At 60.8% G+C, this 56,401-nt stretch carries 54 protein-coding genes, 1 tRNA gene, 3 pseudogenes and 1 riboswitch (1 of these 59 cut by a window edge); of the genes and pseudogenes, 35 read left to right on the top strand and 23 right to left on the bottom strand.

The features are described from left to right. From EOC94_RS18005 to EOC94_RS17890, 23 genes and pseudogenes are all read left to right on the top strand, one after another. Positions 1-147: the 3' end of an NADH-quinone oxidoreductase subunit C gene (locus tag EOC94_RS18005; RefSeq protein WP_127292278.1), read on the top strand. The gene continues 456 nt to the left of window position 1, outside the view; only the last 147 of its 603 coding nucleotides appear in the window; its start codon lies beyond the left edge, outside the window; its stop codon occupies positions 145-147. 85 nt (positions 148-232) lie between these two features. Next, positions 233-558: pseudogene (locus tag EOC94_RS34340) on the top strand (four helix bundle protein). 66 nt (positions 559-624) lie between these two features. Beyond that, positions 625-1,815 carry an NADH-quinone oxidoreductase subunit D gene (locus EOC94_RS17990; protein WP_127292273.1) on the top strand — a complete coding sequence of 397 codons (1,191 nt, stop codon included), beginning with the start codon at positions 625-627 and terminating at the stop codon, positions 1,813-1,815. A 2-nt stretch (positions 1,816-1,817) separates the two neighbouring features. Next, entirely contained in the window at positions 1,818-2,189 is a 372-nt protein-coding gene (locus tag EOC94_RS17985) for a hypothetical protein (RefSeq protein WP_127292270.1), read from the top strand. A 21-nt stretch (positions 2,190-2,210) separates the two neighbouring features. Beyond that, the gene (locus tag EOC94_RS17980; RefSeq protein WP_127204821.1) at positions 2,211-3,509 is read left to right on the top strand and encodes an NADH-quinone oxidoreductase subunit E; all 1,299 of its coding nucleotides are present in this window, start codon (positions 2,211-2,213) and stop codon (positions 3,507-3,509) included. A gap of 10 nt (positions 3,510-3,519) precedes the next feature. Beyond that, positions 3,520-4,824 (top strand): NADH-quinone oxidoreductase subunit NuoF, encoded by a 1,305-nt coding sequence (gene nuoF, locus EOC94_RS17975; protein WP_127204822.1) that lies wholly within the window; start codon positions 3,520-3,522, stop codon positions 4,822-4,824. Between the two features lie 128 nt (positions 4,825-4,952). Continuing rightward, positions 4,953-5,657, top strand: a complete 705-nt coding sequence (locus EOC94_RS17970) for an NADH-ubiquinone dehydrogenase (protein ID WP_127292268.1) — start codon at positions 4,953-4,955, stop codon at positions 5,655-5,657. Between the two features lie 8 nt (positions 5,658-5,665). Then, complete coding sequence (locus tag EOC94_RS17965; protein ID WP_127292265.1) at positions 5,666-5,977, top strand: pentapeptide repeat-containing protein; 312 nt, start codon at positions 5,666-5,668, stop codon at positions 5,975-5,977. Continuing rightward, positions 5,977-8,058 carry an NADH-quinone oxidoreductase subunit NuoG gene (nuoG, locus tag EOC94_RS17960; RefSeq protein ID WP_127292262.1) on the top strand — a complete coding sequence of 694 codons (2,082 nt, stop codon included), beginning with the start codon at positions 5,977-5,979 and terminating at the stop codon, positions 8,056-8,058. The genes EOC94_RS17965 and nuoG overlap by 1 nt, the downstream gene beginning before the upstream one ends. A 2-nt stretch (positions 8,059-8,060) precedes the next feature. Beyond that, positions 8,061-9,104, top strand: a complete 1,044-nt coding sequence (gene nuoH, locus EOC94_RS17955) for an NADH-quinone oxidoreductase subunit NuoH (protein WP_095483491.1) — start codon at positions 8,061-8,063, stop codon at positions 9,102-9,104. Beyond that, on the top strand, positions 9,104-9,595 hold the full coding sequence (gene nuoI, locus EOC94_RS17950) for an NADH-quinone oxidoreductase subunit NuoI (protein ID WP_095483441.1): 492 nt from the start codon (positions 9,104-9,106) through the stop codon (positions 9,593-9,595). The genes nuoH and nuoI overlap by 1 nt, the downstream gene beginning before the upstream one ends. A gap of 232 nt (positions 9,596-9,827) precedes the next feature. Then, positions 9,828-10,448, top strand: coding sequence for an NADH-quinone oxidoreductase subunit J (locus EOC94_RS17945; RefSeq protein WP_095483442.1), 621 nt, complete (start codon positions 9,828-9,830; stop codon positions 10,446-10,448). Between the two features lies 1 nt (position 10,449). Further along, entirely contained in the window at positions 10,450-10,758 is a 309-nt protein-coding gene (nuoK, locus tag EOC94_RS17940; RefSeq protein ID WP_095483443.1) for an NADH-quinone oxidoreductase subunit NuoK, read from the top strand. An 11-nt stretch (positions 10,759-10,769) separates the two neighbouring features. Then, positions 10,770-12,743, top strand: coding sequence for an NADH-quinone oxidoreductase subunit L (nuoL, locus tag EOC94_RS17935; protein ID WP_095483444.1), 1,974 nt, complete (start codon positions 10,770-10,772; stop codon positions 12,741-12,743). Then, positions 12,743-14,248, top strand: a complete 1,506-nt coding sequence (locus EOC94_RS17930) for an NADH-quinone oxidoreductase subunit M (protein ID WP_127204824.1) — start codon at positions 12,743-12,745, stop codon at positions 14,246-14,248. Before nuoL ends, EOC94_RS17930 begins: the two co-directional genes overlap by 1 nt. Before the next feature lie 18 nt (positions 14,249-14,266). Continuing rightward, positions 14,267-15,703, top strand: coding sequence for an NADH-quinone oxidoreductase subunit NuoN (gene nuoN / locus EOC94_RS17925; RefSeq protein WP_095483446.1), 1,437 nt, complete (start codon positions 14,267-14,269; stop codon positions 15,701-15,703). Between the two features lie 4 nt (positions 15,704-15,707). Next, positions 15,708-16,529 carry a biotin--[acetyl-CoA-carboxylase] ligase gene (locus tag EOC94_RS17920; protein ID WP_127292259.1) on the top strand — a complete coding sequence of 274 codons (822 nt, stop codon included), beginning with the start codon at positions 15,708-15,710 and terminating at the stop codon, positions 16,527-16,529. Between the two features lie 50 nt (positions 16,530-16,579). After that, positions 16,580-18,250, top strand: coding sequence for a ribonuclease J (locus EOC94_RS17915; RefSeq protein ID WP_095483448.1), 1,671 nt, complete (start codon positions 16,580-16,582; stop codon positions 18,248-18,250). A gap of 138 nt (positions 18,251-18,388) precedes the next feature. After that, the gene (gene mce / locus EOC94_RS17910) at positions 18,389-18,793 is read left to right on the top strand and encodes a methylmalonyl-CoA epimerase (protein ID WP_095483449.1); all 405 of its coding nucleotides are present in this window, start codon (positions 18,389-18,391) and stop codon (positions 18,791-18,793) included. Further along, positions 18,790-19,074 (top strand): DUF1467 family protein, encoded by a 285-nt coding sequence (locus EOC94_RS17905; RefSeq protein ID WP_095483450.1) that lies wholly within the window; start codon positions 18,790-18,792, stop codon positions 19,072-19,074. Before mce ends, EOC94_RS17905 begins: the two co-directional genes overlap by 4 nt. Before the next feature lie 628 nt (positions 19,075-19,702). After that, a complete protein-coding gene (gene proS / locus EOC94_RS17900) occupies positions 19,703-21,031 on the top strand; it encodes a proline--tRNA ligase (RefSeq protein ID WP_127292256.1) in 1,329 nt (442 codons plus the stop codon). Then, complete coding sequence (locus tag EOC94_RS17895; RefSeq protein WP_127292254.1) at positions 21,028-22,314, top strand: lipoprotein-releasing ABC transporter permease subunit; 1,287 nt, start codon at positions 21,028-21,030, stop codon at positions 22,312-22,314. Before proS ends, EOC94_RS17895 begins: the two co-directional genes overlap by 4 nt. Further along, complete coding sequence (locus EOC94_RS17890) at positions 22,311-22,994, top strand: ABC transporter ATP-binding protein (RefSeq protein ID WP_185928275.1); 684 nt, start codon at positions 22,311-22,313, stop codon at positions 22,992-22,994. Before EOC94_RS17895 ends, EOC94_RS17890 begins: the two co-directional genes overlap by 4 nt. 399 nt (positions 22,995-23,393) lie before the next feature. Here the strand turns inward: EOC94_RS17890 and lipB are convergent, their stop codons facing one another. Beyond that, positions 23,394-24,137 carry a lipoyl(octanoyl) transferase LipB gene (gene lipB, locus EOC94_RS17885; protein ID WP_127292252.1) on the bottom strand — a complete coding sequence of 248 codons (744 nt, stop codon included), beginning with the start codon at positions 24,135-24,137 and terminating at the stop codon, positions 23,394-23,396. A 282-nt stretch (positions 24,138-24,419) separates the two neighbouring features. On the opposite strand from lipB, the gene EOC94_RS17880 reads away from it, so the two are divergent. Then, a tRNA-Leu gene (locus tag EOC94_RS17880) sits at positions 24,420-24,504 on the top strand. A 22-nt stretch (positions 24,505-24,526) separates the two neighbouring features. Here EOC94_RS17880 and EOC94_RS17875 read toward each other — a convergent pair. Both EOC94_RS17875 and EOC94_RS34130 read right to left on the bottom strand, forming a co-directional pair. After that, positions 24,527-24,841, bottom strand: a pseudogene (locus EOC94_RS17875) (tyrosine-type recombinase/integrase); the annotation flags it as partial. A 205-nt stretch (positions 24,842-25,046) separates the two neighbouring features. Beyond that, positions 25,047-26,126, bottom strand: coding sequence for a helix-turn-helix domain-containing protein (locus tag EOC94_RS34130; protein ID WP_185928274.1), 1,080 nt, complete (start codon positions 26,124-26,126; stop codon positions 25,047-25,049). Between the two features lie 289 nt (positions 26,127-26,415). Here EOC94_RS34130 and EOC94_RS17855 point away from each other — a divergent pair, with 289 nt between their 5' ends. Beyond that, complete coding sequence (locus EOC94_RS17855; RefSeq protein WP_127292242.1) at positions 26,416-28,176, top strand: hypothetical protein; 1,761 nt, start codon at positions 26,416-26,418, stop codon at positions 28,174-28,176. 6 nt (positions 28,177-28,182) lie between these two features. On the opposite strand, the gene EOC94_RS17850 is transcribed toward EOC94_RS17855, so the two are convergent. The 12 genes from EOC94_RS17850 to EOC94_RS17795 all read right to left on the bottom strand — a co-directional run bounded on the left by EOC94_RS17850 (position 28,183) and on the right by EOC94_RS17795 (position 39,339). Further along, positions 28,183-28,563 (bottom strand): DUF1622 domain-containing protein, encoded by a 381-nt coding sequence (locus tag EOC94_RS17850; RefSeq protein WP_127292239.1) that lies wholly within the window; start codon positions 28,561-28,563, stop codon positions 28,183-28,185. Beyond that, positions 28,560-29,480: a formylglycine-generating enzyme family protein gene (locus tag EOC94_RS17845; RefSeq protein ID WP_127292526.1), complete on the bottom strand. Its 921-nt coding sequence runs from the start codon at positions 29,478-29,480 to the stop codon at positions 28,560-28,562. The genes EOC94_RS17850 and EOC94_RS17845 overlap by 4 nt, the downstream gene beginning before the upstream one ends. A 111-nt stretch (positions 29,481-29,591) precedes the next feature. After that, the gene (locus tag EOC94_RS17840; RefSeq protein WP_127292236.1) at positions 29,592-30,515 is read right to left on the bottom strand and encodes an HAD family hydrolase; all 924 of its coding nucleotides are present in this window, start codon (positions 30,513-30,515) and stop codon (positions 29,592-29,594) included. After that, positions 30,515-31,384, bottom strand: a complete 870-nt coding sequence (locus EOC94_RS17835; RefSeq protein WP_127292232.1) for a Na+-dependent transporter — start codon at positions 31,382-31,384, stop codon at positions 30,515-30,517. The genes EOC94_RS17840 and EOC94_RS17835 overlap by 1 nt, the downstream gene beginning before the upstream one ends. A gap of 3 nt (positions 31,385-31,387) precedes the next feature. Beyond that, positions 31,388-31,741 (bottom strand): hypothetical protein, encoded by a 354-nt coding sequence (locus tag EOC94_RS17830; protein ID WP_127292229.1) that lies wholly within the window; start codon positions 31,739-31,741, stop codon positions 31,388-31,390. A 124-nt stretch (positions 31,742-31,865) separates the two neighbouring features. After that, entirely contained in the window at positions 31,866-33,113 is a 1,248-nt protein-coding gene (locus EOC94_RS17825; RefSeq protein ID WP_127292226.1) for a DUF1214 domain-containing protein, read from the bottom strand. Between the two features lie 55 nt (positions 33,114-33,168). Beyond that, on the bottom strand, positions 33,169-34,524 hold the full coding sequence (locus EOC94_RS17820; RefSeq protein ID WP_127292223.1) for a DUF1254 domain-containing protein: 1,356 nt from the start codon (positions 34,522-34,524) through the stop codon (positions 33,169-33,171). A gap of 391 nt (positions 34,525-34,915) precedes the next feature. Then, entirely contained in the window at positions 34,916-36,466 is a 1,551-nt protein-coding gene (locus EOC94_RS17815) for an arylsulfatase (RefSeq protein ID WP_127292220.1), read from the bottom strand. A 65-nt stretch (positions 36,467-36,531) separates the two neighbouring features. Further along, complete coding sequence (locus EOC94_RS17810) at positions 36,532-37,011, bottom strand: DUF202 domain-containing protein (RefSeq protein WP_245465597.1); 480 nt, start codon at positions 37,009-37,011, stop codon at positions 36,532-36,534. A gap of 205 nt (positions 37,012-37,216) precedes the next feature. Then, positions 37,217-38,176 (bottom strand): transporter, encoded by a 960-nt coding sequence (locus EOC94_RS17805; RefSeq protein WP_127292218.1) that lies wholly within the window; start codon positions 38,174-38,176, stop codon positions 37,217-37,219. A 35-nt stretch (positions 38,177-38,211) separates the two neighbouring features. Beyond that, a complete protein-coding gene (locus EOC94_RS17800; RefSeq protein WP_127292215.1) occupies positions 38,212-38,976 on the bottom strand; it encodes a hypothetical protein in 765 nt (254 codons plus the stop codon). Between the two features lie 153 nt (positions 38,977-39,129). Further along, entirely contained in the window at positions 39,130-39,339 is a 210-nt protein-coding gene (locus EOC94_RS17795) for a hypothetical protein (RefSeq protein ID WP_245465596.1), read from the bottom strand. Positions 39,340-39,861: 522 nt separating this feature from the next. Between EOC94_RS17795 and EOC94_RS17790 the strand changes: the two genes are divergently transcribed. From EOC94_RS17790 to EOC94_RS17765, 6 genes and pseudogenes are all read left to right on the top strand, one after another. Continuing rightward, positions 39,862-40,647 (top strand): DUF2092 domain-containing protein, encoded by a 786-nt coding sequence (locus EOC94_RS17790; RefSeq protein ID WP_127292209.1) that lies wholly within the window; start codon positions 39,862-39,864, stop codon positions 40,645-40,647. Beyond that, positions 40,644-40,976 carry a hypothetical protein gene (locus tag EOC94_RS17785; protein ID WP_127292206.1) on the top strand — a complete coding sequence of 111 codons (333 nt, stop codon included), beginning with the start codon at positions 40,644-40,646 and terminating at the stop codon, positions 40,974-40,976. Before EOC94_RS17790 ends, EOC94_RS17785 begins: the two co-directional genes overlap by 4 nt. Positions 40,977-40,997: 21 nt before the next feature. Next, on the top strand, positions 40,998-42,005 hold the full coding sequence (locus EOC94_RS17780) for an HAD family hydrolase (RefSeq protein ID WP_127292203.1): 1,008 nt from the start codon (positions 40,998-41,000) through the stop codon (positions 42,003-42,005). An 82-nt stretch (positions 42,006-42,087) separates the two neighbouring features. Further along, positions 42,088-42,504: a hypothetical protein gene (locus EOC94_RS17775; protein ID WP_127292200.1), complete on the top strand. Its 417-nt coding sequence runs from the start codon at positions 42,088-42,090 to the stop codon at positions 42,502-42,504. A 70-nt stretch (positions 42,505-42,574) separates the two neighbouring features. Further along, a pseudogene (locus EOC94_RS34595) lies at positions 42,575-42,706 on the top strand (glycosyltransferase family 4 protein); the annotation flags it as partial. A gap of 149 nt (positions 42,707-42,855) precedes the next feature. Further along, positions 42,856-44,574, top strand: coding sequence for a GH32 C-terminal domain-containing protein (locus EOC94_RS17765; protein ID WP_185928272.1), 1,719 nt, complete (start codon positions 42,856-42,858; stop codon positions 44,572-44,574). A 21-nt stretch (positions 44,575-44,595) separates the two neighbouring features. On the opposite strand, the gene EOC94_RS17760 is transcribed toward EOC94_RS17765, so the two are convergent. The 5 genes from EOC94_RS17760 to EOC94_RS17740 form a co-directional block, all read right to left on the bottom strand. After that, positions 44,596-45,369 carry an HAD-IIB family hydrolase gene (locus EOC94_RS17760; RefSeq protein WP_127292197.1) on the bottom strand — a complete coding sequence of 258 codons (774 nt, stop codon included), beginning with the start codon at positions 45,367-45,369 and terminating at the stop codon, positions 44,596-44,598. Beyond that, positions 45,366-46,703: a glycosyltransferase family 1 protein gene (locus EOC94_RS17755; protein ID WP_127292193.1), complete on the bottom strand. Its 1,338-nt coding sequence runs from the start codon at positions 46,701-46,703 to the stop codon at positions 45,366-45,368. The genes EOC94_RS17760 and EOC94_RS17755 overlap by 4 nt, the downstream gene beginning before the upstream one ends. A gap of 154 nt (positions 46,704-46,857) precedes the next feature. Beyond that, positions 46,858-48,183, bottom strand: a complete 1,326-nt coding sequence (locus EOC94_RS17750) for an ATP-binding protein (protein WP_126106076.1) — start codon at positions 48,181-48,183, stop codon at positions 46,858-46,860. Beyond that, on the bottom strand, positions 48,180-48,944 hold the full coding sequence (locus tag EOC94_RS17745; RefSeq protein WP_164547177.1) for a response regulator transcription factor: 765 nt from the start codon (positions 48,942-48,944) through the stop codon (positions 48,180-48,182). Before EOC94_RS17745 ends, EOC94_RS17750 begins: the two co-directional genes overlap by 4 nt. A gap of 28 nt (positions 48,945-48,972) precedes the next feature. After that, positions 48,973-49,830: a MipA/OmpV family protein gene (locus EOC94_RS17740; RefSeq protein ID WP_127292190.1), complete on the bottom strand. Its 858-nt coding sequence runs from the start codon at positions 49,828-49,830 to the stop codon at positions 48,973-48,975. Between the two features lie 422 nt (positions 49,831-50,252). Here EOC94_RS17740 and mgtE point away from each other — a divergent pair, with 422 nt between their 5' ends. Both mgtE and EOC94_RS17730 read left to right on the top strand, forming a co-directional pair. After that, on the top strand, positions 50,253-51,683 hold the full coding sequence (gene mgtE / locus EOC94_RS17735) for a magnesium transporter (protein ID WP_126106078.1): 1,431 nt from the start codon (positions 50,253-50,255) through the stop codon (positions 51,681-51,683). A 151-nt stretch (positions 51,684-51,834) separates the two neighbouring features. Beyond that, positions 51,835-52,221, top strand: a complete 387-nt coding sequence (locus tag EOC94_RS17730; RefSeq protein WP_023685221.1) for a MerR family DNA-binding transcriptional regulator — start codon at positions 51,835-51,837, stop codon at positions 52,219-52,221. Between the two features lie 19 nt (positions 52,222-52,240). On the opposite strand, the gene EOC94_RS17725 is transcribed toward EOC94_RS17730, so the two are convergent. From EOC94_RS17725 to EOC94_RS17715, 3 genes are all read right to left on the bottom strand, one after another. Then, on the bottom strand, positions 52,241-52,732 hold the full coding sequence (locus EOC94_RS17725; RefSeq protein ID WP_095483466.1) for an isoprenylcysteine carboxylmethyltransferase family protein: 492 nt from the start codon (positions 52,730-52,732) through the stop codon (positions 52,241-52,243). Further along, on the bottom strand, positions 52,729-53,733 hold the full coding sequence (locus EOC94_RS17720) for a DUF1624 domain-containing protein (protein WP_127204837.1): 1,005 nt from the start codon (positions 53,731-53,733) through the stop codon (positions 52,729-52,731). Before EOC94_RS17720 ends, EOC94_RS17725 begins: the two co-directional genes overlap by 4 nt. Positions 53,734-53,808: 75 nt before the next feature. Beyond that, positions 53,809-54,996, bottom strand: a complete 1,188-nt coding sequence (locus EOC94_RS17715; RefSeq protein ID WP_127204838.1) for an aromatic ring-hydroxylating dioxygenase subunit alpha — start codon at positions 54,994-54,996, stop codon at positions 53,809-53,811. Positions 54,997-55,136: 140 nt separating this feature from the next. Further along, positions 55,137-55,330: riboswitch (cobalamin riboswitch) on the top strand. A 36-nt stretch (positions 55,331-55,366) separates the two neighbouring features. Here EOC94_RS17715 and EOC94_RS17710 point away from each other — a divergent pair. Continuing rightward, positions 55,367-55,546, top strand: coding sequence for a CbtB domain-containing protein (locus tag EOC94_RS17710; RefSeq protein WP_095483469.1), 180 nt, complete (start codon positions 55,367-55,369; stop codon positions 55,544-55,546). 15 nt (positions 55,547-55,561) lie between these two features. Further along, positions 55,562-56,341 carry a CbtA family protein gene (locus EOC94_RS17705; RefSeq protein ID WP_095483470.1) on the top strand — a complete coding sequence of 260 codons (780 nt, stop codon included), beginning with the start codon at positions 55,562-55,564 and terminating at the stop codon, positions 56,339-56,341. The last annotated feature ends 60 nt before the right edge of the window (positions 56,342-56,401 follow it).

The following is a 56,401-nucleotide window of genomic DNA, read 5'->3' as shown; positions in this document are numbered from 1 at the left end:
TTCGTCGAGGTGCGTTATGACGACGAAGCCAAGCGGGTCATCTACGAGCCAGTCGAGCTCAAGCAGGAATTCCGTAATTTCGATTTTCTGTCTCCATGGGAAGGTACGGATTACGTGCTTCCGGGAGATGAGAAGGCGAAACAGTGAGTAGGGAAGTAGTGAGTAGTCAGTAGGGAACGAATTGGAAAAAAGGATCGAATCTTATCGCGACCTGAAGGTATGGCAGTCGGCAATGGTGCTCGCCGAAGATTGTTACCGCCTCACGAAAGGGTTTCCGAAAGAGGAGATCTACGGCATGACCTCGCAGGTGCGTCGATCGGCGGTTTCGATCGCGGCCAACATCGCCGAAGGATACGGCCGAGAAAACAGGGTTCGTTCGTTCAATTTCTGCGCATGGCGCAGGGCTCGTTGAAGGAACTGGAAACCCACATATTGCTGGCATGCCGTGTTGGCCTGCTGCAAAGGGACAATGAGATTGAACTGCTACTGCGATGCGAAGAGATTGGAAAAATGACGAGATCTCTTATCCGAACGGTGCAGGCCAAGCAGGCGGAATGAAGCAGGCGTTGAGATTGATGGTCACTACTCACTACTCACTACTGACTCTTCGCCAGGGGCGCCGGAATGGCTGAAACCTCCGTTCGCAACTTCAACATCAATTTCGGCCCGCAACATCCTGCGGCGCATGGCGTTTTGCGCCTCGTGCTGGAACTCGATGGCGAAGTCGTCGATCGCGTCGACCCGCATATCGGGCTGTTGCATCGCGGCACTGAAAAGCTGATCGAAGCCAAAACCTACCTGCAGGCCGTGCCTTATCTCGACCGGCTCGATTATTGCGCGCCGATGAACCAGGAGCATGCCTTCGCGCTTGCCGCCGAGCGTCTGCTTGGCATCGAGGTGCCGAAGCGCGGCCAGCTGATCCGCGTGCTCTATTGCGAGATCGGCCGCATCATGTCGCACATCCTCAATGTGACGACGCAGGCGATGGATGTCGGCGCGCTGACGCCGCCCCTGTGGGGCTTCGTCGAGCGCGAAAAGCTCATGGTGTTCTATGAGCGGGCCAGCGGCTCGCGCATGCATGCGGCCTATTTCCGGCCCGGCGGCGTCCACCAGGACCTGCCGCAGAAGCTGGTCGAGGATATCGGCATCTGGATCGACCCGTTCCTGAAATCGCTCGACGATCTCGACGCACTGCTGACCGGCAACCGCATCTTCAAGCAGCGCAATGTCGACATCGGCACCGTCTCGCTGGCCGACGCCTGGGCCTGGGGCTTTTCCGGCGTCATGGTGCGCGGATCCGGCGTCGCCTGGGATCTGCGCAAGTCGCAACCTTATGAATGCTATGCCGAGATGGATTTTGACATTCCGATCGGCAAGAACGGCGACTGCTACGATCGTTACCTCGTGCGCATGGAAGAGATGCGCCAGTCGGCGAAAATCATGCGCCAGTGCGTCGACTTGCTGCTCGGCAAGGAAGGCACAGGGCCGGTGTCGAACCTCGACGGCAAGGTGGTGCCGCCGAAGCGTGCGGCGATGAAGCGCTCGATGGAAGCGCTGATCCATCACTTCAAGCTCTACACCGAAGGCTATCGGGTGCCGGCGGGCGAGGGCTATGCGGCGGTCGAAGCGCCGAAGGGCGAGTTCGGCGTCTATCTCGTCTCGGACGGCACCAACAAGCCCTATCGCTGCAAGCTGCGCGCGCCAGGCTTCGCCCATCTCCAGGCCATGGATTTTCTGTGCCGCGGCCACATGCTGGCCGACGTCACCGCCGTGTTGGGTTCGCTCGATATCGTCTTCGGGGAGGTTGACCGCTAGCAATGAACGCGCTTGTCACCGCAGCGGTCCTGACAATGGCGGCCCAAGTTCCTGCTTGGGGCCCCGATGGTCGGCTGCTGTCACGAGACCTGCTCAAGATTGGGTTTGAGCTGATTGCGGAAGGTGACTTATTGATGGGGCGCACGTTCGAGAGACATGCACCGATGGATGAGGGGATTGTTCTTCATTCCTATCCGCAGTGCCAGTTGGATTCGTTCGTTGCCGAGGTGCCCAGCCGGGCACGGCCCTATTGTGTTTCCTGGGTTAGCGATCGTTATGACGAATACATCCGCCTGAAGCGCGGGAAAGAAGAGTTTGTGTGCGTGTTGGGGCAATCTGAGAACTGCTATCGCGTCTCTAGCTCTGTTCAGTAAGAAACAAACAAAGCGAAAATCATGTCAGTCCGCCGTCTCGCAGAAGCCAGCCTCCAGCCAGCCTCCTTTGCCTTCAACCGGGCGAATGCGGCAGCGGCGAAGCAATGGATCAAGAAGTATCCGAAGGGCCGCGAGCAGTCGGCGATCATCCCCTTGCTGATGCTGGCGCAGGAGCAGGAAGGCTGGGTGACCAAGGCGGCGATCGAGACGATCTCCGATATGCTCGATATGCCCTATATCCGTGGGCTCGAAGTCGCGACTTTCTATACGCAGTATCAGCTCAATCCGGTCGGCACCCGCGCGCATATCCAGGTCTGCGGCACCACGCCCTGCATGCTGCGCGGCTCGGAAGCGCTGATGGATGTGTGCCGCTCGAAGATCCATCACGACCAGTTCCACACCAACGACAAGGGCACGCTGTCGTGGGAAGAGGTCGAATGCCTCGGCGCCTGCGTCAACGCGCCGATGGTGATGATTTTCAAGGACACGTTCGAGGACCTGACGCCGGAGCGGCTTGCCGAGATCATCGATCTCTACGATGCCGGCAAGGGCGCCTCGGTGACGCCGGGGCCGCAGAACGGCCGCATCACCTCAGAGCCGATCAGCGGTCTGACGACGCTGAAGAATGAAAAGGCAATCCTGAAGACGACACGCGACAGGGAAGCCAAGGCGGCGGCTAAGGCCGCGCAAGGTGCAGCGTCGACTGCCGCCGCGGTGCCGGCTCCGGTCGCGCAGGCACTGGCTGCCCCCGTTGCGCCATCGAAAGCCAGCAAGCCGAAGACCGATGCGCCTGAAACCAGCCCGGCGCTGAGATCGCCTTCGCCGACAAAGGTCGCACCAGAGACGGAAAAGGCGGCGAGCGTCGCCGCACCGCGGCATTCGGCGGCCAACGCCAACAAGGCCGCGCCGGAGGTCGAAAAGGTTTCGAAACAGCGTAGCGGTCCCATAATCAAGGTTGAGCCAGCCGCCGCTTTCAAGGCGCCGGAAGCCAAGGGCGCACAGCTCGGCGCAGCCGCCAAGCTGACCAAGCCTTCGCTCGAGGACAAGAACCGGCCGGCCGGCATCGCAAAGCCGGCACTGGTCGACGATCTCAAGCTGATCTCAGGCGTCGGCCCGAAGATCGAAGGCATCCTGCATTCGCTTGGCATCTTCACTTATGCGCAAGTCGCATCCTGGAAGAAGGCTGAGCGCGAATGGGTCGACGGCTATCTCAGCTTCCACGGCCGCATTCAGCGCGAAAACTGGGTCAAGCAGGCCAAGGCGCTCGCCAAGGGCGGGGTCGCCGAATATATCCGCGTCTTCGGCAAGAAGCCGGTCTGAGGAACGAACAATGCTTCAGGACAGAGACCGCATCTTCAACAACATCTACGGCCGCTTCGACAAGTCGCTGGCCGGCGCAATGGCGCGCGGCGCCTGGGACAACACGCCAGGCATCATCGCCAAGGGGCGCGACTGGATCGTCAACGAGATGAAGGCATCAGGCTTGCGCGGTCGCGGCGGCGCCGGCTTCCCGACCGGGCTGAAATGGTCGTTCATGCCCAAGCAGAGCGATGGCCGGCCGAGCTATCTCGTCGTCAACGCCGACGAATCCGAGCCTGGCACCTGTAAGGACCGCGACATATTGCGCCATGACCCGCACACGCTGGTCGAGGGCTGCCTGATTGCCGGCTTCGCCATGGGCGCGATCGCCGCCTACATCTATGTGCGCGGCGAGTTCATCCGCGAGCGCGAGGCGCTGCAGCGCGCCATCGACGAGGCGTATGAGGCCAAGCTGATCGGCAAGAACAACACGTCCGGCTACGACTTCGACATCTACATGCACCATGGCGCCGGCGCCTATATCTGCGGCGAGGAAACGGCGCTGCTCGAAAGCCTCGAAGGCAAGAAGGGCCAGCCGCGGCTGAAGCCGCCATTCCCGGCCAATGTCGGCCTCTATGGCTGCCCGACGACGGTCAACAATGTCGAGTCCATCGCGGTGGCGCCGACCATCCTGCGCCGCGGTGCGGCCTGGTTCTCGTCCTTCGGGCGGCCCAACAATGTCGGCACAAAGCTGTTCTGCATCTCCGGCCACGTCAACAATCCGTGCACCGTCGAAGAGGCGATGTCGATCCCGTTCCGCGAGCTGATCGAGACGCATTGCGGCGGCATTCGCGGCGGCTGGGACAATCTGCTGGCGGTCATTCCGGGCGGCGCTTCGGTGCCGCTGGTGCCGGCGGAGCAGATCATCGACGCGCCGATGGATTTCGATGCGCTGCGCGACCTGAAATCGGGCCTTGGCACGGCGGCTGTCATCGTCATGGACAAATCGACCGATATCGTGAAGGCGATCGCGCGGCTTTCCTACTTCTACAAGCACGAGAGCTGCGGCCAGTGCACGCCGTGCCGCGAAGGCACCGGCTGGATGTGGCGGGTGATGGAGCGGCTGGTGCGCGGCGAGGCGCAGAAGCGTGAGATCGACATGCTGCTCGACGTGACTAAACAGGTCGAGGGCCACACGATCTGCGCGCTGGGCGATGCGGCGGCGTGGCCGATCCAGGGCCTGATGCGGCATTTCCGCGGCGAGGTGGAGCGGCGTATCGACGAGTTTTCGCGCAATGCGCACCGGGCAGAGCCGGTGATGGTGGCTGCGGAATAGAGAAGTTTGAAATACGGGCAAGTGCCCGATTTGAAATACGGGCAAGTGCCCGATTTGAAATACGGGCGAATGCCCGATTTGAGGAAACAGGCTCGGGGCAAACGGAAGAAACGACTAGGAGATCACCAATGTCGCTGCATTCGAGACCCGATCATTTGATGCCAGATTTGGACCCGTTCGAGAAGATGAACCAGGACCTGACCAGGATGATGCCGAAGGAGATGGCGAGCGCCGTCAATCTCCTGGCGCACCCTGTCGCGGGTGCGGCAGCGATGTCGGCGCTCGGCTTCGGCCTTGCCAATCATGCCTTTGGGGTGTGGATGGGCGCGCTCTCGGGTGCCGCCGAGGCCTCGCAGCGCCTCTTCCAACCGATCGTCGACGATTTCGAGGCCAGGGTCGAACGCTTTTCAGAGACAGGGACGAACTCCTCGACCAAGGCGCGCGCGGCGACGAAAACCTTGATCGCCGAGGCGCAGTCCTTCGCCAGGGACGTAACCGATATAGCGGCAACTGCCACAGGCGATGCGCCGAACGTGGCGGATGCGAGCACCGTTGCGGGTGCCGCGCCAACCGGGTTGATGCCGGAGGATTTCAAGCAGCCCAAGGCCATGGATCGTCCGGCAAATCCGGCCGATCTCAAAGCGATATCTGGCATCGGGCCGAAGCTGGAAAAGGTGCTGAACGGCTTGGGCATCTGGACATACGGCCAGATCGCGGCATGGACGCTGGAAGAGATCGCCTGGGTCGACGATTATCTGTCGTTCAACGGCCGCATCGATCGCGACGACTGGCTTGGCCAGGCGGCGGCGCTGGCCGCCAAGGCCAAGAGGTAGGCAACGAGATGGATATCCACGACAGGCGCGATGTTCTCGACGTGCGCAACGCCATCGTCAGCAATTCCAGCTTCGATGACGTGAACATGTCGAACACCCAGTTTCACGACGTGAACCTGTCGGCGGCCAGGATCCAGCGCACCAACCTGACCAACACCAAGGTGGAAGACGCCAATCTTTCGAACGCGTATTTCACCAACGTGAACATGAGCAACGTGAAGATAGAAAACGCGCAGGTCGCGGGCATGATGATCAACGGCATCAGCCTTGACGACCTGTTCCAGGCATATGAGACGGCGAAGACCGCCGGGGGCAATTGATGGCAAAGCTCAAGGTCGACGGGAAAGAGATTACTGTACCCGACCATTACACGCTGCTGCAGGCGGCCGAGGACGCTGGCGCCGAAGTGCCGCGCTTCTGCTTCCATGAGCGGCTGTCGATCGCCGGCAATTGCCGCATGTGCCTGATCGAGGTGAAGGGCGGGCCGCCCAAGCCACAGGCATCCTGTGCCATGGGCGTGCGCGACCTGCGCCCCGGCCCGAATGGCGAAACGCCGGAAATCTTCACCAACACGCCGATGGTCAAGAAGGCCAGGGAAGGCGTGATGGAATTCCTGCTGATCAACCATCCGCTCGATTGCCCGATCTGCGACCAGGGCGGCGAGTGCGACCTGCAGGACCAGGCGATGGCGTTCGGCGTCGATTCCTCGCGCTATCACGAGAACAAGCGGGCGGTCGAAGACAAGTATATCGGGCCGCTGGTCAAGACGATCATGAACCGCTGCATCCATTGCACGCGCTGCGTCCGCTTCACCACGGAGATAGCCGGCATTTCCGAGCTCGGCCTGATAGGCCGCGGCGAGGACGCCGAGATCACCACCTATCTCGAAAGCGCGATGACCTCGGAACTGCAGGGCAACGTCATCGACCTTTGCCCGGTCGGTGCGCTGACCTCCAAACCCTACGCCTTCCAGGCGCGGCCATGGGAGCTGACCAAGACCGAATCCATCGATGTGATGGATTCCGTCGGCTCGGCGATCCGCGTCGATTCCAGAGGCCGCGAGGTGATGCGCATCCTGCCGCGCACCAACGAGGCGGTGAACGAGGAGTGGATTTCCGACAAGACCCGTTTCATCTGGGACGGCTTGCGCACGCAGCGCCTCGACCGGCCATACGCACGCAAGGACGGCAAGCTGGCCCCGGCGAGCTGGGCCGAGGCTTTTTCCGCAATCAAGGAAGCGGTGTCGAACGCTGCACCCGACAAGATCGGCGCCATTGCTGGCGATCTCGCCGCCGTCGAGGAGATCTATGCGCTGAAGCTGCTGATGGCCTCGCTCGGCTCGAAGAACACCGACTGCCGCCAGGATGGCGCGGCGCTCGATCCGTCGCTCGGCCGGGCAAGCTATATCTTCAACCCGACCATCGAGGGCATCGAGCAGGCCGACGCGGTGCTGATCATCGGCGCCAATCCGCGCTTCGAGGCGTCCTTGCTCAACGCCCGCATCCGCAAGCGCTGGCGGGTTGGCAACCTACCGGTCGGCGTCATCGGCGATGTCGGCGACACGCGCTACGACTACGAGCAGCTCGGCGCCGGACCGGAATCGCTGAAGGATCTGGCCGACGGCAATGGCAAGTTCTTCCAGGTGCTGAAGAAAGCGACGCACCCGCTGATCATAGTCGGCCAAGGCGCGCTGGCGCGCTCGGATGGCGCGGCCGTGCTCGGCCAGGCGGCCAAGCTTGCCATCGCCGTCAATGCCTCGAGAGCCGACTGGAACGGCTTTGCGGTGCTGCACACTGCCGCGGGCCGGGTCGGCGGTCTCGATGTCGGCTTCGTGCCGGGCGAGGGCGGCAAGAACGTCGCCGGCATGCTGGGCGACACGGACGTGCTGTTCCTGCTCGGCGCCGACGAGATCGATATGGCCAAGACCGGCGGCGCCTTCGTCGTCTATATCGGCACGCATGGCGACCAGGGCGCGCACCGCGCCGACGTCATCCTGCCGGGCGCCGCCTATACCGAAAAGTCGGGCACCTACGTCAACACCGAGGGCCGCGTGCAGCAGACCAACCGTGCCGGCTTCGCGCCAGGCGATGCGCGCGAGGACTGGGCGATCCTGCGGGCGCTGTCGGATGTGCTGGGCAAGAAGCTGCCGTTCGATTCGCTGCCGCAGCTTCGCGCAAAACTCTATTCTGAATACCCGCATCTGGCCCGCATCGATCAAGTCGCGGCCGGCAACGCCGATGATATCGCCGGGGTGGCGAAGCTTGGCGGGCGGCTGAGCAAGGGTACCTTCACCTCGCCGGTCAAGGATTTCTACCTGACCAACCCGATCGCGCGGGCTTCCGCCGTGATGGCGGAATGCTCGGCGCTGGCGAAAAACGGCTTCAGGCAGGCGGCGGAATAAGCATGGACACCTTCTTCTCCTTTTACGTGCTGCCGGCGCTGATCATCCTGTTGAAGTCGGTCGTGCTGATCGTCGTGCTGTTGATCTTCGTCGCCTACATCCTGTACGCGGACCGCAAAATCTGGGCGGCGGTGCAGTTGCGCCGTGGCCCGAACGTCGTCGGCCCATGGGGCACGCTGCAGGCTTTCGCCGACCTTCTGAAGTTCGTGTTCAAGGAGCCGGTGATTCCGTCCGGCGCCAACAAGGGCGTTTTTCTCCTGGCGCCGCTGGTGTCGGCTGTGCTGGCGATCTCGGCCTGGGCGGTCATCCCGGTCAACGAGGGCTGGGCGATCGCCAACGTCAATGTCGGCATCCTCTATGTCTTCGCCATCTCCTCGCTCGAGGTCTATGGCGTGATCATGGGCGGCTGGGCGTCCAACTCGAAATATCCGTTCCTCGGCGCGCTGCGCTCGGCGGCACAGATGGTGTCCTACGAAGTCTCGATCGGCTTTGTCATCGTCACCGTGCTGCTTTGCGTCGGCTCGCTCAACCTGTCCGATATCGTGCTGTCGCAGCAGGATGGGCTGGGGACGCGGGTTGGCCTGCCCAACACCTTCCTTGACTGGCATTGGCTGTCGCTGTTCCCGATGTTCGTCATCTTCTTCATCTCGGCGCTGGCCGAGACGAACCGCCCGCCCTTCGACCTTGTGGAAGCCGAATCGGAACTCGTCGCCGGCCATATGGTCGAATATTCGTCGACGCCGTTCCTGCTGTTCTTCCTCGGCGAATATGTCGCCATCGTGCTGATGTGCGCGCTGGCCACCATCCTGTTCCTCGGCGGCTGGCTGCCGCCCTTCGACTTCGCTCCCTTCACCTGGGTGCCGGGTCTGATCTGGTTCGTGCTCAAGGTCTGCCTGGTGTTCTTCATGATCTCGATGGTCAAGGCCTTCGTGCCGCGCTACCGCTACGACCAGCTGATGCGGCTCGGCTGGAAGGTCTTCCTGCCGATCTCGCTGGCGATGGTGGTGATTGTCGCCGCGTTTCTCAAGATCACGGGGTTTGCGTGATGTCCGCTCTAGCCCAAGCCGCCAAGTCGCTGCTCCTGCAGGATTTCGTCAGCGCCTTCTTCCTGTCGATGCGCCAGTTCTTCGCGCCGAAGGAAACGATCAACTATCCGCACGAGAAGGGGCCGGTGAGCCCGCGCTTCCGCGGCGAGCATGCGCTGCGCCGCTATCCGAACGGCGAGGAACGCTGCATCGCTTGCAAATTGTGCGAGGCGATCTGCCCGGCGCAGGCCATCACTATCGAGGCCGGCCCGCGCCGCAATGACGGCACGCGCCGCACCGTGCGCTACGACATCGATATGGTGAAGTGCATCTATTGCGGCTTCTGCCAGGAGGCCTGCCCGGTCGACGCCATTGTCGAGGGGCCGAATTTCGAATTCGCGACCGAGACGCGCGAGGAACTTTATTACGACAAGGATAAGCTGCTGGCCAATGGCGACCGCTGGGAGCGCGAACTGGCGCGCAACCTCTCGCTGGATGCGCCGTACCGCTGACATTTGACGCATGGACGGGGCGAGCGGCCTCGTTCAGAGGATGATCCCGAAAAGTTGCAGACTTTTCGGACAAGATCCTCCTCCGGAATTGAAAGTGTCGCATGTTTTCTTTCGATCCGGGTCTTTCAACCCGATCGAAACATGCGATAGGAACACGAAACTTGCGACCGGAGGCGGTGGCAAACATCGAACAGGACGAGCGTCCTGTTTGGACAGAAACCCGGGGGAACCCATGCTGAACGGACTAGAGGCGGCCTTTTTCTACCTCTTCGCCTTTGTCGCGGTGGCGTCGGCGTTCATGGTCATTTCGGCGCGCAATCCCGTGCATTCGGTGCTGTTCCTGATCCTGACCTTCTTCAACGCCGCCGGCCTGTTCATGCTGACCGGCGCCGAGTTCCTGGCGATGATCCTGCTCGTCGTCTATGTCGGCGCGGTCATGGTGCTGTTCCTGTTCGTCGTCATGATGCTCGACGTCGATTTCGCCGAAATGAAGGAAGGCGCCCTGCAATACGCGCCGATCGGCGCGCTGGTCGGGCTGATCCTGGCGGCGGAGCTGATCGTCGTGCTCGGCGGCTATACGTTCGCGCCGCAGCTGGCCGCGACGGTCTCAAAGCCCATTCCGGACCTTGCCGCGCGCTCGAACACGGCAGCGCTCGGCGACATCCTCTATACCGACTACCTCTATTACTTCCAAATTGCGGGCCTCATACTGCTGGTCGCCATGATCGGCGCCATCGTGCTGACGCTGCGCCATAAACCGGGCGTCAAGCGGCAGTCGATCGCTGCCCAGGTCGGCCGCACGCCGGCGACTGGAATGGAAATCCGCAAGGTCAAGACGGGCGAAGGAATCTGAGATGACCGTCGGCATCGCACACTTTCTGACCGTATCGGCAATCCTGTTCACGCTCGGCGTGTTCGGCATTTTCCTCAACCGCAGGAACATCATCGTCATCCTGATGTCGATCGAGTTGATCCTGCTCGCGGTCAACATCAATTTCGTCGCCTTCTCGGCAGCGCTCGGCGATCTCGTCGGACAGGTATTCGCGTTGTTCGTGCTGACGGTCGCAGCGGCTGAAGCCGCGATCGGCCTCGCCATTCTCGTCGTCTTCTTCCGCAACCGCGGTTCGATCGCGGTCGAAGACGTGAACATGATGAAGGGTTGACGGAAACCACCATGTATCAGGCCATCGTCTTCCTTCCGCTGCTCGGCTTCCTGATCGTCGGCCTGTTCGGCACGTCGCTCGGCGCCAAGGCGTCCGAATACATCACCTCCGGCTTCCTGGTGATATCAGCCGTGCTGTCGTGGGTCGCCTTCTTCTCGGTCGGCTTCGGCGAGGGCGAGGTATTCACCGTGCCGGTGATGCGCTGGATCCAGTCGGGCGGGTTAGAGGCCGCATGGGCGCTCAGGATCGACACGCTGACGGTGGTGATGCTGGTCGTGGTCAACACGGTGTCGGCGCTGGTCCACATCTACTCGATCGGCTACATGCATCACGACCCGAACCGGCCGCGCTTCTTCGCCTATCTGTCGCTGTTCACCTTCGCCATGCTGATGCTGGTAACGGCCGACAACCTCGTGCAGATGTTCTTTGGCTGGGAAGGCGTCGGCCTCGCTTCCTACCTGCTGATCGGCTTCTGGTACAAGAAGCCGTCGGCCAATGCCGCCGCGATCAAGGCCTTCGTCGTCAATCGCATCGGCGATTTCGGCTTTGCGCTCGGCATCTTCGGCGTGTTCGTGCTGTTCGGCTCGGTCAATCTCGGCACCATCTTCGCCAATGCGGCGACGTTCATTCCGGCCGAAGGCGCCCCGCAAGGTGCTGCCGTGCTGACCTTCCTCGGCTATGCGCTCGACAAGCAGGCTGCGATGACCGTCGTCTGCCTGCTTTTGTTCATGGGTGCCATGGGCAAGTCGGCACAGGTGCCGTTGCACACCTGGCTGCCGGACGCCATGGAGGGCCCGACGCCGGTCTCGGCACTAATCCATGCCGCCACCATGGTGACGGCCGGCGTGTTCATGCTGGCGCGGCTGTCGCCGCTGTTCGAACTGTCGCATTCGGCGCTGATCGTGGTCACCTTCATCGGCGCCTTCACCGCCTTCTTCGCGGCGACCGTCGGCCTCGTCCAGAACGACATCAAGCGCGTCATCGCCTATTCGACCTGCTCACAACTCGGCTACATGTTCGTGGCGCTCGGCGTCGGCGCCTATGGCGCGGCGATCTTCCATCTGTTCACGCATGCCTTCTTCAAGGCGCTGCTGTTCCTCGGCTCGGGCTCGGTGATTCACGCCGTCTCCGACGAGCAGGACATGCGCAGGATGGGCGGGCTCAGGACGCTCATTCCGAAGACCTACTGGATGATGGTGATCGGCACGCTGGCGCTGACCGGCGTCGGCATTCCGGTGACGGTCATCGGCACCGCGGGGTTCTTCTCCAAGGACGCGATCATCGAAAGCGCCTTTGCCGCGCACAATCCGGTCGCCGGCCTTGCCTTCGTGCTGCTGGTCGTCGCCGCCTGCTTCACCAGCTTCTACTCCTGGCGGCTGATCTTCATGACTTTCCACGGCCAGCCGCGGGCGAGCCATGAGGTGATGCACCATGTCCATGAATCGCCGCCGGTCATGCTGGTGCCGCTGTTCATCCTGGCAGCGGGCGCGCTGTTCGCCGGCGTGATCTTCCATGGCGCCTTCATCGGCGAGGGCTATGCCGAGTTCTGGAAGGCGTCGCTGTTCACACTGCCGGAAAACCACATCCTGCACGACATCCATGAAGTGCCGTTGTGGGTGAAGCTGGCGCCGTTCATCGCCATGCTGATCGGCTTTGCGATTGCCTGGCAATTCTACATCCGCGCGCCGGAAATGCCGAAGAATTTGGCGGCGCAGCATCGCGGGCTCTACGCCTTCCTGCTCAACAAGTGGTATTTCGACGAACTTTTCGATCTCCTGTTCGTGCGGCCGGCAAAACGCCTCGGCCACTTCCTGTGGAAGACCGGTGACGGCACCGTAATCGACGGGCTGGGTCCGGACGGTATTTCGGCGCGCGTCGTCGACGTCACCAACCGGGTCGTCAAGCTGCAGACCGGCTACCTCTATCATTACGCCTTCGCCATGCTGATCGGCGTTGCCGCACTCGTCACCTGGATGATGCTCTGATGACCGCCTGGCCGATCCTGTCGCTGGTCACCTTCCTGCCGCTGGTTGGTGTGCTGCTCATCCTGTTCGTCCGCGACGACAGCGAGAATGCGCGCCGCAACATCCGCGCCATCGCGCTGTTGACGACCACGTTCACCTTCGTGATTTCGCTGTTCATCTGGACCGGCTTCGACAATTCGGAGCCTGGCTTCCAGTTTGTCGAGAAGTTTGCCTGGCTGGATTCCGGCATCTCGTACCATATGGGCGTCGACGGCATTTCCATGCTGTTCGTCATCCTGACCACCTTCCTGATGCCGCTCTGCATCCTGGCTTCGTGGGAATCGATCGAGAAGCGCGTCAAGGCCTACATGATAGCCTTCCTGTTGCTGGAGACGCTGATGATCGGCGTGTTCTGCGCGCTCGACATCGTTTTGTTCTACGTCTTCTTCGAAGCCGGCCTGATCCCGATGTTCATCATCATCGGCGTGTGGGGCGGCAAGCGGCGCGTCTATGCCTCGTTCAAATTCTTCCTCTACACGCTGGCCGGCTCGGTGCTGATGCTGCTCGCCATCATGGCGATGTTCTTCCAGTCCGGCACCACCGACATTCCGACGCTGCTGACGCACAACTTCCCGGCGACCATGCAGACATGGCTATGGCTTGCCTTCTTCGCATCCTTCGCCGTGAAGATGCCGATGTGGCCGGTGCACACCTGGTTGCCGGACGCCCATGTCGAGGCGCCGACGGCCGGTTCGGTGATCCTGGCCGCCATCCTGCTCAAGATGGGCGGATACGGCTTCCTGCGCTTCTCGCTGCCGATGTTTCCGATCGCCTCGGAGATGTTCGCGCCACTGGTCTTCGCGCTGTCCGTCGTCGCCATCATCTACACCTCGCTGGTGGCGCTGATGCAGGAGGACATGAAGAAGCTGATCGCCTATTCGTCGGTTGCCCATATGGGCTTCGTCACCATGGGCATCTTCGCGATGAACCAGGAAGGCGTCCAGGGGGCGATCTTCCAGATGCTGTCGCACGGCCTGGTCTCCGGCGCGCTGTTCCTCTGCGTCGGCGTCATCTACGACCGCATGCACACGCGCGACATCGACGCCTATGGCGGGCTGGTCAACAACATGCCGAAATACGCCACCGTGTTCATGATCTTCACTATGGCCAATGTCGGCCTGCCCGGCACCAGCGGCTTCGTTGGCGAGTTCCTGACCATGCTCGGCGTGTTCCGGGTCAACACCTGGGTGGCGTTCTTCGCCGCCACCGGCGTCGTCCTGTCGGCGGCCTATGCGCTCTGGCTCTATCGCCGGGTGATCTTCGGCGCGCTGACCAAGGACAGCTTGAAAAACCTGCTTGACCTGTCGGCGCGCGAGAAGGTGATCATCTATCCGCTGGTCGTGCTGGTCATCTTCTTCGGCGTCTACCCGGCGCCGGTCTTCGACGCGACGGCCGAATCGGTCAAGGCGCTCGTCACCAATGTCACCGCATCCATCAACACCGCGCAGACCGCGGCGGCGAACTGACTGAGAGGTTTGCGAACCATGACGCCGGACCTTCTCTCCAGCCTGTCGCTCTCGACACCAGAGCTGATCCTTGCCATCGGCGCCCTGGCGCTCCTGATGCTCGGCGCCTATTCGCGCGCCAACACCACCACAACGGTGAGCGGCCTTGCCGTCGCCGTCCTGGTGGTTGCCGGCGTCTGGACGATCTTTTCCACCGGGCAGGGCTACGCCTACGGCGAAGCCTTCGTCCAGGATCCCTTCGCCCGCTTCATGAAGGTGCTGGCGCTGATCGGGTCGGCGGTGACACTGGTCATGTCGATGCGCTTCGCCAAGGCGGAGCATTTCGACAAGTTCGAATATCCGGTGCTGATCCTGCTGTGCACGCTCGGCATGATGCTGATGATCTCGGCCAACGGCATGATCGGGCTTTATCTCGGCCTCGAATTGCAGTCGCTGGCGATCTACGTGCTGGCGGCGATCAACCGGGACAATCTGCGCTCGACCGAGGCGGGGTTGAAGTATTTCGTTCTCGGCGCGCTGTCGTCGGGCATGCTGCTTTACGGCATCAGCCTCGTCTATGGCTACACCGGCAACACCGGGTTCCAGGAAATCGCCACGGCGTTGGGCGGCGGCGAGCGGCAGCTTGGCCTCGTCTTCGGCCTGGTCTTCGTGCTGGCCGGCCTCGCCTTCAAGATATCGGCGGTGCCCTTCCACATGTGGACGCCCGACGTCTATGAAGGCGCGCCGACGCCGGTGACGGCCTTCCTCGCTGCCGCGCCGAAGATGGCGGCGATGGCGCTGATCGTGCGCGTCACCATGGGCGCGTTCAAGCCGATCGCCGCCGACTGGCAGCAGATCATCGTCTTCATCTCGATCGCCTCGATGGCGCTGGGCGCCTTCGCGGCCATCGGCCAGACCAACATCAAGCGGCTGATGGCCTATTCCTCCATCGGCCATATGGGCTACGCGCTGGTTGGCCTCGCCGCCAACAGCCAGGCCGGCGTGCGCGGCGTCGCCATCTATATGCTGATCTATCTGGTGATGACGCTCGGCACCTTCGCCTTCATCCTCGCCATGCGGCGCAAGGAAGGCAATGTCGAGCAGATCAGCGATCTCGCCGGCCTGTCGTCGACCAATCCGATCATGGCGACGATCCTCACCATCCTGATGTTCTCTCTGGCCGGCATCCCGCCGCTCGCCGGCTTCTGGGGGAAGTGGTACGTGTTCCTCGCCGCCATCAACGCCAACCTCTACGCACTGGCGATCATCGGCGTGCTAGCCTCGGTGGTGGGTGCCTATTATTATCTGCGCATCATCAAGATCATGTGGTTCGACGAACCGGTCGGCGGCTTTGTGCCGATGGCGACCGAGCTTCGCGTCGTGCTCGGCGTCTGCGGCGCCTTCGTGCTGTTCTACGTGCTGATCGGCGGGCCGATCGGCACCTATGCCGAAGCCGCCGCCAAGACATTTTTCTGACGCGATGGCATTTCGGCTGGCTCCAACAGCGGCCTCGGAAGGGTTCCGGCTCGAGGCACATGACACGGTCGGTTCCACCAATGCGCTGGCGCTGGATCATGCGCGGGCCGGGGACCCGGGAAAGCTCTGGGTCGTTTCAAAGAAACAGGAAAGCGGGCGTGGCCGGCGCGGCCGGGTCTGGGCGACGCCCGAGGGCAATCTAGCGGCGACGCTGCTGGTGGTCACCAATGCCGAGCTTCGCTTGGCCGCGACGCTCGGCTTCGTCGCCGGCCTGGCGCTGGCCGATGCGCTCGACGCCGTCATGCCGAAGGGCAAGATCGCAATCGGCCTCGACGGCGGCAGCGATGGGAAGAACCGTTTCGAACTCAAATGGCCGAACGATGTGCTCGCCTCCGGCGCCAAGCTTGCCGGCATCCTGCTGGAATCGGCGATACTCGAAGGCGATCGCTTCGCGGTGGCGGTGGGCATCGGTGTCAATGTTGTGGCTTATCCCAACGATTTGCCCTATCCCGCGACATCGCTTAGCGCGCTGGGTGCTGCTTGCGATGCCGAGACATTGTTTCTGGCGCTGTCGGATGCCTGGAGCGAGAATGCGCGGCTGTGGAACGAGGGGCGCGGGCTTTCCGCCGTCAGGCAGCGCTGGCTGGCGCGCGCGGCAGGGCTTGGCGGGCAGGTTGCTGTCAGAATTGACGGTAATGTGGTGCGCGGCACGTTCGAGACCATTGACGAGGACTGCCGTTTCGTGATCCGCGACGATGAGGGTTCGGTTCTGACGATCGCCGCCGGCGATGTGCATTTTGGCGCGGTCGCGTCGGCTCAGGTTTGACGGGCCTAGATTAGACGGGCCTGGTTTGACCGGCCAGGAAAGGAAAGATCATGGCGAAAGCTGAAAACGCCGAACTCGTCTTCGTGCCGCTCGGCGGCGTCGGCGAGATCGGCATGAACTTCGCCCTCTATGGCTACGGCCCGGCCAATGCGCGCGAATGGATTGTCGTCGATGTCGGCGTCACCTTTCCCGATGCCAGCCTGCCTGGCGTCGACCTGGTGCTGCCCGACACGCGCTTCATCGAGGAGAACATCGCCAATCTGCGCGGCATCGTCATCACGCACGCGCATGAGGACCATTACGGCGCGCTGCTCGACACATGGCCGAAGCTCAAGGCGCCGGTCTGGATGACGCCGTTCGGCGCCGGATTGCTGGAAGCCAAGCGGCAAGGCGAGCAGGGCGCACCGAAGATCCCGTTGACGATCTACCGGGCCGGCGAAAAATTCACCATCGGCCCGTTCGAGATCGAGGCGATTCCCGTCGCGCATTCTATTCCTGAACCGATGTCGCTGGCGATCACCTCGCCGGCCGGCACCGTCATCCACACCGGCGACTGGAAGATCGATCCGGCGCCGACGATCGGACCGATGACCGACGAGGCCCGCTTCCGCGCCTATGGCGACAAGGGCGTGCTGGCGCTGATCTGCGATTCCACCAATGCGCTGCGGGAAGGGGAGTCGCCATCGGAAGTGGCGGTAGGTGAGGGCCTCAGGGGTGTCATCCAGAGCGCCAAGGGCCGCGTCGCGGTCACCACTTTTTCCTCCAATGTCGGGCGCATCGTCTCCATTGCCAAGGCGGCTAGGGATGCCGGCCGCCAGTGCCTGGTGCTTGGCCGCTCGCTGAAACGCGTCATCGATGTTGCTGGTGAGCTCGGCTACATGGACGGGCTGCCCGAATTCATCGCCGAGGAGGATTTTGGCTTCATCCCGCGTGAAAACCTCGTCATCATCTGCACCGGCAGCCAGGGCGAGCCGCTTGCGGCATTGGCGAAACTGTCGCGCGACGAGATGAAATCAGTGTCGCTGACAGCAGGCGACACGGTGGTGTTTTCCTCGCGCACCATTCCCGGCAACGAGAAGGGGATTCTCGAGATCAAGAACCGCCTGATCGATCTCGGCATCAAGATCATCGAGGACGGCGATGCGCTGGTGCATGTCTCCGGCCATCCACGCCGCAGCGAGTTGCGCAAGATGTATGAATGGGTTCGGCCGCAGATCGGCGTCCCCGTGCATGGCGAGGCGGCGCATCTGGTGGCGCAGGGGTCGCTGATGTCGGTGTCCGGCATCAGCCAGGTGGCGCAGGTGCGCGACGGCGACATGCTGCGGCTCTATCCGGGTGCTGCCACGATCATCGACCAGGTGCCGTTCGGCCGCATCTACAAGGACGGCAGGCTGATCGGCACCGACCAGGCAATGGGCATCCGCGACCGGCGCAAGCTGTCCTTTGCCGGCCATGTCGCGGTCAATGTCGTGCTCGACGACAAATATGAGCTCGCCGGCGATCCCGATCTGGTCGCCATCGGCGTCGCCGAGGCCGATGCGCGCGGCGAGAGCCTGGAAGACCTGATGATCGATGCGGCAATCGGCGCCGTGGACTCCATCCCCCGTCAGCGCCGAAAAGACCTCGACCTCGTGCAGGAGGCGGTGCGCCGCGCCGTCCGCGGCGCCGCCAACGAAGCCTGGGGCAAGAAGCCGCTGGTGACAGTGTTCGTCACGCGGTGACGAACAAGGGAGTAGGGGAGTAGGGGAGTGGGGCAGTACGGGAGTAGGGAAGAGCAAAAAAGCTCGCACGCCTCAATGTCTTTTTCCCTACTCCCCTACTGCCTTATTCCCCTACTCCCCTAACTTTCGGAGCACCCTATGCTCGGACGCCTGAACCATGTCGCGCTTGCCGTGCCGGATCTTGCCGCGGCGACAGCGGCCTATCGCGACACGCTCGGCGCTCGGGTGACCGCACCGCAGGCGCTGCCGGAACATGGCGTGACGGTGGTGTTCGTCGATGTCGGCAACACCAAGATCGAATTGCTGGAGCCGCTCGGCGAGGGTTCGCCGATCGCGGCATTCCTCGAGAAGAACCCCTCGGGCGGCATGCATCATGTCTGTTATGAGGTCGACGACATTCTTGCCGCGCGTGATCACCTCAAGGCCAGCGGCGCCCGCGTCCTGGGCGACGGCAACCCGAAGACCGGCGCGCATGGCAAGCCGGTGCTGTTCCTGCATCCCAAGGATTTCTTCGGCACGCTGGTCGAACTGGAGCAAGCATGAGCTGGGTTTCGTTTATCGCCCTGTTCTTCATCACATGGTGGGTGGTGCTGTTCGCCGTCCTGCCGTTCAGCATGAGGACGCAGGACGAGGATCAGGACGTGACGCTGGGCACTGTACACAGCGCGCCGCGCGGACCGCATATGCTGCGCGCCGTGCTGCGGACGACGATCGTCACGATGGTTCTTCTTGGCATCTTCTATGGCATCACGAGGGGGCTCGGCCTCGGCATCGACGATATCCCGCACATCGTGCCGGATTTTAGCCAGAGCCCCAAGAGTTAGCATAACCGGCGACGCACTATTCGTCGCCCTGAACGCGAGTGCCGATGGGGGCAAAACAAAGCCGGCTTCCGGATTTGTCACGCTGCCGCGAGAGCGCCACGCGCTCCAAGGGATTAGTATTTACGCGCGTCAATTTCTTGCTTTAGCGGCCGCGCACCTTCGGGCGACACGTCTGGATAAAGCGATTTGGCAGTACGTCGTGCTAACCAAATGATTGCACAAAAAAAATGCAAGGCACAAGGCCTTGCAATTTAAACGCGTCCGATCTGTTTCCGGTGTCCGGCGGCAGCGAGTAACCGCGCCTAGATCGCATCCTCCCAAGACTTTGACCGCGTAGGAGGGCAGATTTCTTTCCGCCCTCTCGGTTATCGGGGCACATTAGACCAAGGCGGGTGAAAATGTCACGCAGAATTTTGCCTGGAAATAGGCAATCTCGTGCTGCACTGCACAATAGTGTGGCAAGCGTTGCTTGCGAAACGACCAGCAAGGCGGATGCGGCACTGCGGCACCCTTTGCGGCGCTTGGGGGGCGGGTTTCCATTCCGTCATGAAATGGCTATGAAGCCGGGGCAAGCAAGCCCAGCGCTGCGCCGATTCCGGTGCGGTAACTCTCTCTCACGGACCAGTCCATGCGTTTGTCGCGCTATTTCCTGCCTATCCTCAAAGAAAACCCGCGCGAGGCCGAAATCGTCTCGCACCGGCTGATGCTACGCGCCGGCATGATCCGCCAGCAGGGGCAAGGCAGTTTTTCCTGGCTGCCGCTCGGCAAAAGGGTGCTGGACAAGGTCTGCCGGATCATTCGCGAGGAGCAGAACCGCGCCGGCGCGCTCGAGATCCTGATGCCGACCATCCAGTCCGCCGAGCTGTGGCGCGAAAGCGGCCGCTATGACGATTATGGCAAGGAGATGCTGCGCATCAAGGACCGGCAAGATCGGGACATGCTCTATGGGCCGACCAACGAGGAGATGGTCACCGAGATTTTCCGCGCCTATGTGAAGTCGTACAAGGATCTGCCGCTCAATCTCTATCACATCCAGTGGAAGTTCCGCGACGAGGTGCGGCCGCGCTTCGGCGTCATGCGCAGCAGAGAGTTCCTGATGAAGGACGCCTATTCCTTCGATCTCGACTTCGAAAGCGCCAGGGCGGCCTATAACAGGATGTTCGTGTCCTATCTCAGGACGTTCACGCGCATGGGATTGCAGGCGATCCCGATGCGTGCCGACACCGGGCCGATCGGCGGCGACCTCAGCCACGAATTCATCATCCTGGCCGACACCGGCGAGAGCCAGGTCTATTGCCATCGCGATTATCTCGCTCTGGCGGTGCCGGGCGCGGACACCGACTTCTCCAACGACGACGCGATCGGCGATATCGTCAAGACATGGACGACGCCCTATGCCGCGACCGACGAGATGCACGACGAGGCGGCGTGGGAGAAGGTTGCGACGAGCGACCGTGTCTCGGCGCGCGGCATCGAGGTCGGCCACATCTTCCATTTCGGCGACAAATATTCGAAGCCGATGGGCGCCAAGGTGACCGGGCCCGACGGCAAGGATCATTTTGCCTCCGGGGGTTCCTACGGCATCGGCCCGACCCGGCTGGTCGCGGCGATCATCGAGGCCAGCCATGACGACAACGGCATCATCTGGCCGGAGGCGGTGGCGCCTTTCGACATCGGTCTGATCAATATGAAAGCCGGTGACGCCGAGTGCGACCGCGTCTGCGATGAGCTCCATGCGGCGTTTGTCGCCGCCGGCAAGGACGTGCTCTACGACGACACCGACCAGCGGCCGGGCGGCAAATTCGCCACCGCCGACCTGATCGGTCTGCCGTGGCAGGTGATCGTCGGGCCGCGCGGCGTGGCGGCCGGCGAGATCGAGATCAAGAACCGCAGGACCGGCGAGCGTGAGACGCTGCCGATCGCAGACGTGAAGAAGCGTTTCGGTTCTGCCGCATGAGCGAAGCCGCAGTAGCGAAACCCCTGGCCGCCGGACCCTTTTCCGTCTTCGAACGCATGGTCGCGTGGCGCTATCTGCGTTCGCGCCGCAAGGAGACGGTGATCTCCGTCATTGCCTCGATCTCCTTCCTCGGCATCATGCTGGGCGTCGCCACGCTTATCGTCGTGATGGCCGTCATGAACGGGTTTCGCGCCGAACTGTTGACGCGCATCCTCGGCGTCAATGGCCATCTGATCGTGCAGCCGCTTGACATGCCGCTGGAGGACTATGCGCAGGTTGCCGGCCGCATCAATGGCGTGCCCGGCGTCAAATACGCTATTCCGCTGATCGACGGGCAGGTGCTGGCGCAAGGCAATGTCGGCGGCGGGTCAGGAGCGCTGGTGCGTGGCATCCGCGGCGAGGATCTGGGCAAGATTTCGATCGTCGCCAACAATATCAAGCAGGGCTCGATCGCTGGCTTCGACACAAGCGAGAGCGTCGCCATCGGCAGCCGCATGGCCGAGAATCTCGGTCTTGTGCTCGGCGACACCATCACGCTGATCGCGCCCGACGGCGACGTGACGCCGCTCGGCACGACACCGCGCATGAAGGGCTACCCGGTCACGGCGATCTTCGAGGTCGGCATGTCGGAATATGACAGCTCCATCGTCTACATGCCGTTTTCGGAAGCGCAGCTTTATTTCAACATGGATGGCCGGGCGCAGACCATCGAGCTCTATGTCGACAATCCCGACAATGTCGACGCGCTGAAGCCGAAGATCGAGGAGGCGTCGCAGCGGCCGATCACCATGGTCGACTGGCGAGAACGCAACAGGACATTCTTCGATGCGCTGCAGGTGGAGCGCAACGTCATGTTCATGATCCTGACGCTGATCGTGCTGGTGGCGGCGCTCAACATCATTTCGGGCCTGATCATGCTGGTGAAGGACAAGGGCCACGACATCGCCATCCTGCGCACCATGGGGGCCACGCGCGGCGCGATCCTGCGCATCTTCCTGATGACGGGCGCGGCGATCGGCGTGGTGGGCACCATCGCCGGCGTGCTGCTCGGCGTTGTAATCTGCCTGAACGTCGAGCGAATCCGCCAGTTCTTCTCCTGGCTGGCCGGCGAGAGGCTGTTCAATCCCGAGCTCTATTTCCTGAGCCAGCTGCCTGCCCGCATGGACGCCAGCGAGACGATCTCGGTGGTGCTCATGGCGCTGGTGCTGTCGTTCCTGGCGACGCTGTTTCCGGCATGGCGCGCGGCCAGGCTCGATCCGGTCGAAGCGCTGAGGTACGAATGATGGCCGAGGCCATTATCGAGCTGAAGAGCGTCGAGCGGCACTATGTCCAGGGCCCGCGCAAGCTGACGATCCTCAATGGCGCCGATTTTTCGCTGAAGCGCGGCGAGATCGTGGCGCTGGTGGCGCCTTCGGGCACCGGCAAATCGACGCTGCTGCACACCGCCGGACTGCTGGAGCGGCCAGACGCCGGCGATGTCATTCTGGCCGGCCGCGCCTGCGGGCGGCTTTCCGACGACGAGCGCACGGCGATCCGCCGCAACGATGTCGGCTTCGTCTATCAGTTCCATCACCTGCTGCCGGAGTTCACGGCGCTGGAAAACATCATGATGCCGCAGCTGATAAAAGGGCTGACGCGCAAGGAGGCTGCCGAGCGTTCGGCGCAACTGCTCGACTACATGCAGATCGGCAAGCGCGCGCAGCATCGCCCCTCGGAATTGTCCGGCGGCGAGCAGCAGCGCGTCGCCATCGCGCGCGCCGTCGCCAATGCGCCGCTGGTGCTGCTGGCAGACGAGCCGACCGGCAACCTAGACCCGGTCACCGCCTCTTATGTGTTCGAGGCGCTGAGCGCGCTGGTCCGGCAATCGGGCCTGGCGGCGCTGATCGCCACCCACAATCACGAGCTTGCCTCGCGCATGGACCGTCGTGTCACGCTGGCCGACGGCAAGGTTGTTCCGCTTTAGGTGTATCGATATTCAGGTGATGCCGGCCTGACCTGAATCTCCACACTTGGCGACTGACTATCAGCATGCTGTCCGGCTGCATTTTCGCCACACGCAACCAGCGCCGAAAACGGCGGAAATCCGGCTCGCAACCTTTTCTTAACCCTGCCGAACTGAGCGCCCGGACTTTCGCGACACGCTCGGATTGCGGTCGTTGACATTCGAACAAAATTAGAACAAAATACGAACATACTGAAAACAGGAGAGCGTTATGACCGGTCTTGTTCAGGATGTCGTGTCACTGGTGTGCATGAGCACGTTTCTCGTTTCCATGGCAATCTGGATCGGAGCGATGTGAGGCAGCGTGCCCCGTTCTTCACGGGGGGAGGGGCAGCGTCGGAGTTCGGTGGTTCAGCGCTGTCAGCCAGCCTTGCGGGCGGTTTCGACAATCAAAGGCGCCGCCGGTCCGAAGACATCCTCGAATGCGGATTTCAGCGCGAGATCGAGGTCGGCCATCCCCAGGGGAAGACCGAGATCGACAAGGCTGGTAACGCCGTGGTCCTGCACGCCGCACGGCACGATGCCGCTGAAGTGGGCGAGATCCGGCTCGACATTGATGGCGATGCCGTGAAAGCTCACCCAGCGCCTCAGCCTGATGCCGATGGCAGCGATCTTGTCCTCGGCCGGCGATCCGTCTGCCAGGGCGGGGCGATCCGGTCGCACCACCCAGACGCCGACGCGGTCCTCGCGTCGTTCGCCGCGCACGTTGAAGGCGGCGAGCGTGCCGATGATCCATTGTTCAAGTGCCGCGACGAAGGCGCGGACATCCTCGCGCCGACGCTTCAGGTCGAGCATCACATAAGCGACCCGCTGGCCTGGCCCATGATAGGTGTATTCGCCGCCGCGCCCGGCCGCGAACACCGGGAAACGGTCCGGCTCGATCAGGTCCTCGATGCGGGCGCTGGTGCCGGCGGTGTAGAGCGGCGGATGCTCGACCAGCCAGACCATCTCGCCGGCGGCGCCGCTTCGGATCGCTTCGGCGCGCGCCTCCATCACGGCAAGCGCATCCGGATAGGCGGTGAGGCCGGGTTCGATCCGCCATTCGACCGGCGCCGAACCGGGCAGGGGCAGGAACGACGTGGCGATCTGGCTGCGTTCTGTCATGGCGTGTCTCGTCTAAAGCGCGCCGCGTTTGAAGGGAACCGTGGGCACGCTTTAGATTTTTGTTTTATGCATATCGTTGTCCCAAAACCGATGCGCACTTTTGGGCGACATGCATTGGCCTCACATATGGCGGCAATCGGGCGAAACGTCCAGTTCCGGGCGCGTTCCAGCTCTTTGAAGGGTTATGCCGAAGCCCGGGCAATTATTGCGCGACGCGCCCTTGTTTCGCCGGAAACGATTTGCTACACGCCGCGAGCCGGTTCGTTTCGGCTCCTACCACGTGCGGTCGTGGCGGAATTGGTAGACGCGCAGCGTTGAGGTCGCTGTGGGGCAACCCGTGGAAGTTCGAGTCTTCTCGACCGCACCATTCAGTTTTTTAGCCATTGAAATCATTGCGATTTCTCAGACTTTCCCCGCACCACCTCGGCAGGGTGCGGGCGTTGGGCGTTGCCGATCTTTTCCGATGCCTGCATTGCAAGTCGCTTCCGGTCGGCCGTCTTGGTGTAGAGCGAGGCCATCGTTCCGCCCGTCCATACGAATAGGGCTTCGAGTTCGCGCATCGTTACGCCGGCTTCGGCCGCTCTGACGGCGCCGATCTTGCGAACTCCATGCGCTGATTTCTTCACGCCGGCTTCATTGCAGGCTGCCCGGAACATGTTTCCGAACGATTCTTTGGTGAGCGGCCGCCCATTCTCGCCAATGATGCTTCTATACTTGGTGAAGCGATGCATATCTGGCGGGGCTCATTCGCCACGGCCGCAAGCCGACTTGGAGCAAATGGCCTCGCCGGAAGGATAGGAACTCTTTGTTGTATTTCCTCCCAGCAGTGACAGGCTCTTCCCACTGGATTGCGGGTTCGGAGGTTGTCAGTCGGAGGACGCGGATAATGATGTTGAGTAGGGGATCAGTTCATGAGGCTTGCCCAAGACCCGCCGACTGTGTCCCTATGGCTGCGGAGTGTCCATCGTCAGCATGGTCGGCGATCGAGCGGGAAGTTGATCTAAGTGTCTGTGACGGGAATTCGCCAAAAAGTCTTTTATAAAAGGCCGCGAACCTCCCCAGATCGGTAAACCCAAAGTCGAGCGCCGCTCGCGTCACACCAGCATACGCTGGCTCTGCCATAGTCAGTGCACGGTGGACCGCAGACAGGCGCCGCAGCCGCAGGTAGGCCAAGGGGCCTATCCCAAGCGTATGCTGGAAGGCGCGGTGGAGGGTGCGTCGTGACACCATGAGCGCCAGGCACAGTTCCGAGATGTGTACCGGCCGATCGGCTTCGACGCTGTCGACGTAATCTTCGACGTCACGCACCAGTTTTGAGCCACCGGAATACCGTTCTTCCTGCTCGTTCGACATTTCATCTGCAATGCCGGCAATGAAAGCTTCGACCAGCGATCGTTGGAAATAGCGAATCCCTGCCTCGCTGCCAGGAATCACATTGTCTCGCAGTTGCGAAATCTTTTCAGCGATGTCGCGGCAAGCAGATGCCCGCACAGATGGCGGGGGGCGGAACCTGTATATGTTGGTCCAGAACTTTGGATCCTGAAGCACCGGCTCGCCTGTAGCAAAGGTGGCAAATGCCTCTTCGCTGAGCGTGATGGTGGCGTAGCGGGAGCGGCCTGTAAAATGCCCCTCCTGTTCGACCGATTTCGGAAACACAACAATGTCGCCCGGAATGATGTCGTAGTCCCATTGAGAGACCGCGCCGCTGCTCTCCAGCATCATGCCGACCGTCACCAAGCATGGGTTCATCACGCCACGTGCCCGGATATCGGGACCAAAGTCGCCAGTGCTCAGCGAGAGATCACCGATTTGAGCGTGCATCAGCCGACCGTCGAATGTGCCTGGCGCCAGTTGCACGATCTTCAGATCCGCGCCACGCACCGCCTCTCGAAGATCTTCCGTGGTGCGAAGCCTGAAGCTGTGGACGTTGAGCGCGATTGGATCGGCTGAACTGGCCGGCCCGGCAGGTAGAGACTGGCCACTGCCCACGGCAGGACCTGAACTCCGCCTCTCCGATGAAGCGTCACTCCGACCGTTGGACATAGGAATGGCCCGCCAGACCGTCCCCCCAGTTATTCTATAGCATTTCGCGGCATCAATTGCCTATTGATAAGTGTACTGATGGTTAAACTTGGCGTCCTAAATACCTCAGGTTGTATTTCCGCGGCGCAGGTTGTTGTCGCCATCCGTTTGGAGATCATCTGGCACAAAGTGCATAGCGACAGAACTACCGGCGGTTTAACCTGCTTCGCCGGGTTGCAGAGGACGAGCCCGGCCCATGAGCGAGGAGGGCGTCGTGGAGACCACCCACTCAACCGACGTTAAATCGGACCAATATTTAGCGGTTTCTTATGCACGGGCTCGGGAAGAACTTGAGGCGGTTCTTTCGGACCCGCAGTTTCAATGTTCCGAGCGCAATAAGAAGTTCTTGCGCTTCGTTTCCGAAGAGCTTTTTGCCGGGCGCGAGAGCGCACTCAAAGCATACTCCATCGCCGTTGACGTGTTCGGTCGTCCGCCTTCGTTTGACGCGTCGACCGATCCGATCGTTCGTATTGAAGCAACCCGGCTTAGATCAGCCCTTGCCCGCTACTATGAACTGTATGGGCCGAATCGAGAAGTAAGCATCGAGCTTCCGAAGGGCAGGTACGTGCCGGTGTTTTCCCGGCACGTTCAGGAAGCGACCAATTGGGGTGACCACCCAAGTGGTATGCAGCTTCATCCCAGGCTGGCCACGGTGGCGGCATCAAATCGGCGCCCAACGCTCGGCCTAAAAACCATCGTTGCCTTGAAAAAGATCGGCCTCGCCGGGGCAGCCTTGCTTGGCGTGGCGACGTTCGCGGGGTTCCACCTGCTGAGCGGGCTGAACAGCACGACCATTTCTGAAAGGCCATCTCTTTCCATAGACCTCGCACTCGACGGTTCCAACGACAGCGAGGCCGTTGCCCTTCGCGATTCGCTCATGACCGCGCTTTCGAGCTTTAGCTCGCTGCGCCTTTCAACACCGGACATCTATACATCGAGCACAACCGAAGATGCCTCCGTCGCCCCGGACCAGAGCCAGTACCGATTGATTCTGAAATACAGGTCCGACAAGACCGAGAAGTCGGTCTGGTGGCAAGTCGTCGACCAGCAGACGGGTGAAGCTCTCCACTCCGACGATGAGCACATCGGCAGCGATACCGTGTCATCGATCGATCCAGCCGAACTGCTGGTTTCACGGTTGGCTGCCCGCATCGCCTCCTCGAATGGGGTGATCAATACCGTCGAGGGTGCCCAGGATCTGGAAAATCCCACTCTCGGCAACGGTTGCGTGCTGCGGGCAAATCTTGCCCTAAGCATGCAGACGGTGCAGGCCTTGCAGCAAGCAAGGCAATGCCTTGAACGTACACTGGAGCAGCGCCCGTACGATGCCGATGCCCATGCGATGCTGGTCCCCATACTGCTGTCGATCGATCCGCTGGGTGCGCCGACCGGTTTAACTGTAGCCGCCCACGAACATGCCGATCGCGCGGTGGCGCTGGCTCCCCGATCTTCTCGCAGCTTTGGGGCCAAGATGATCGCCGAATTCCGGATAGGTCATATGGAAGCGGCGATATCGGCTGGCCGCAGAGCCATGGCCCTCAATCCTTACGACACGAAGGTAGCTGCGAAGTTCGCCAGGATCCTTTACTCTACTGGAGAGCGGAGCGAGGGGCTGAGGCTCGCAAGAAAGGCCGAGGAATTCGACGGCACGCCGCTGGCGGACGCAGAATTGACGCTCGCCTTGGATGCTTATCGGCAAAAGCAGTTCGGTGAAGTGCTGCTGCGTCTCCGACAGGCGACCCACAGAGAATGTTATCTCGCTGACCTGTTGCTGGCGGCAACGCTGTGGCGCCTCGGGCGAGAAGAAGAAGCATCCGCTATGGTCTCGCATATCCGGCGAACACGCCCCGACTTCGAGCGAAATTTCCAATCCGACATGTCCAGCCGCCGTCTCGATCCACAAATGAGAGCGGAACTTGCACAGGGGTTGCAGCTCGTCGGCCTTCGGCTCCAGTAGGATAGTTTAGAGTGTCGTCGGGACCTTTGCGGTTTGGCCTTCGTGCTGGAGTTCGCGGGCTTCCCGCGCATCACGTTCCAGGAAATAGTTGAGGAATGTACGGATCAAGGCGATTGCCGCGAGGCGGCCGACGTCGTCCCAGCTCGGCGCAACCGAGGTCTCGATGATATCGGCGGCGAGCTGGAATGTCAGGCCGGCGATCAGCCATCTTGCATGGCGCATCCAGACCGAGCGGATGGCGTAGTGACCTTCCGGATGGCTGAGCATCACCCTGATGCCGTTTACGAATGCCTCGAGTGTGCCGGCCAGGATCATGACCAGAGCCAGAAGGTCGATGATTGGCGCGCTGACCTCCGTCAGCCGGCTCAGCCATTCGGAGAGGATCATAGACGGCCTCCCTCCGGACGGACAATGCACCGGAAGCCGAGATGGGAAATCGACGTATCTATCGGCTGCGCCATGCGTGCCGCGGGACGATAGCGCCGGCAATAATTTGGCGCGCACAGATGCGAGCCGCCCTTGGTCACCTTGCGCGGGATTTTCACATCGGGCTGGCGTGGATCGAAACTGGCATCTCGCGCGGCGCCGCGCGGATTTTCCGCCGTACAACAGGGGCTGTCGATCCGGCTGTGTTCCTGGTACCAGTCGGTTGTCCACTGCCAAACGTTTCCAGCCATATCGAAGAGGCCGTAGCCGTTGGCCGGAAACGATCCCACAGGCGCTGTATACTCATATCCATCGTCCAGCGTGTTGCGGTGAGGAAATTCGCCCTGCCAGGTGTTGGCCATATACCGGCCATCGGGCGTGAGTTCGTCGCCCCAGACGTATTCGGCGCCGTCGAGCCCGCCGCGCGCCGCAAACTCCCATTCGGCTTCCGTCGGCAACTCCTTGCCAGCCCAGCTTGCATAGGCCTCGACATCCTCGTAGGCAACATGGACCACCGGGTGATCCGCCAGCTTCCTGATCGAACTGGCGGGGCCCCTCGGATGGCGCCAATTGGCGCCGCGCACATAGACCCACCAGTTGTAGTGGTTGCGCATGTCGACTGGGCCGGTCGGCTTCTTGAACATGGTCGAGGATGGCGAGAGCATGTCCGGCAGGGCGCCGGGATAGTTGTCGGGGTCGGCCGGCTTTTCAGCCAGCGTCACGTAGCCGGTCGAGGCGACGAAGCTTTCGAAATCGGCATTGGTCACGGTAAATCGGTCAATCCAGAAGCCATCCACACTGACACGGTGGATAGGTGCTTCCTCCGGATAGGATTTGTCGGAGCCCATCAGGAACGACCCGCCTGGAATCCACACCATGCCGGGGTAGGGGGCATCGTCGCCGATAGTCTCCTGCTCGCGGTCGATATCGGCCGCCCAGGCGTCGGAATGGTGGTTCATCCTGCTCTCCGGGATTTCCGCACGATAATCTCAGCTTTTGGCGTCAAAAATCGCTCTCCAATCGTTCTTCATGCTGACGACGGTAATGCCATATTCCTCCGCTTTATCGAGCGCCTCGGCGAGCGGACTAAGCCGGAACTCGCGATCATAGGCAAACTCCCGTTCGCCATCGTCGTGATGCAGAAGGAGTGCCAGGCTCGGGCCAGGACCGGTGCGGGCATAGCGCATCATCGCGAGGTCGCCGTCGGAATTGCCGAATGCGAGTATCGGCCGCCGCCCGATGTGGAGATAGATGTTGGCGGGCTTGACCTCCCGGTCGTCGAAGCTATCGAGCTCGGCAAGCTTGACGATCTCGGCGCGCTCGTTCCTCATTTCGAAACGTGATTTCACGCTTGAGCCGATGACCTGGTCGCGCGCGATGCCGTATTTCTCCTCGGCAAAGGCACGGATCAGATCGATGCCGCCCCCTGAAACGATGAAGGTCCGGAACCCGTTCGCACGCAGATAATCGAGCAACTCGACCTGCGGCTGGTAGACATTGTCCTTGAACAGCCGGTCGAGCGTCGGATGCCTTGCTTTCGCGAACCATGCTTGCGCGACGGCGTCGAACTCGTCCGCCGTAATGCCGGCATGAGTGGCCATGCCGAACGCGAAGGCGCCTTCCTTGCCGAGTTTCGCGATGGCCTTCATGTCGCGATCCAAGAAGGCTTTGAAGGGTTGGCGTTCCTTCAGGGATGGATCCTGTTTCGCGAGTTCGGCCAGTCGGTCGAAGGCGAAGAAGAGTTGCACCTGCATCGGCTGCTCGCACCACAGCGTACCGTCATTGTCGAAGGTGGCAATGCGCGAGGCGAGCGGCACGAAGTCCATGCCCCCTTCCTGTGTCACACGTTCCACGAAATCGAGGATGGCTCGTTTCGCAGGCCCTTCGTTCCACGATGGCAATGGTGTGGACATTATGGAGCCTCCGCTTGGCTGGCTTTGTGTAGATTCGTCCGTCGTTTCACGTAAGGGATGCAGACGATGGCGCTGACGATGAGGTGCCAAAGGACGACCGCGATGACCGCCCGTTCTTCCGGGAAAGCTGCGGCGGCGATTGCCATTGCCACGCCCGGATGGCGTGCACTGGTTGCGAGCGCCAGCACGGTGCGGTCATCTGAAACGGGTCCGCCCAGCCAATGGCCGACGGCGACACCGATCAGCGCGAACACCACCAGAGCCACCAGCGTCCCGTTGCCGACCATCGCCATCAGCTGGGGCCAGATCTTGATCAGCACTGGTATGAAGGCAACAATCAGAAGAACCGTGGCGAACAGCGACAGTGGCCGGTCAATTTTCGCGGCCAGAATTGGCGCAAACTGTCGAATGAGAAGACCGATTCCCAGCGGCACGATGATGCCGATAAAAACGATCGAAGCTATCTTGCCCGACGGAACACTGACGCCCAAATCGAAAGCCTGCGAGATCAGCGCCATGCCGAGCGGCACGATGACGATTGACAGCACCGCCATGCTGGCGAGTAGCGAAGCTGTGTAGGATGTCGTGCCCCCCGCCTTTGTCTGCTTTCCCGGAAGGATCGGCGGAACGGGCGACAGTGCCAGCGCGACCAGCGCCAACTTCACGGCAGGATGCAGGTTGAAGACGAGCGCCATGATCACTGCGACAATGGTCATCAGCACGTTCATCGAGACGAAGGAGCGGATGAGCAAGCCGGGGTTTCTGACAAGCGACGTGGCATCGCTCCACGTTGCGTGCAGCCCGAGAGCCAGCACCATCAGTCCCATCGAGAGATTGATGGCCATCGGGATGACTTGTGCAAGTGTCATGGTCTACCCAAGCTTGGACCGGCTTTCCGCACAATGAACCGGAAGGTCAGAATGCACAGTACGTAACAGTAACAAAGCCCGGACAGGGCAAGACTCCATCCGATCCGGTTGGCGCCGCCGGCTACGATGAACGCGGCTTTCACCCCGGAAAAAGGCAATCAGTTTTAACAGCCGCGCTATCAGGCTGGTCTCTGCTTTGAGTGCGGTTCGCATTGTCTTCAGCGTGTCGTGAATCTCTCGGAACTGCGCACGCGTGTTCGGATTGTTCTCGGCGGTAATCTTTTGAAGCGCATCGCATTCCGCGTGGCGGAGGCTATCGATGGCTTCTTTCATCGCCTTGATGTGCTCGCCGGCCATTTGTTTACGTGCCCTCAACTGGCGCAATCATGGAAGGTTATCCAGCAGGCATCGAGCCATCGAGGGCGCGAACTCGCTCCAGTTGGCATTGCACGCTGGCGAACGCGGAGCATCCATCTGCTCCTCATCGTTTGATGACCGGCGGCAGATGGTAAGTGCCGTTCGCGACGCCCTCGGTCGGCCGGTAGAACCTGAACGTCAGACGATACTTCTGGCCCTTTGGCGTCGGCAGCCAGTTGCTGTCGGGCGCGTCGGCCGGCTTCTGATCGGCGAAATAGAGCGTCAGCGAGCCGTCCTGGCCGCATTTCACTCCGGATTGATTGTTGATCAGAAACTTGTTGAGCGGGTTGGGAAGCACCCGGAAACGCTGGCTGTCCACTGCGATGACTGACCAGAAGAATGTCGCGTACTGCGCGGGCAACCCGTCCTTGGGAAACGTCAATGTGTAGACGTTGTCACCGGACAGTTCGGCTCCGGCCTGATCCACGCTTCCGCGATAGTAGAGAACCTCGGGTTTGATGTTGGCCCAGATGCCGCCATGATTGATCAAGGCCCGCGCCAGATAGTCAAGGCCGTATTCTCCGACCACACCGGGACGCGCCCAACCATTGCCCATAGTTCCATGGCCGATTATCGCCCCGGCTTTTCCGAAATCGGCGAGGGCGCGGGTGCGGATGACGTGATCGATACGGACGCGTTCGGCAGGGTCCTTGACTGCCTTGGCGATGGCGCGGGCGTTCTGGCCTAACACCTCGAGCCCGACGCTGAGATCTGGTTCGCTGTCGAGGGCGATGTCGGCGGCCTCGAAGGCCTCGACGCCTAGTGCCGCCTCCAGCTCGAATAAAGGGGTCTTTGGAATCTCGGGAAGTTTTGGAGTGCCTGTCGCCCGAAACTTGAATTGGTGTTGCAGAGCGATGGCGGTGTCCGGATCGGAGCCGAGCTCGACCCGCGCAAGTACGCGAGAGTACTTCACCGGCAGATCGATGCGAGTAGCCCCCGCAGGAACCTCAACGTTGGTGCCCCTGAAGCAAATGGCGAACTCGCCGAACGGCCGCTTGGGAAAGAGGCGCTCGTTGATGTTGGCGATCGTCTCGCCCCAGCCGTTCAAGAAGTGGACCGTATAGTAGCGGCCCTCGATCTTCGGCACGCTGACCATCGTGCAACTGTTTTCGTCAGCCGCGACCCATGCCTCGGAGTAGGCGACATCAAGATTGGGATTGGGCCAGTCCACTTCGCCTGGCTTGCGATGGACCAACTCGTTCCATTTGAATCCTTGCTTGAAATCGAGCTGCTGCTGACGTGTAACCAATAAGCGGCCAAGCAGGTAGATGTATGCATCGCTGATGGCCTGATCTGAAATTGCTTCTTTCATAATTGCGCTCCGTTGGTTGCGCTGCAGCGCGCAGCGAATTCGGCCCGCGTTTTAATCAGCCAGTCTTCTGCACTGGAGGCGGCGCCCATGAGCCGTCGATAATCGGGGTCTTCGGCCAATAGGCGCGCAGATAGAGCGAGAAGTCGCCCTTGGGCGCCGGCAGCCAGTTGGTCCGTTGCACCGGGTCCGTGGACGTATCGGACTGCACGTAGATCGTCAGCGAACCATCGGCGGCAAGCTTGAGATCCGTGTTCTTGGTGCCGACCGAATATCGTTTGATGACGTTTGGCGCGAAGAAATGGTGCGCGTTGTAGAGCGTCAGCGACCAAAAGCCGTTGACGGGCGGTGTTTGATCCTTTGGGAAAGTTACAACATACCTTTTGCTACCGTTCAGACGCGCACCGCCCGCATCGAGGTCCTGGTAGAAGTATTTCGTCTCGTTCGGCGCATTGACGAAGATGTTGGATTTCGCGACCGCCGTACGAGTGAAATAGTCCGTGCCGAAGGCGGCGTTGTTGGATGTCGTCGACCAATTGAACGGAAGCTGAACCCCCCAGTTGCGGAACTCGAAGAGGGGAGCGATCAGCTCGGCGTCGGCCTTGGCCACTTCCTCATCCATTGCCTTGCGCAGGGCAGCATCGGACTTTGCGGCCCGAAGCAGCGCGAGGACCTGTGCGTAGCGCGATTCCTCGCCGGCAAGCGGAGGAGCATCGGCGAGCGCACTCGGCAAGGTGTCGAAGAAGGTTGCCGGCGGCACCCAGGGCGTCTCCTTGTCGCCACCCTCCCCTGCGACCTGGGGAATGTTCTTCCAGTCGACGGTCTTCATGCTGCCGTCGAATTCGCCGAGCGGATACATATTTATCTGGTTGATCACCGGCTGGATGGCCGCCCGGTCCTCGGCAGTGTCGTCCATGAAGACGCGGGGAATCACGTAGCCGGTCGTCGTGGTGGATCGAAACACCTTCGCGATGCCCTTGGGTATCTCACCCTGCCAGCCCGGGCCGACGAACAAGTAGAAGCCGGGCCGACTCGCGTACATCTTGCCCAGGCTTGCGAAACTGTCGGTTCGTGAATCGACGATCTGATAAACCCAGAAGCGATTGTCGAAGTCCGGCACCTGTATGACCACCGGCGAAAGGTCGAGCGCCAGCGGTCCGCCCCCGTACACGACATCCTGGTTCGGGCAGGCCACCAGACGCTCGTCGGGTGCAATGTATTCGGTAATCATCGATAGCCGGTTGAGCGGCGCGGCCGGAGCGCCGCCTGAGATCACCGGCTGCGGGACCTTGGCGTTTATCGCGCGGCGGTTCATGACATTGACCAGCGGCCACGCCCAGAGAAAAGCATCCCGCGCGACGGTTCGCGCGTATTGCTCCGTGATCTTCACCCTCGCGTCAGGGCCAGAGGGCATTGCGGCAGCCCAGTTCGGTGATGGCGGCAAAGGCTGTGGATTCAGCCCAGCAGCGTCCGGTTCAGATGAGTTCACCGGGGCTGTCGCCAGTGCAACAGTCTGACGGGCCATCCTTTTCCTCCCAATTCTAGACAGTGATTCTGGCCATTGCCTGCGCGCCGGCCTCGACAGCACGGCGCTCGATGGTGCGCTCGGCAAGTTCGTCAGGGGTCCAAGCCGTTTTCGCTGTGCGAGGACCAGACCAGGGACTCTGAAATCCGATGACTAATGCGCTTGCAAGCAACTGTTTGAATGACACCACATCCTCCTGTTTCCGCAATCGCTTCGATGGACGTCAGTCTCTGCGCGGGGGCAGCAGGCGGCGGTACTTTCCGCCGCCGCGCCGTTTCGACTAGCCGCCCGATACCGTCGCGTGCAGTTTGTCGACCGCTTGATCCGCCGTGAAGGTGTTCGGCTTCTGGATCTTCGGAAATTCGACGAACGTCTCGTTGAACTTCATCATCAGAGCGATCGCTCCATAGATGATGAAATCATGATGGAGGAACCAGTCGTAGTATGAGTTGGAGGTGACGTCCGCGAACTCATAGGGATCGGTTCGGAGATTGAACAGCTTGGCAACGCGCAGCGGCGTGAACGGCTCTCCCCACACGGCCATGGTGCCTTTGCAACGCTGCTCCATGAAGACGATCTTCCAGTTGTCGTAGCGGATGCCGAGCGTGTCACCATCGTCCGAGATGTACATGAACATCTTCCGGGGCGATTTGTCCGTCTCGCCGGTCAGGTAGCTCAGGAGGCTGACGCCGTCGATGTGGTTCTTGTAGGTACGGCCGATCGCTTCCACGCCCTTCTTCAGGTCTTCGACGACGGTCTTGTTGCCGGCCATTTCCAGGAAGGTCGGCAGCCAGTCGTGATGCTGGACGATCTCGTTCGAGACGGAACCTGGCTTGATCTTGCCGGGGTAACGCACAAGCAACGGAATGCGAAACGCACCTTCCCAGTTCGTGTTCTTCTCGCTGCGGAATGGGGTCATGCCGCCGTCCGGCCACGAATTGCGATGCGGGCCGTTGTCGGTCGAGTACATGACGAAGGTGTCGTCGGCGATGCCGAGTTCGTCGAGATAGTCTAGCAGCTCGCCGACGTTCTTGTCGTGATCGATCATCGTATCATGGTACGGCGACTGCCAACGACCTGCCTGCCCCAAGCTTTCCTTCTTGGTGTGCGTGAACAGGTGCATGTGGGTGAAATTGACCCAGACAAAGAATGGCTTGTCGTTACCCACGGCCTTCTTGATGAATCCCTTCGCCTTGTCGGCAAAGTCGTCATCGCAAGTCAGCATGCGTTCTTTGTTGAGTGGTCCGGTATCCTCTATCTTCTGTTTGCCGACTTTGCCCCAGCGCGGTTGAACCGTTGGATCGTCGTTGTCGGTCGCGAAGCTATGGATGACGCCTCGCGGTTTGACGGTTTCGATGAAGTCGCCAAACTCTTCCTTGGGGAAGTAATCATACATCTCCGGCTCTTCCTCGGCATTGAGATGGTAGAGATTGCCGTAGAACTCGTCGAAGCCGTGATTGGTGGGCAGCATGTGATTTAGATCGCCCAGGTGGTTCTTGCCGAACTGGCCGGTCGTGTAGCCCTCGTTCTTCAAAAGCGCCGGAATCGTCACGATCCTTTCGTTCATGCCGACCGGCGCACCAGGAATTCCTACCTTTGACAGACCGGTGCGCATCACGCTCTGGCCCGTGATGAATGATGATCTTCCCGCGGTGCAAGATTGCTCGCCATAGCTGTCGGTGAACAGCATGCCTTCCTTGGCTAGGCGATCGATGTTGGGTGTCTGGTATCCCATCAAACCACGGCTGTAACAGCTCAGGTTCGAAATGCCGATGTCATCCCCCCATATGACGAGGATGTTCGGCTTGCCGTTCCTTGGTGATTTCGCCATCTTTCCTGCCTCCTGTTGTTTCTGCCCGGCCACATCGAAGACCGATTTGCTCGTTTCAATGCAATTCAGCTACCCCCGACATCGGTGAACGGCCCCACGTTGAAGACCATGCTGAAGATCGCGATTAGACCGATAATCAGCAGAACCACGGCCGTGATCAGGGTGAAAGAAACAGGATAGCCACTGTCGCCATGGATCAGCTCGGCCTCGCGCATGTCGTTGCGTTCCCTGCGCAACCCAATCATGAACTGCACGTGGTAAATGATGCCGATCACCAGCATCAAAATGCCCAGCAGCACCAGCGTGACACCGAAATTGCGTGGTGCGGCGGCATGGGCCAAGGTGCCAACGTCTCGCAGTTTCTGGAACACCTGGAAGATGGTGAAGCCGAAACTGATCAGCGACAGCGCGGTGCGGATCACCGACATCAGCGTGCGGTCGGCGCTCATGCGCGTTCGCTGGAACGACATGCCGGTGCGGCGCGACGACAGCTCGACAGAGATGCTATCGGGACCGGATTTGCCGGTGATGGGTGCAACGCTCATTGCAGGATCCTGCGAACGGGGCAGTGTCGAAGTCGACCAGCACTCTTGGGTCACAGCGCGCGGTTTCGAAGTACGTTACGGTAACGATACGTGCGGGAAGGGCCGAACTGTTGGCTTCCCTGTTCGTCAGGCAGAGCCCTCGTTTCCATGACAACGCGAAACTGCGGGCTGTGCCATGACCAGAGCGCACCGCCTCAGCCGCCGCTCAGAACTTCCCGGAGATGTCTAAGAAGACCGCGTCGCCTTTCATGCGATTCTCGACCTCCAGCTCGTGAGCCCATCTCAAGGTGAAATCGACCTCTGTTTTCTCTCCGAACTTGGCTTTGTATTTGATCAGCGGGCCGACCGCGATCGAACGGCCCTTGAAGCCGTCGTGGGTGTCGGCGAACGTGCTCCGATCGTCTTCGATCTGCTCCAGGAAGCCCGCAATCGCCCCCACCGACAGGCTTTCCGTTACGTTCTTGGTGACCGAGAGATCGAGGTGGGCCATCGCACCGCTGTAGTAATCGGTGTCCTGGTTCTTGGTATTGATGTCCACGCCAAATTTGGCGGAGAAGTCCAGCCCGTGTTCCGGGATAAGATAGGTAAATCCGATCGCCGGGGTGAAAGACCAGTAGTTCATGCCGATAAAGGCAAGGTCGCCCTCCTTCCATTCGCCGGTCGGTGCGGTGATCATCAGTGATGCCGACAGCCAGGTGTTCATGGCGTCGTTGTGCCAGCCAAACACGAGCGGCGCGAAGGCGATGTCGCCTAGCCCGGTGACATGCTGATCCGACCCAAACGGGCCAACTGTTGCCTCAGCTCCAGTCCTGCCCAGGGGGACGGCGATCTGGACAGCGTAAGTCCAGTTTCCCGGCAAGTGCAACTCGGGCACGTAAACCCCTGCCAGAATGGCGGCATAGGTATCACCGGTGAGGCCCACCGCGACCGAGCCGTCGCCGAACGGAACCTCGCCGCTTGCTTCGCCATGGTAGTAGATGTTGGAGACCGCCCAATAGGCGACGCCCGGCGTAGGCGGCACAATGCCCGCGCCGGGGCCAGCGAAGGCTCCCGGTACATACCGTCCGGCAACGGCCTCTGTAGCATTTGCTTTACTCACGGAAGCGAACGCCGTGAGAACAGCTGCCGCGGCAATCAGCCAGCCAGGTGATGTGGATACGGTCATCTTGTCCCTCTCGCACTAGGTCCTCAGCGGTCGCGCTAAAAACTGACCAGCGAAACGCCAACCTCTATATTGAAGTCGTAGGGCCGGGCGTCCCCGATACCGATACCGGGTCTGATGTAGCCGTTAATGGCCCCGCCGCTTGCCAGCTTGCCAAGATTGAAGCCGAGGGCGACCTCCCATGACATGGGTGCTTGTTTGGCTTCGAAATCGTAACTTGCGGTCAGGTCCGAAGTGAGCCACCAGCGTTTGCCGTGTGGCTTGTAGACGACGTAGAGGTCGAAATCGCCGCGATTGACGTCGGCCCGGTCGCTGTCGCCGGTAAACGAAAAACTATGGATGTAAGCGGGGGCTATGATGATCTCCGGGCTCGCGAAATAAGCCCAGGTCAGTCCCGGTGCAGCGACCCACTGACCGGTGCCAAGCACATCCTCGGAGGCGGTGGGCGCATAAATCTCGGTGCTGAGGATGAACGCCTGCCGCCTGCTCAAATATGGGATCCAGCTGAACTTCGCCGAGACGTCGCCGACGCCGAATTCGTCGTCACCTGTCAGGTCGGTTGCATCAAGCGGCAGGGTGAGACGAATCGAAGCCTTTCCGTCGAAGAATGGTTCCGTGTAGCGAAGGTTGGTAATATTGTAGTATTCGTCCCCCGGCAGGAATCGATACTCGTTCGAGATAGCCAAGGTCCTGGTCAGCACCGCGGGATTCGTCCCCGAAGTGTCCTTGGCCTCCTGGGCCTCAACCCCTCCTACAATGGATAGTGCAACAGCCGCGGCAGCCGTCGCGCCAACGCGTCTCATGAACGTCCCCACTCACGACCCTCTGCTGCGCGTCCGAAGCCTTCGGCGCGTCAACACAATTGAATCGGAATGCCGGGATGCGAAGTACGTTACAGTTACAGCGACCGCGACACATTCATTCATGCCGCATTCGCGAAGCTGCCGGGCTGGATGTCACTGGCACATGCGGATGATGTCGTCTTCCAGTTCGGTGCAAAGGTCTTCGTATTCAGCAATTGCGACGCGGTTCGGGTTTCCTTTTTCCCTTCTCAATCGCTCAAGGGCTGTACTGGCGTCCTCGTACGCGCCACACAGGCCGAGCAGATCGGAATTCGTCGCGCTGAGGATTTGAAGCGTGCCGCGCAAGGCCGGCATCTTCAGCATGAGCCTTAGCAAGCCCCGACGATCATGGTTGTGTTCCGAAGGCATGGCCACAGGTTTCAACCGGATGAACTGACAACAGCAACTCCGGTCACACCGCTTGAATAATGCGAAGCCGGCGCAGGGAGCACATTTCAACAACCATCGTCGCAGCGCGAGGAGCACGCCAGCACTTTACTGTTACAGCCGGGTCTTTCTGACGCACGGCAGGTCGCGACTTTGGCGTTTTGACGGCCCGACTGGCCCGCTGCCAGGCACCACTGTCGTCAGTGTAGGCGTCCAACGGAGCCCCTGTCGTTTAGATCGTCTGGAAGGACCGGCTGTTACCGTTTCGTATCGGTATGTTCGGCAAGCGAGTCTTGTGCCCGCGAGTTCAATTCCTACTCTGATTTTTAGATGTGCTCGAGGCTCTGCTTAGGCCGCTCCGAGGGCTCGTCAGTTCGTAACCAGCGCATCTGCCGCAGTCATCGACTTCATTGGTTGAAGTCCTTGCCGGCGCGATACACCAAACCGTTGGAGTTCGCGATGCCAAGATATCTCATTCCCAGGAGCCTTACCCGTCCTTACGGCTGGCTCCTCGCCGGCGCCTTGACTGTCCTTCCGATCGGCAACGCCATGGCCGACGATGCCAAGGACATACTCAAAGCCATGTCAGACTACATGGCCAAGCAGAAGACCTTCTCATTCAGCTACGACTCCTCCGTGGAAGTCGTCACGCGCGATTTCGAGAAGCTGCAGTTCGCCAGCTCGGGCAAGGTGGAGGTCGCCAGGCCCGACAAGATCAACGTGTCGAGGATTGGCGGCTTTGCAGATGTGGAAACAGTCTTCGACGGCACGACTCTGTCGATCCTCGGCAAGAACCCGAACGTCTATAGCCAAGTGGAAATCAAGGGTAATCTCGACGCACTCGGCGAGCAGCTTTCGAGCGCCGGCATTGATCCGCCCGGAGCCGATATTCTGGCGTCGAACGTCTTCAATGTACTTATGGACGGTGTCACCGACGCCCGGCACATTTCGAGCGCCTATATCGATGGCGTCGAGTGCGAATATCTTGCCTTCCGCTCGCAGGACGTCGACTGGCAGATGTGGATCCAGGCGGGCGAGCAACCGGTTCCCCGACGCTATATCATCACCAGCAAACACCTGTCGCAGGCGCCGCAATACACGCTTCAGACCAGGGACTGGAAACTCGGCTCCGAGGTGGCGGCGAACGACTTCACATTCAAGGCGCCGGCAGACGCCAAGAAAGTCGACCTGAGCGAAATTGCGCATATCGATGAGGTTCCGAGCCCTGAAGGAGATGAGCAATGACCAGGTTTGGCAAACTCCTGACCGCATCGATTTTTGGTGGGTTCCTGTGCGCTGAAATCGTGCCTGTTTCTGAACTTGCGTTCCTCGGGGTCCTGAATCCGGTTTCAACGGCCGAAGCCAGGATCGGTCGTCCGTTGACCCCGCTGTCCTATGCTGGAGTCGCGCGCCGTACGGCCCGCCGAACAACGCGACGCGTCATTGCGCGGCAGATCGCCGTGCTGCCGCCGGCCTGCGTCTACGGGCTCTACTATGGCCATTACTACTACAACTGCGGGGGCATCTATTACGCGAGATCGGGTGGCGTTTACGTCGAAGTCGTTGTTCGTTGACGGTCGTAGATCGGGTCACAAATGAGACCAGTCATGGACAGACGCACAGTGCTCGCCGGTATGCTGGCTGCAGGCCTGCCAGCATCCAGCATCCTCTCCGCACGCGCGCAAACGACGCCACTCTCATCTTGGCATGATGGCCCTGCCAAAACATCGATCATGGACTTCGTTGCGAGGGTCACGGCGCCTAACGGCCGGGATTTTGTCATGGCGGATGAGCGCGTTGCGGTTTTTGACAATGATGGAACGCTCTGGTGCGAACAGCCGATCTACTCGCAATTCGCCTTCGCATTGGACCAGGTGAAGCTGCTCGCCCCGGCACATCCACAATGGCAGACGCAGGAGCCCTTCAAATCCGTGCTGTCAAACGACGCGGCAGGTCTGGCGCGAACTGGCGAGCAAGGGATATTCGAAATCATGACGGTGACGCATGCCGGCATGACAACGGATGAATTTGACCGCTCCGTCCTGAACTGGACCAGCACGGCGCGCCATCCCCGTTACCATCGCGCCTATACGGAACTTGTTTTCCAGCCGATGCTGGAATTGCTCGAGTTCCTACGCCAAAACGACTTCAAGGTCTTCGTGGTATCGGGCGGTGGTATCGATTTCATGCGACCCTGGATGGAAGCCGTCTACGGCATCCCGCCGGAGCGGGTCGTGGGCTCATCAGGAATGACCAAATACGCAATGGGTGCCGACGGCAAGCCGTCCTTGGTCAAGGACGCCAAGATCGATTTCGTCGATGACGGGCCCGGCAAACCTGTCGGTATCCACAAATTCATTGGCCGCAGACCTATTTTTGCATTCGGAAATTCCGACGGCGATCTGCAGATGTTGCAATGGACCGCGGCTGGAAGCGGCGCGCGGTTCATGGGGATCGTGCATCACACCGACGCAGATCGTGAATATGCGTACGATCGCAAATCTTCAGTCGGAAAGCTCGACAAAGCCTGGGACGAAGCGGTCAAGGAACGCTGGATCGTCGTCGACATGAAGCAGGACTGGAAAGTGATCTTTCCCTCCTGAAGGTAATGCCGCGCTTGGATACGGGATCACTCGGCTTCGAGAATTCTATTCGAAAACTTAATGCGTTGGGACTGGTGAGATCATGATCAGGAGACCGTTTCTTGGCACAATCGCTTCTGTCGTCTTGCTGGCTGTGGGAGCCAGTCACGTTGCTGCCGCTTCCATGGAAGCCTTGCAAGGCGCTTGGACGATGAACGGAACGGAGTGTGACGATACCTTCAAGAAGGCAGGAAAAGGGCTTGAATACAAGGATCGGAGTTCATCCCAGTCAACCGGGATCATCGTTACCGGAAGCAGGATTCTCGGGCCCAGCTCCACCTGCACGGCCGAGAAAATCCTGCGGAAGGGTGACCACTATTCGGTCCGGCTGAGTTGCTCGGACGCAATCCTTTTCAGCAGTTTTTCGGCGTCCTTCCGTGTCATCGACAAGACCCACTTCGAACGCTTCGACCCTCAATTTCCTGAGATGTCGGTCATTTACTACAAGTGCGAACCCTGAATGTCGCACTCAGGCAAAGGTGTGGACAGGGGGGCAAGGCCCAGATCCGCCGCAAGGATGAGCATAGAGAATTGCTCAGGTAGCTCCACTGGACGAATTGGTCCCGCCGCGGCTTTACGGAGGGACAGAACGGATAGTGTCGTTCCTTTCTGAAGAGCTTGTCAGAAGAAGTCATGAGGTAACTCTGTTCGCAAGCGGGAACTGCGGCGATTGAAGTCGAAGGCTGTCGATCCGGGACGGCTTTGCCAAAGTGAAAATCCAGCTTTAACCTTCTGCAACGCATTTCCAGGTCGAAAACCGGGTTTGATACTCTATCTGTCCGGGAACGCCGCACGGAACGGAGCCATCTTCATGAGTGACAGCCAGGTCCAGGTAAGGATTGCGGGAGGGGACACCATGCGAAGCCTGCATGCCGACCTGCCAGTCAACGCCACGTTCCATATCTGGCTCAAGGCGACCAAGCCGGATGTTCCGGGCTCGCTGTCTTTTTCCAATGTCCGTGGCAAGTTCGGCGAGGTAAGCGTTACGAACGCCGAAGAGTATGAATTCAGGATTTTTCACGTCTTCGGCGGTGGCAGCGTCGAACTGGATTACGACACGGATCAAACCTCGGTGTCGGTTGCCTACTGGTTCGCGTTGGCCGACGTGCTGGAGACAGGTATTACAGTTATCCACACCAATCCGGGAAATGCGCCGCCGAACATTCCTGACAGCTATCATTTTCGTCCGCCGTTCGGCTGGATGAACGATCCCAACGGCTTTGGCCGGTTTGGAGGTCGCCCACATCTCTTTTATCAGCACTATTCCCATGGTCTTCGGTGGAACACGATGCATTGGGGGCACGCCGTATCTTCGGATTATTTGCGATGGCGCCACATGCCTATCTTCCTGTTCCCATCGGAAGATCTTACCGCACGGCCCGACAGACGGGGCGGTGCGTATTCCGGCTCGGCCGTCCCGCTTGCCGATGGCCCGGGCATTCGCGTCTTTTTTACCGAGCAGGTACAGGACCGCATCCCAGAACAGCAAATCCAACTCACTGCCACTTCCAGCGACCTCATCATGGCGGGAAATGCGGACGTCATCCTGCCATACCGCCCGCTTGACGAGGGACTGACAGCGGATTTTCGCGACCCATACGTGTTCAGGGGGCCGGATGGCCTTTGGAAAATGCTGCTGGGCAGCCAGAGCAGCGAAGGCGGCGTTGTCCTGCTCTACGAAACCCATGACCATACGGCGGCCAGCGGCTGGACGTATATCGGCAAGCTTCTGGTCGAGAAACACTATCGGACGACGGCGATCGAATGTCCCTGTCTGCTGCCGCTCGACGGGCCTGCGACCGATCCCGCGACGCGCTGGGTTCTAATTCTCGGGTTGATGAACAGTGAGGACCAGTCCACCCGGCGCAAGAACCTGACAATGGCCATTGTAGGCTGGTTCGATGGACAGACTTTTGCCAAGGAATTCGAACAGGAACTGGACTTCGGGACGGATAACTACGCCTTCCAGGCCTTCGTCGACGGTGATGCCATTGTCGGTATAGGCTGGCTTGCCAACTGGGCCGACACCGGACCGGCGATCGATTTCCCCACCGCCATGACGCTGCCTCGCAATATCCACCTGTCTGCAGGCGAGTTGCATACCCCGCCCATCGGAGCTGCCGAGAGCCTGCGGAGCCATATTCTGGACCGAACACGCCTTGCAGCCGGAGAGCAGGTAAGCTTTATCAATGGCGCCGTCGAAATCCTGTTCGAGTTGGAAACACCGGGTGTCCCTTTCCACCTGAAGCTCGAGCATCCAACTGTCCGCCTCGACGTTGTCGTCGACGACGACGGGCTTGCCATCTGTCATGGAGACGACGCGGCGGAATCTCCTCACTATATCGCCAAGGGAGCCCGTCCAAAACGGCTGCGGATATTCCTCGACTACGGATCGATCGAGGTGTTCGCCGATCGCGGTCGTTGGGCTGGCACGAAACGGATCAGCGGTTTTGAGCCGATACAATCCGCACGTCTCATCGCCGAAGCGGGTGCCGTTCTGCACGCGACGGTATGGGCGCTCAAACCCTGACAAGGAGATCCTATTTCCAGTTCAGGATTGGGCGTCCTCAAACACCGACCAATGAACGAGGCCTTCGACGACACCAAAGGCAAACTGTCCCTTCGCGCTGTAAATCAGCGGGTTGTTCCGGGCCATGTCAAGCAGTTCGGGTAAGGCATTGGCGACGACAATCCCGCGCGCACCCGGCAGGTCGAACATACTGCGATCGTTGTTGGTGTCGCCGGCGACGACCACCTCATCAAGGCCGATGCCGAGTTCATTGCAGAGCCAGGCCAGCGCCTGCCCCTTGTCTGCCGAACGCGGCAGGACGTCGAGATCGCGTCCGCTCGAATAGACCATCGTCACCGACAGGCCGGCTTCAACCAGCGCACGCTCGATATCGGCAAGGGCGTCCGGGCTTGCGTCGTGCAGGTACCAACTCGATTTGAAGGCGTGTTGATAACCGTCGGGCTGCCGGACGGTGTCTTTGAGCGATCCGAGCACCGCATCGACCTTTTCAAGAGACCAGCCTTCCGAAAGCCTCTGGGTAAAGTGCTCCAAATCAGTAAGGTGTGCGGGGCGCGAGCTGTGCCGCGGACCGGCGAGCATCGTGCCGACACCCCCGATCACGTAGTCTGGCGCTGGCAGGCCGACTTCGTCGACGAAATTCAAAATGTCGTCGGCCAGACGACCGCTATTGTAGACGAGAACCGGTCGGCGCTCGGGGTCGAGCGCTTCCCATTTGGAACGAAAGCGTGACGTCGCCGGCGCATGGCCTGCCAGGGTCCCGTCGAGATCACTCGATAGAAGCGCGATCGGTCTCAATCGCCGTCGTTCCACGGCTCGTCCCAATCATGATCGTCGACCGCCTTCAACACCGGACGTCCTTCGACAAGGCTGACAAGCTGCTGCGCGATACCTGTCCAGGTGAACAGGCTGCGCGCCTTGTGCGCACCCATGCGGCCCAGCCGGCCGTAGAGGCGCGGGTGTTTCATGGGCTTGACGATCGTGATGCCGAGGTCTTCCTTGTCGAACGGATCACCGAAGAGCGCGTGCCGGCCATAGCTGATCGAGCGATAGAGGCCGCCGTGGATCGTGACCACGGTGGGCGTTCCGCAGGCCATTGCCTCGATCGCGGTCATGCCGAACGGCTCGTAGCGGCTCGACAGGACGAACACGTCCGCTGCCCGATAGGTGTCGGCCAGGTCCTCGTCGGCAACATAGCCCGAGAAGACGACACGACCCTGCAAGCCTAGCTGTTCAACCTGTTCCTTGAGCTGGCTCAGGATCTTTTGTTCCTGCTCGTCCATGTTCTCGCCGCCGACAGCAAGCCTCAGGACCGCATCCGGCACACGCGGCGCCACCACGGAAAACGCATCGATCAGCAGGTCGTAGCCCTTATTGGTGGCGAGCCGGCCGAGCGCCAGGATCGTTCGCCCCTCGAAGCCGAGCCGGTGGCGGATCAGCCGGCGAGACGCCTCGCTGACGGGGAAGAACCGGTTGTCGTCGTAACCGGGTGGGATCATGTGCACGCGGTCGCGCTCTAGGCTGTAGTCTTCGACCAGCATGTCCACCTGCGGCGGCGTTGTTGCAATCACCATGGCGCAGCTTCGATAGATGATCGTCTCGTGCTTTATGCGCTCGGTGAAATTGAATTCAGCCTCGAATGTATCGGCCTTGTCCGGGTAGTCCGTCTTCATCTGGCGCTGCTTCCATAAGCCGAGAGAATGCGGCGTATGGATGTGCGAGACAGTGAGCGCTTCCGACAGTCGTTGCCCGGCCACACCCGCATCCCAGTAGTGACTGTTGATGAAGTCGTAGGAGAGGTTTTCCCTGCGAATTAGGCGCAGCGCGTTTTCACACCATTCGAGAAGGTGGCGGTGGAGATATTCCTTGGGAATGAAATCGGGTCCGCCACAGGCGACACGCAGAACACGAACCCCGTCGGCCACTTCATCGACAGGAGGTTGGTCTTCAAATCGTCGCGTCCAAATATCGACAGCATAGCCCAATTGGGCCAGCTTTTTGGCCAGTTCCAGGACGTAGACCACCTGTCCGCCGGTATCGGCCGCGCCCAGTGGTGGGTTGGCTGCAACGTAGCCATGGGTTGAAATAAGAGCAATTCTAGGTATCGCCGCATCCGAGTTGTCGTTCGGCATCTGTATCCTTCTCTACGATTGATCTCCGCACGCCCGCGGTCGAAGCGAGCGCAGGTTCAACTATATAGGGATTCCGGCCTCCATCGGCAAACATTGAGAGACCCAATTTTGCTGCCCTGGTCCAACACACCGTGTCCTCTCGGGGCGGGCCGTCTTATGACGGCTGGACATTTGGTTCATTCGGCAGATCGACGGTAACGACGAGCCCGGTTGGCTGGTTGTCCTGCAATTCGATCTTGCCGCCGTGCCCCTGGATGATGTCCGCAACGATCGACAGACCCAGACCGAAGCCATGCTTCGACGTACCACCGCGCGACGTGTCCTCCTTGAAGAACGGTTCGAAGACGCGGGCGCGCGCGAGTGTCGGAATGCCCGGCCCATCATCGACGACCGCGATGCGCGCCGCTGTATCGGTCTGCGTCAATGCGACGGTGACGTTGCCGGCGAACCTGACGCCGTTGTCGCAGAGATTGGTGATCGCCCGCGCCAATGCATTGGGTTTGCACCAGCCCAGAAGCCGGTCCGGCCCGGAATATGAGACCGGAAACCCGACGTCCGAAAATTCGGCGCAGACGGTTTGCAGCACGCTGGCAATGTCGGCGCGCTGCAGCTTCTCTGTCGAGACGTCGTTGCGCAGATAGGTCAAGGTCTCGTCTACCAGATCTTCAATATGCTGGATATCGGACAGCATCGCGGTTCGGATGAGCCCATCGTCCATGCGCTCGGCGCGAAGCCGCAGCCGCGTCAAAGGCGTGCGCAGATCGTGGCTGACGCTGCGCAACATGCGTGTGCGGTTTTCGATCATGGTCCGGATGCGTGTTCTCATCCTGTTCAGCGCGCGCGCCAGGCCGACCATTTCGATGGAGCCGCGTTCGACGAAAAGCTCGTCGCCATTCTCGATCTCGGCCGAACCGACAGCCGTCGAGATGCGTTTCAATGGATCCGTCACGGCCCACACCGCAAACAGCCAGATCAGGGTGGGCAAGGCGATGAAAGCCATAAACTTGTAGAATAAGGAATGGACGAGGTCTGAGGTCAGTAAGGTATCGGGCACTCCGAAATGAGCCAGGATGGTCTGCTGATCCAGGCCGATGACAAACGCGGATTGACCGTCGATGGTCAGCCATCGCCCGTCAATCGGCCTGTCTTCGACCCCAAGAAGCCATTCGATGTTTCGCCATTGCAGATAAGAATATGGAATACTGTCGGTCTTTTCCTTCGAAATTATCTTGAAATCCAGGCCCGCACGAGCCGTCGCTGCGAGGATCTCGTTACGAGCTGTCGCTGGTGCTTTGCGCAACAGGCCGGCAATCACGCTGGCTCGCACGACGCTGTCGTCGATGACCGGCAGGTCGATATTCCTGGTAAAGCTTTCGATGACCGATCCGGTGGACAGGATCACAAATACCGCGACGAGAATGATTGCCGCAAGTTGCCCACGCACTGACTGCGGCAGGCTGCGACGGATGAAATTCCTCATGCTTCCTCCACCGTCGCGGTGAAGATGTAGCCACCCAGCCGAACAGTTTTGAGAAGCACCGGATCGCGCGCGTCCTTTTCGATCTTCTGGCGGATGCGGCTGACATGGACGTCGACGCTTCGCTCGATCGGTCCGGCGAGCCCGGCATGAGTGACGCCGAGAAGCTCCTCGCGCGACAGAACCCGGCCGGCGTTGCGGCAGAAGGCGAGCAGCAGGTCGAATTCATGCGTCGTAGTCGAAACCCGCGCATTGCTCGGATCATGCAATTGCCGACGGATAGGGTCGAGGCGCCAGCCGTTGAAGAGAAGCGCCTTCGACCAATCCCGCTCTTCGGGAGCGTAGGCCGTCCGGCGCAGCAACGCCCGTATCCTGGCCGTCAGCTCGCGCGCGCTGAACGGTTTCGTCACGTAGTCGTCAGCGCCGATCTCCAGTCCGAAGATACGGTCGATTTCTTCGCCAAGCGCGGTCAGCATCAGGATCGGAACGTTCGTTTGCGCGCGAAGACGGCGGCAGATGCTGAGGCCGTTTTCACCGGGGAGCATGACATCGAGCACGATGAGATCGAACTTCTGGTTGCGAAGCGCGGCGTCCATCCGGACGCCGCTCTCGGCTATTTCCACGATCATGCTGTTTTCAGTGAGCGTCTCGCCCAGCATGCGCGCGATCTCGACATCGTCTTCGACAATGAGGATGCGCCAAACTTGCCTTGTCGATTTGGACTCGGCGTTCAAATCGCCCTGGTGCCGTGCGACGTTTGCCATTGCCTGGACTGGTAACCTGTGTGGGCGGTTAGAACCGATATCCGACGAGAAGCATGCCTGAAGGCTGGATCTTTTCGACGACGATCGGACTGTCGGCGGCGTCACCCACGAGAACGCCGATTCCCGCTTCGCCGCGCACCATCCAGTTCTGGTTGAGCATATATGTGGCGGAGACCGAAAAATCGGCGCGCTTCAACCCGGCGCCGGCATCATAGCGCGCCAGCCCAGAGCGAGCCGATTGTTCCGGCGTGACGCCGAAATAGGCCTGCATATGATTTTCGTCGGCGAAGACGGCGGAAGCGCGGGCGCCAATCATCAATGATTGGGACAGCGGCTGGCTGACCTCGATCCCGACCTCACCCACCAGGCCATCGCTGCCGCCGATGGTCTTGTCCACTTGCGCAAAGATTTCAGCCGGGCCGAAATTCACGGCGGCCTTCCCGCCGACGGTGGCGCCCATGCCGATGTCTCCCAGCCCGCGCAGACGGTCGGCATCGTCTTCATCGCGGTCCATTTCATAACCAAGCCGCGCGCTGAATGCGAACCGGTCTTGTTTATAGATTGCAATGTCGGCGCCTGTCGGATCGATCGTTACCACGTCGCGGAATGTCGCCGTGACAAAGGGCACCGGCATGATCTTGAACTCGTCGCTGCCCTCGTACTTTGGAACGATGATCGCGCCGCCGCCTACGACAACATGCCAGTCGGCCAGTTTTTGCTCGATGCGCCCGAAACGGGAAGGTTCGGGCGGCGGGAGGAAATCGTCTGAATTCACGGCAATGGCGTCGGCAGCAAGTGCTGTTCCCGGATGCGTTGAAAACAGGATGGCCATCGCTGCAAGAGAAGCCCGGCCGGCAAATATTCCAGAGTCCATTTTGGCGAACATGCGTGCTCCAGTATAGCGAGGCGATAAGCCCCCGATGCTCTCACCATTTCAGATGAAAGTGGCCGCATGCGTGAAGTGATGTTAAGTTTTGTTGCGCAATCGTGGTTTCATCTTGGCGCCTACGAGAGAACGATAATGCCAGATGATCGATCCGTTCCTGCTTCGGACGATCAGGAGTAAACGATCGCCCGTCCGCTAATCCAAGTCGCATCAGCCTTCGCCTCCCTGCAGGACAGGGCGCATTTTCGTTTGATATTCCCGCGCGTTGCGTCATAGAGCGGCGGACTTTCAAGTCTAGACGTGCCGCCGCTCTATCTTTGTGTTTGGGCATCGGATTTTGCCAAAACCGGTTTCCACTTTTGGGCTCGATGCTCTAGACCTGACAGGCACCTTTTCCGGAATTCTGATGGCGGGAGGCGCTGGTGGAAGGCCAGGACGAACAGACGACCGGCGCCAGGGCCGCTGAAGACAGCCACGCCGACATCTATGGCGAGGACGGCGCCATTCTGTCGTCGTTCCTTGCCCAGATCGGCGCAGCGATCGCCGATCGCGACACGCTGACGCTGAAGCGTGAAGTCGACGACCTGCACCAATCGGAACTCGGCGATCTGCTCGAGGCGCTTCATCCCGAGCAGCGCCGCGCGCTGGTCGAATTGTTGGGCGCCGACTTCGACTTTTCCGCGCTGACCGAGGTCGACGAGGCGATACGCCGCGACATCGTCGACAATCTGCCCAACGCGCAGATCGCCCAGGGGGTGCAGGACCTCGATTCCGACGACGCGGTCTACATCCTCGAGGATCTCGAAAAGGAAGACCAGGACGAAATCCTGTCGCAACTGCCGTTCACCGAGCGGATCAGGCTGCGCCGCTCGCTCGCCTATCCCGAAGAGACCGCCGGCCGCCGCATGCAGACGGAGTTCGTCGCGGTGCCGCCGTTCTGGACGATCGGCCAGACCATCGACTACATGCGCGAGGACCAGAACCTTCCCGACCGCTTCAGCCAGATCTTCGTCATCGATCCGAGCTTCAAGCTGCTCGGCGCCATCGATCTCGACCAGATCCTGCGCACCAAGCGTTCGGTCAAGGTCGAAGAGGTCATGCATGAGACCAGGCACGCCATTCCGGCCAAGATGGATCAGGAAGAGGCGGCGCGCGAATTCGAGCAATACGACCTTCTCTCCGCCGCCGTCGTCGACGAGAATGACCGGCTGGTCGGCGTGCTGACGATCGACGATGTCGTCGACGTCATCCAGCAGGAAGCAGAGGAGGATCTGCTGCGCATGGGTGGTGTCGGCGACGAAGAACTCTCGGACAGCATTTTCTCGACCTCGCGCTCGCGCGTTCCGTGGCTGCTGGTCAACCTCGGGACGGCCTTCATCTCGGCCTCGGTGATCAGTATGTTCGGCGCGACGATCGAGGAAATGGTCGCACTTGCCGCACTGATGCCGATTGTCGCCTCGCTGGGCGGCAATGCCGGCACGCAGACGATGACAGTGACCGTGCGCGCGCTCGCCACACGTGACCTCGATATCTACAATGCCGGTCGCGTCATTCGCCGCGAGGTTGTGGTCGGCTTGCTGAATGGCATGGTCATTGCGGCGATCCTCGGGCTGGTCGCCGGCCTCTGGTTTCACAATCCCGACCTCGGTTTCGTCATTGCCGCGGCGATGATCGTGAACATGCTGGCCGCGGCACTCGGCGGCATTCTGATTCCGCTGTTCCTCGACAGGCTCGGCGCCGATCCGGCGATTTCGTCATCAATCTTCACGACGATGATTACCGACGTTATCGGTTTCCTCGCCTTCCTTAGCCTTGCAACCTGGTGGCTGCATCTGGGCGCCGGAGCCGGATAAGGCACTTCAATTGACTTTTACGTAAGTTGCGTGCGAAGTTTTGACGGAGAGCCAACCGATCGATTCCGGTACGGGACGAGCCGCTTTTGTGAATGAAGGGCATCGCCGCATGATGGGTGATCGCGCCGCTTTCCGGGCATTTGGAGTGATGATGCGGGAATATTATTCGATCACAGAACTGACCCGCGAATTCGATGTTTCGACGCGGACGCTGCGCTTCTATGAGGACGAGGGGCTGGTGCAGCCGGTACGGCGCGGCCGCACGCGGCTGTTTCGCCCGTCGGACCGGCATCTCATCCGCCAGATCATGCGCGGCAAGAGGCTCGGCTTTTCGATCAACGAAATCCGCGAAATCATCCAGATGTACAAGGAGCCGCCCGGGGAGGTCGGTCAACTCAATCTGATGATCAAGCGCATCGAGGAAAAGCGAGAGGATCTGCGCCAGAAGCGCCGGGACCTCGAAGAGACCCTGGCCGAGCTCGACCAGGCTGAGGAATCCTGCGTCGAGCGACTGGTGGAGCTCGGCGTCAACACTTGAGTGGCCTTTGCCGCACGCCTCAAATCCAGCGCCGCACCTTTTTCGCGTAATCCCGGTATTTCTTGCCGAATTTCGTCGCCAGGACTTTCTCCTCGCCTTCGATCGCCATCTTCTGCGTTGCGAAGGCCGCGATGATCGCCAGCGGCAGGAACCATACAATCCCCGAGACAAGGGCCACGCCGATCAGCAGCAGCGTGTTGGCCAGATAAATCGGGTTGCGGCTGACGGCGAAAGGGCCTGATGTGACCAGGTGGTCCGGCACGGCGTTTGGGTGGAGCGTCGTCTTTGCCCGGATCATGGTGCGGATCGCCGTGAACCAGAGTGCGACGACGCCGAACAATGCCACCCAGCCGGCCGCGAACAGGATGTCGCCTAGAAGGCCGCCGATCCATGGAAGCGGATAGAGCAAGCCAAGCGCGATGCTGACGGCGATGGCTGCGAGATAGATCAGTGGCGGCCACGGTATAAACCCCGGTTTAGGCTGCCCCGGTTTAGGCTGATGGTCGGTCATTGTGCTCCTCCCTCCATCAAAGTGCTGTCGGCTTTGGCTGTGCAGGCGCCGGCGAGCTCGTCGAGATGTGCCTTCCAGTCTGCAGCCTGGTCGTTGCTGTAGAGCCGATCAAGCGTCGCCTCGCCCTCGAGCGTATCGAGCATGCACACACAATAGCTGGAGCAGAACTCCGTGTCGCGCGATTGCTCGCACGACATCTGGCATTCTTTCAGGAAGGTCACCTGCCTGGTTTCGACCGGTGCCGGCATGATCTGCGAAAACAGCCAGACCGAGCCGATCAGCACCGGCTGGTGGATCAGATAGAAGGCGAGGCTGTGCCGGCCGATAAAGACCAGCGGATTTGTCCAGCGGGCAGGCGTGACGCTCGCCAGCCGCGTCAGCATGCCGGAGGCGGAGCTGAGCTTTGCCGCCGCGATGCCCGCAAGCACGGCGCCGAACCACGGCAACAGCGGGACATAATCGTTGGAGCGTGGATTGGTTGCCGACAGGCCGACCCACCACAGGGCCGGATGGTCGAAGATCCCGGACCTGAGATAGAGCGGAGCGGTGATGACGAAAGCCGCGACGACAAGCGTCAGCAGCGCCGGCAGCCGCAGAAACGCCAGGCCGAGCAGGCTGGCCAGCGCGATCTCGTGCAGGATGCCGAAGAAGATGAAGCTGTCGGGCGTGGCAAACCTTGTGGCGGCCGATATGGCGAGCGCCGCCCCGGCGACCATGGCGAAGCGTTTCCAGAAGCCGTTCCAGCGGATCTGTTTGCCATGGGCGAGGAACAGGCTGACGCCAACCAGAAACAGGAAGGTCGAAGCGATGCAGCGCGCGTAGAACTTCCACCAGCCGAAGGCGGTCAGGCCGGGATCGGTGTAGCCGAAGAATTCGAGATCCCAGGTGAAATGGTAGCTCGCCATGGCAAGCAAGGCGATGCCGCGTGCGACGTCGATGGCGATAATGCGCTTCGTCTTCGATTGATCCTGAACGGGGGCGACTGGCGTAAGGATGCTCATGGTCTCGCAATCTGATTCAGCACTGCAAGACGACTATCACGGTTGCCCCGGACAAAAGAAGGCGGGCCAAACCTCTCAGATGTTCAGGGCGTCGGTGAAAGCGCTGTGGCGTTCGCGCACCCAGTTGTGGAAGCGATGCAATTCATATTCCTCGGGCATCAGCACGCCGGCCTCGTGGCGCATCGAGCGCAGGCCCTTCTGGTTGACCTCGCAGATATCCGCGTCTTCCTCCAGCACCTGCCTGCCGAAGGCGACGATGTTGTCGATATCAGCCGTTGGATCGGCGAGCGCTTCGGGCGAAAAAAGCCATTCGGCGGTCAGTTCGGTCTGCTCCGGGCCGAGCGGCACCAGCCGCACGGTGCGGACATAATCGACATGGCCGACGATGAACATCGACGGCAAATTGGTGGCATAGGTCTGCCCGGCGGTACGCTCGGCGGACGTCAGCTCGGGAAAGGCCGGGCCGTGGACGCGCCCGTCGCGCGACCAGGTCTCGGCTCCGGCCCGCAGGCCACCGGAAAACTCCGGCGCGTCATTGTCGGCGTAACGGGCCCATTCCGGGTCGTCGTGCCGCCCCATCAGGCCGCGGCCATAGATCGGCACCAGCCGAGACAGGTCCTTGTGAACGCCCGGGCAATGCAGGCACTCGTTGAAGTTCTCCCAGAAAATCTTCCAGTTGCAGTCCATCACCTTGCGCAGCACATGGCCCGACACCAGCGTCTCCAGCGGCCAGTTGGCGAGATTGCCGGATGCGGGATCGAAGGATGTTTCGGCCGAACCGGCGGCGTCTTCCCTGAGATTGACGAAGACGAAACCGCGCCACACCGACAGTGCGACCCGATAGAGCGGATGATCGGCCTTGTCGAAGCCTTCAGGTAGCGATTTCGACGGCACGCGCACGAGATCGCCACGCAGCGAATAGGACCAGGCGTGATAGGGACAGGTGATGAGCCGCGCCTTCAGCCGTCCTTCGCTCGCCTGGCAGAGCTGCGAGCCGCGATGCCGGCAGGTGTTATGGAAGGCGCGCAGCTCGCCGGTCTCGTCGCGCAGCACGACGATCTCCTGCGTGCCGACACGGAATGTCCTGAACGCCAGCGGCTGGGCAAGGTCGGCCTCGCGGCAGACGAGCAGCCAGCTTCGATACCAGATGGCGTCGAGATCGCGCTGATGGGCGTCGATGTCCCAGTACGCCGACGACGGCAGCGTCGGTTCAAGTCGCGTCAAACCGTTATAGGGATCGTGCTCGCTCGGGCTGGGTTGCATGACCGGCTTCCTGTGATGCTCCAGCCGACACCCGGCCGCGAAAATTGTCAATCACGGCGCCGGCTGGCTGGCCTGCCAAGACGGCGCATTCGCGCTGGTAGCTGGCGGAATTTGGTTTGCCGGGCGTTACGATTCTGCCTATAGTCGCAGCCGTCGTCGGTTCCTTTGGAACCAAGAGGGAATGCGGTGAGGGCAAAATTTGCCCAATGCCGTGGCTGCCCCCGCAACTGTGTGCGGTAGTCCTCTCCATATGCCACTGAAGAGTTTCTTCGGGAAGGTGGGGAAGGGCGCTGATCCGCGAGCCAGGAGACCTGCCGGCGACAGGAGAACTGACTTCTATGCCCTCGGGTGGAGGGCGAAAGGACAAGACATGAATACCGCTTCCGTCTCGCTCGGCGCTTCCGTCTCCTCGCAGTCGCGCTTCTTGCAGCTGGCGCTTGCTGCATTTCTCGGCATTTTCGTCATGGGCTTTGTCGGCTTCTCGCATATCGATGCGGTCCACAATGCCGCTCACGACTATCGCCATTCGATGGCGTTTCCCTGCCACTGACGAGGGGCTGACATCATGACATTGTTTCGCAACGTCGTGTTCATCGCGGCGATCGCAGGGCTTGTGGCCGGCGTCGTCCTCGCCTGCATGCAGGCCTATGCCACCGTGCCGCTCATCCTGAAGGCGGAAGTCTACGAGCAGGCCGGCGGCGGCCACGCGCATGACCATGCCGCGGCGCCGATAGCACCTGCCGAAAACGCAATGAGCACGACTGCTATGAGCAGCGCCGCACCGGCTGAAGCTGCCGCTCCGGAAGACGAAGGCTGGGCGCCGGCCGATGGCTTCGAGCGTTTCGTCTTCAATATCGCTGCCAATGTCGTTACCGGCATCGGCTTTGCTCTGATCCTGGTCGCCGCTTCGGAGTTTGCCGGCGGCATCGGCAATTGGCGTCAGGGCCTGTTCTGGGGGCTCGCTGGCTTTGCCGTGTTCACGCTGGCTCCGAACCTTGGCCTGCCGCCCGAACTGCCGGCGATGCCGGCCGCCGATCTCGCCCAGCGCCAGATCTGGTGGATGGCGACAGTGGTGGCGACAGCGGCCGGTCTCGGCCTGCTTGCCTTCCGCAAGTCGCTGCCGCTGGCGCTGCTTGCCGTGGCATTGATCGTGGCGCCGCATATCGTCGGCGCGCCGCAGCCCGACAATTTCGAGTCGCCGATCCCGGAAGGTCTGCATCACCAGTTCGTGGTGGCGGTGACGCTGACCAATCTGGTGTTCTGGCTGGTGCTCGGCGCCGTCGTCGGCGTGGTGCGTGGCCGCTTGACCGGCACGGCGACGAGCCTGCGCGACAGCTTTGCCTGATCGCGTTGCTTCCGGCGGGACGCTGACGCTGGTCATCGGCGGTGCGCGCTCCGGCAAGAG

The organism is Mesorhizobium sp. M6A.T.Ce.TU.016.01.1.1, from assembly GCF_003997065.1.
Classification (GTDB): Bacteria; Pseudomonadota; Alphaproteobacteria; order Rhizobiales; family Rhizobiaceae; genus Mesorhizobium; species Mesorhizobium mediterraneum.
This window is presented reverse-complemented; position numbering and strand designations above follow the sequence as displayed.

Bases quoted from the DNA above. Each gene is read 5' to 3' on its own strand.
- EOC94_RS17920 (WP_127292259.1), top strand. From the start codon at position 15,708: ATGGCATTTCGGCTGGCTCCAACAGCGGCCTCGGAAGGGTTCCGGCTC.
- EOC94_RS17990 (WP_127292273.1), top strand. From the start codon at position 625: ATGGCTGAAACCTCCGTTCGCAACTTCAACATCAATTTCGGCCCGCAA.
- EOC94_RS17820 (WP_127292223.1), bottom strand. From the start codon at position 34,524: ATGCCCTCTGGCCCTGACGCGAGGGTGAAGATCACGGAGCAATACGCG.
- EOC94_RS17915 (WP_095483448.1), top strand. From the start codon at position 16,580: ATGGCGAAAGCTGAAAACGCCGAACTCGTCTTCGTGCCGCTCGGCGGC.
- EOC94_RS17970 (WP_127292268.1), top strand. From the start codon at position 4,953: ATGTCGCTGCATTCGAGACCCGATCATTTGATGCCAGATTTGGACCCG.
- EOC94_RS17705 (WP_095483470.1), top strand. From the start codon at position 55,562: ATGACATTGTTTCGCAACGTCGTGTTCATCGCGGCGATCGCAGGGCTT.
- EOC94_RS17790 (WP_127292209.1), top strand. From the start codon at position 39,862: ATGCCAAGATATCTCATTCCCAGGAGCCTTACCCGTCCTTACGGCTGG.
- EOC94_RS17855 (WP_127292242.1), top strand. From the start codon at position 26,416: ATGAGCGAGGAGGGCGTCGTGGAGACCACCCACTCAACCGACGTTAAA.
- nuoN (WP_095483446.1), top strand. From the start codon at position 14,267: ATGACGCCGGACCTTCTCTCCAGCCTGTCGCTCTCGACACCAGAGCTG.
- EOC94_RS17845 (WP_127292526.1), bottom strand. From the start codon at position 29,480: ATGGTGTGGATTCCAGGCGGGTCGTTCCTGATGGGCTCCGACAAATCC.
- EOC94_RS17795 (WP_245465596.1), bottom strand. From the start codon at position 39,339: ATGCTGAAGATGCCGGCCTTGCGCGGCACGCTTCAAATCCTCAGCGCG.
- EOC94_RS17750 (WP_126106076.1), bottom strand. From the start codon at position 48,183: ATGAGGAATTTCATCCGTCGCAGCCTGCCGCAGTCAGTGCGTGGGCAA.
- EOC94_RS17850 (WP_127292239.1), bottom strand. From the start codon at position 28,563: ATGATCCTCTCCGAATGGCTGAGCCGGCTGACGGAGGTCAGCGCGCCA.
- EOC94_RS17755 (WP_127292193.1), bottom strand. From the start codon at position 46,703: ATGCCGAACGACAACTCGGATGCGGCGATACCTAGAATTGCTCTTATT.
- EOC94_RS17835 (WP_127292232.1), bottom strand. From the start codon at position 31,384: ATGACACTTGCACAAGTCATCCCGATGGCCATCAATCTCTCGATGGGA.
- EOC94_RS17800 (WP_127292215.1), bottom strand. From the start codon at position 38,976: ATGAGACGCGTTGGCGCGACGGCTGCCGCGGCTGTTGCACTATCCATT.
- EOC94_RS17895 (WP_127292254.1), top strand. From the start codon at position 21,028: ATGAGCGAAGCCGCAGTAGCGAAACCCCTGGCCGCCGGACCCTTTTCC.
- mce (WP_095483449.1), top strand. From the start codon at position 18,389: ATGCTCGGACGCCTGAACCATGTCGCGCTTGCCGTGCCGGATCTTGCC.
- EOC94_RS17730 (WP_023685221.1), top strand. From the start codon at position 51,835: ATGCGGGAATATTATTCGATCACAGAACTGACCCGCGAATTCGATGTT.
- EOC94_RS17740 (WP_127292190.1), bottom strand. From the start codon at position 49,830: ATGTTCGCCAAAATGGACTCTGGAATATTTGCCGGCCGGGCTTCTCTT.
- EOC94_RS17825 (WP_127292226.1), bottom strand. From the start codon at position 33,113: ATGAAAGAAGCAATTTCAGATCAGGCCATCAGCGATGCATACATCTAC.
- EOC94_RS17890 (WP_185928275.1), top strand. From the start codon at position 22,311: ATGATGGCCGAGGCCATTATCGAGCTGAAGAGCGTCGAGCGGCACTAT.
- EOC94_RS17805 (WP_127292218.1), bottom strand. From the start codon at position 38,176: ATGACCGTATCCACATCACCTGGCTGGCTGATTGCCGCGGCAGCTGTT.
- EOC94_RS17945 (WP_095483442.1), top strand. From the start codon at position 9,828: ATGCTGAACGGACTAGAGGCGGCCTTTTTCTACCTCTTCGCCTTTGTC.
- EOC94_RS17720 (WP_127204837.1), bottom strand. From the start codon at position 53,733: ATGAGCATCCTTACGCCAGTCGCCCCCGTTCAGGATCAATCGAAGACG.
- EOC94_RS17985 (WP_127292270.1), top strand. From the start codon at position 1,818: ATGAACGCGCTTGTCACCGCAGCGGTCCTGACAATGGCGGCCCAAGTT.
- nuoF (WP_127204822.1), top strand. From the start codon at position 3,520: ATGCTTCAGGACAGAGACCGCATCTTCAACAACATCTACGGCCGCTTC.
- EOC94_RS17840 (WP_127292236.1), bottom strand. From the start codon at position 30,515: ATGTCCACACCATTGCCATCGTGGAACGAAGGGCCTGCGAAACGAGCC.
- EOC94_RS17765 (WP_185928272.1), top strand. From the start codon at position 42,856: ATGAGTGACAGCCAGGTCCAGGTAAGGATTGCGGGAGGGGACACCATG.
- EOC94_RS17725 (WP_095483466.1), bottom strand. From the start codon at position 52,732: ATGACCGACCATCAGCCTAAACCGGGGCAGCCTAAACCGGGGTTTATA.
- proS (WP_127292256.1), top strand. From the start codon at position 19,703: ATGCGTTTGTCGCGCTATTTCCTGCCTATCCTCAAAGAAAACCCGCGC.
- nuoG (WP_127292262.1), top strand. From the start codon at position 5,977: ATGGCAAAGCTCAAGGTCGACGGGAAAGAGATTACTGTACCCGACCAT.
- lipB (WP_127292252.1), bottom strand. From the start codon at position 24,137: ATGACAGAACGCAGCCAGATCGCCACGTCGTTCCTGCCCCTGCCCGGT.
- EOC94_RS17810 (WP_245465597.1), bottom strand. From the start codon at position 37,011: ATGAGCGTTGCACCCATCACCGGCAAATCCGGTCCCGATAGCATCTCT.
- EOC94_RS17830 (WP_127292229.1), bottom strand. From the start codon at position 31,741: ATGGCCGGCGAGCACATCAAGGCGATGAAAGAAGCCATCGATAGCCTC.
- EOC94_RS17905 (WP_095483450.1), top strand. From the start codon at position 18,790: ATGAGCTGGGTTTCGTTTATCGCCCTGTTCTTCATCACATGGTGGGTG.
- nuoL (WP_095483444.1), top strand. From the start codon at position 10,770: ATGTATCAGGCCATCGTCTTCCTTCCGCTGCTCGGCTTCCTGATCGTC.
- EOC94_RS17710 (WP_095483469.1), top strand. From the start codon at position 55,367: ATGAATACCGCTTCCGTCTCGCTCGGCGCTTCCGTCTCCTCGCAGTCG.
- EOC94_RS17745 (WP_164547177.1), bottom strand. From the start codon at position 48,944: ATGGCAAACGTCGCACGGCACCAGGGCGATTTGAACGCCGAGTCCAAA.
- EOC94_RS17775 (WP_127292200.1), top strand. From the start codon at position 42,088: ATGATCAGGAGACCGTTTCTTGGCACAATCGCTTCTGTCGTCTTGCTG.
- EOC94_RS17930 (WP_127204824.1), top strand. From the start codon at position 12,743: ATGACCGCCTGGCCGATCCTGTCGCTGGTCACCTTCCTGCCGCTGGTT.
- EOC94_RS17965 (WP_127292265.1), top strand. From the start codon at position 5,666: ATGGATATCCACGACAGGCGCGATGTTCTCGACGTGCGCAACGCCATC.
- EOC94_RS17715 (WP_127204838.1), bottom strand. From the start codon at position 54,996: ATGCAACCCAGCCCGAGCGAGCACGATCCCTATAACGGTTTGACGCGA.
- EOC94_RS17980 (WP_127204821.1), top strand. From the start codon at position 2,211: ATGTCAGTCCGCCGTCTCGCAGAAGCCAGCCTCCAGCCAGCCTCCTTT.
- nuoI (WP_095483441.1), top strand. From the start codon at position 9,104: ATGTCCGCTCTAGCCCAAGCCGCCAAGTCGCTGCTCCTGCAGGATTTC.
- EOC94_RS17815 (WP_127292220.1), bottom strand. From the start codon at position 36,466: ATGGCGAAATCACCAAGGAACGGCAAGCCGAACATCCTCGTCATATGG.
- EOC94_RS17785 (WP_127292206.1), top strand. From the start codon at position 40,644: ATGACCAGGTTTGGCAAACTCCTGACCGCATCGATTTTTGGTGGGTTC.
- nuoH (WP_095483491.1), top strand. From the start codon at position 8,061: ATGGACACCTTCTTCTCCTTTTACGTGCTGCCGGCGCTGATCATCCTG.
- EOC94_RS17780 (WP_127292203.1), top strand. From the start codon at position 40,998: ATGAGACCAGTCATGGACAGACGCACAGTGCTCGCCGGTATGCTGGCT.
- nuoK (WP_095483443.1), top strand. From the start codon at position 10,450: ATGACCGTCGGCATCGCACACTTTCTGACCGTATCGGCAATCCTGTTC.